The following is a 54,787-nucleotide window of genomic DNA, read 5'->3' as shown; positions in this document are numbered from 1 at the left end:
GCCTTCACAAGATACCTGCGCATACTTTCAAAGATCCGGGGAAGTGGCCTCAGCGCCGTTCCCGTATGCCGCGAAGTTTCCTTCGTAGCGAGCCGCCCATTATAGCCGGCTTTTCCGCTTCGTCAACACCTTTTTTCAAGGCCGTCTCACCGGAGTGGACGTTGTTGCCGATGCTGCTTCGTCGTTGGGCCCGAGGGCCTTTCGTCGTTGCGAGCCGCCTATTATGCCGGACTTTTCGAGTCCGTCAACACCTTCGTTCGATCAACGCGTTCGTCGGTGGTGGCGTCGCTGTTCGCGTGTCGTTTCCGGGGAAGCGATGCGCTGCAGCAAGGGGGCGAATTCTAGAGATCCTGCAGATTTCGTCAAGGCTTTTTTTGCACGGTGATGACAGAAGCATCGCGACATCACGCATGACGTACGCTCGAAGATCGCGGCGGCGTTGCCCGCGCGTTGCGCGGTCAACGCCGCAACCCCTATCAATGCAAGGATGCACAGTGGAGACAGAGCAATGAGCATGCAGGTGCGGCGCGCGTGGTGGCGCGATCTTTCGATGCCGGCCATCGTCGCTGGCTTCATTACGGTGCTGGTCGGCTTCGCCAGCTCAGCCGTGATCGTGTTCCAGGCCGCCCAGGCTGTCGGCGCCGACCAGGCACAGATCGCCTCCTGGATGTGGGCACTGGGACTGGGCATGGGTGTCACCTGCATCGGGCTGTCGCTGCGCTATCGCGTGCCGGTGGTGACCGCATGGTCGACACCGGGCGCGGCGATGCTGGTGGTCGGTGCAGGTGGCGCCTCGCTCGCCGAGGCCACCGGTGCATTCCTGCTCGCCGCAGTGCTTGGCATGCTGGCAGGCTTCTCCGGAGTGTTCGCACGATTGATGCAGCGGGTGCCGATGGCGCTGGCCGCCGGCATGCTGGCCGGCGTGCTGCTGCGCTTCGGTCTGGACGTGTTCGTGGCCATGAATTCCCAGCTGGTACTGGCACTGGCAATGTTCGCCACCTGGCTGGCGGGACGCCGCCTGTTCCCGCGCTATGCGGTGATCGCCACACTGCTGGTCGGCATCGCGGTCGCAGCCAGCCGTGGCCTGCTGCACGCACAGCAGGTGCAGCTGCAACTGGCGATACCGCAATGGGTGACCCCATCCCTGTCCTGGACTGCGGTAGCCGGCATCGCCCTGCCCCTGTTCGTGGTCACCATGGCCTCGCAGAACATTCCCGGTGTGGCAGTGATGCGTGCCTCCGGCTATGACGCGCCGGTGTCGCCGCTGATCGGCTGGATCGGCGTGGTCAATACCTTGCTGGCGCCGTTCGGTGCCTACGCGCTGAACCTGGCGGCAATCACCGCCGCGATCTGCATGGGCCGTGATGCACATGAGGACCCGGCACGACGCTATACCGCCGCCATGGCGGCAGGTGCCTTCTACATCATCATCGGACTGTTCGGCGCCACCGTGGCCGCACTGTTCGCGGCCTTCCCCAGCGAGCTGGTGGCGTGCGTGGCCGGTATCGCGCTGTTCGGCACCATCGCCAACAGCCTGGCCAGTGCGCTGGCGGTAGAGCGGGACCGCGAGGCGGCACTGGTCACCTTCCTGGTCACCGCCTCGGGGGTCTCCCTGGCCGGGATCGGTTCGGCGTTCTGGGGCTTGGTGGCCGGTGCGCTGTCCCTGCTGGTGCTGCGGCCCCGTCAGGGCCGCTGACCTGCCCTACCCTGCCAGTGCGGCGCCGATGGTGCTCAACACCACCGAGATGACGATGGCGGCCAGTGTAGCGACCACGCTGGTGCCGCCGCGTGCGGTCAGCTCGCTGTGCAGCCGTGCGTCATCGCCGCCGCTGACGGCACGGGCCTGGGCGATCAGGCGCTGGCAGTGTGCCAGGTACCAGGTGTTGCCAAAGGTGCCGGTGGTGACGCTGAGCGCGATGGTGATGACCAGCGACACGCCTTCGGGCACATCCAGCATGGTCTCCACCACGCTGATCAGCAGCAGCAGGCCGACCCACATTGCCGCCAGGCGGTACATTTTGCGGTACATCATCCAGATCGGGCCGAGCAGGAAGGCCGGCCAGTGCCAGGTGCCACTGCCCGTGGCAATGCCCTGATCCAGCCGCCAGCGCTGGCGATAGATCGGGAAGTTGCCGCCGACCACGCTGGCGTACAAGGCCCTCTCGCCCTCCAGCCCCGCAGCCGCAGCCCTGTCCGGTACAGCGACCGGCGCACGATAGGGATCGGACGGATCGCCGACATTCGGCGCAATGCCCTCAACTGCAGGGGCTGCGTCGATATCCGGGGCCGGACCCACCTCGATGGGGGTGGAAGCCTGCTCCAGTTCGGCCAACGGCCGCCATGAGGGCATGCCTTCGCACCAGAGCAGGGTGCGCGCCGTAACCGTCCCTTCCCGCTGCAGCTGGCGAAGACCGGCCAGATCGACCGGCCCACTGCTCTGCCTGCCATTGGCGTACCACCATTGTGCTTCCTGCATGTTTTCCGTCCCTGCTACCTGCCTCGACAAACTGGAACCGCTGCCAGCGCCTACAGCGCGGTACTGCCCAGGGTCTGCACCAGTTGATGGCGCGCACCCGCCGCAAGCGTAATCTGCTCTGGCCCGGCGTTGGCCACTTCCAGGCACACGTAATCGTGCCAACCGTCGCCGACATCGGCCATCTTCGCCGCTGCCTCCATGCCGGGGTTCCAGGCCACCAGGGTCTGGCTGCCTTCGCTGCGGATCTCGATCCGCCGCTGCAGGACGGGATCGCGAAGCACGTAGTGGCCGCCGGCACCGGTATAGATGCGGTCGCTGCGCCCCGGATCGCGCGGGTCACGCAGTGACCAGGGCCCCTGCTGCTGGCGCAGCTGCGCGCCGTCCTCGTACTTGTCCAGGTACTGCAGGCCGTCGAGGCCATCGACCTCGACACGAGTGGCATCGCCGACCCGGAAGTAGCTGTGCAGGGCCTGGGTGAAGGTCACCGGCGAGGTTCCGGTGTTTTCGGTGACGAGCTGCTGGCGCAGCTGGCGGCCGACGCGCAGCTGCATCTGCAGGCGCAGGCCGGGATCGGCGCAGGGCGCAGGTGCCAACTGCAGCTCTACCTCGCCGTCATCGCTCTGGGTGGCCTGAAGAAGCTCCCAGCGCGCGGTACGTACCAGGCCATGCGCCGGTGCATCGGCGCTCTTGCCCTGGCGACCGAACCACGGCCAGCACACCGGGACGCCACCGCGGATGGGCGTGGGCAGCTCGGCGCGCGTGGGCGAAAGCCAGAACAGATCGGGCTGCCCATCGGGAATGAACGACAGCAGCTGGCCACCAAACACACTCACGACCGCTGTGGCATTGGCGGTTCGCACCTGCCAGGCCTCCAGGCCGTGATACAGGCCGGTGCTGATGTCCGGATTCGACTGCATGCGATGACGCTCCTTGAAGACCGCGGCGATGATGTCGCGGTCAACGTGCCGCCAGCAAGGCATTCTGCGCAGCGGGTGCGATGGCGGCCGCCTCTTCCTGCAGCGTGCGCAGGATGCGCTGGCCTGCGCGGCCGTCCACCTCGCTCCAGCCCAGGCGCTGCTGCTCGGCCTGGATCGCGCGACGCGTGGCGGTACCGATCATGCCGTCGGCGGCACCGATGTCGTGGCCGCGGGCCAGCAGCAGGGTCTGCAGCTGGCGACGCTCATCGCGGCCCAGGCCTGGATCGTCGGTCGGCCAGGCGGTAGCCAGCCCGTTGCCGCCGCGCAGCTGGTCGGCAAGCGTCGCGATCGCCAGCGCATAGCTTTCGGCAGCGTTGTAGCTGTAGATCGCGTCGTAGTTGCGGAACACCAGCAACGCAGGGCCCTTGTTGCCGGCCGGCAGCAGCAGGGCGGCGCGCGCATCCGCCGGCAGGTTGGCCGGAGCCAACGCGCTGCCATCCAGCGCGGTCACGCCCTGCGCGCGCCAATCGGCCAGGGCACGACGCTGGGTGCGGCCGGCCTGGCTGGCGTTGAAGCCGGCGGGCACATGCACCTCCATGCCCCATGGTTCGCCACTGCGCCAACCGGCACGCTTGAGGTAGTTGGCGGTGGAGGCCAGTGCATCGGGAATGCTGCCGACCAGATCGCGGCGGCCATCGCCATCACCGTCCACGGCGATGCGTGCATAGGTGCTGGGCATGAACTGGGTGTGCCCGAAGGCACCGGCCCAGGAGCCGGTGAGCCCCTGTGCCTGCAGGTCGCCGCGGTCGATCAGCTTGAGCAGCGCCAGCAGCTCACCGCGGAAGAAAGGTTGGCGGCGGCCGGCGCACGACAGCGTGGCCAATGACTGCAGCAGCGGGCGCTTGCCGAACACGCGGCCGTAGTCGCTCTCCACGCCCCAGACCGCGACGATGGTGGCCGGATCGACGCCATACTGGGCCGACACGCGATCGAGCAGGTCGCGGTGCTGCTGCAGCAGGGCGCGACCATCAGCGACGCGCTGGCGATCGACCAGCGCGGCCAGGTAGTCCCAGATCGGCGTGGTGAATTCGGGCTGTGCATCGAGCAGGCCGAGCACGCTGGGGTCCGGGGTGAGCCCGGCGGTGATCTCGTTGAAGCGGTCAGCGCCGATGCCCTGGGTCGCGGCGGTGGCCTGCAGGCCCGCCAAGCAGCGGCTGAACGCCGGATCGGTGCTGGCGGCGGAAGCCGCAGGCAGCGCCGGGGTCGACACAAGGGCGGCCGCCAGGCCGAGCGTGGTCAGAACAGGCATGGCGTCCTCCGTGTTGCCGTTGCACGGCCATCTTAGGGGCAGCGGTGCTGCCGAACCTGAAGGGGCACCGGCTGGCCACCACCTCAGGCGCGGCGCAGCAGGCGCAGGCCATAGGCGGGGCTTTCGGCATCCCATCGCTGCGCCACCTGCAGGCCCGCCTGCCGCAACAGCGCGTCGAAGCTGTCCTCGGTGTACTTGTGGCTGTACTCGACGCGAATGGGTTCACCGGCGGCGAAGTGGAAAATGCGGCCATCCAGGTGGACGTCCTGTGCCCGCTGGCTGACCAGATCGGTCTCGATGCGCAACCGCGCGGTGCTGTAGCGTGCACGATGACGGAAGCCATCGAGATCGAAGTCGCTGCCGATCTCGCGGTTCAGGCGGGCCAGCAGGTTGAGGGTGAATGCGGCGGTGACGCCCTGCGCATCGTTGTAGGCCGCCTCGATCAACGCCGGGTCCTTGTGCAGGTCGATGCCGACCAGGGCCAGGCCATCATGCCCCATGGTCTGGCGCATCGCGCGCAGCAGCGCGACCGCGTCCTCGCCTTCAAAGTTGCCCAGCGTGGAACCCGGGAAGAACAGCAGCCGTCGCGCGGGTTCGCGTTCGGGCATGGGTACGGCGACGGGACGGGTAAAGTCGGCACAGACCGGCAGCATCTCCACCTCGGGCAGCGCCGGGGCCAGATGGTCGATGCTGGACAGCAGCGCGGCACGTGAGATTTCAATCGGCGTGTAGGCCACCGGGTCGTGCAGGGCGGCCAGCAGCAACGCGGTCTTGCGGCCACTGCCGCTGCCCAGTTCCACAACGTGCAGGTGCGGCCCGACGCTTCGGGCGATGTCCGGCAGTACCCGTGAAAGCAGGGCCAGCTCGGTGCGCGTGGGGTAGTACTCTGGCGTATGCGTGATCTGCTCGAACAGGCGCGAGCCGCGTGCATCGTAGAAGTACTTGGACGGCAGCTGGCGGGGCGTGCGCAACAGCCCGGCCACCACGTCGGCAAGGATCTGCTGGCGGCCGGGAGTGAGATCGGTCAGCGCCTGCAGCGCGTCCTGCACCGTACTCATGCGAGATCCCTGGCCAGGCGCAGCCCGGAGAACTGCCAACGTGCCGGGGGCATGAAGAAGTTACGGTAGCTGGCACGCACGTGGCCACGCGGCGTGGCGCAGCTGCCACCGCGCAGCACCCATTGCCCGCACATGAACTTGCCGTTGTACTCACCGAGGTTGCCGGCGAAAGGGCGAAAGCCCGGATAGGCGCCATACGCGCTGTGGGTCCATTCCCATACGTCGCCGAACAGCTGCCGCAGCCCACTGCCCTGCCCCGCCCGAGGGTGCAGCTGATCGTCGTCGGCAAAATGGCCACGCAGGGGCTGCGTCGCAGCGGCGGCTTCCCACTCGAACTCGCTGGGCAGGCGCGCACCCGCCCAGCGCGCGCAGGCATCAGCCTCGTAATAGCTGAGGTGGCAGACCGGCGCATGCGGGTCAAGTTCTCGCCAACCGCCGAGGGTGTACTCGCGCTGCAGGGCATCGTCCCAGTACAGCGGGTGCTGCCAGCCCTCGGCTTCGCGCAACGCCCAGCCTTCGCTGAGCCACCAGCGCGGCTCGCGGTAGCCGCCAGCCTCGATGAAGGCGAGGTACTCGCCATTGCTGACGGGACGCTCTGCCAGTGCGTGTGCGGGGAGCAGCACGCGATGCGCCGGCGATTCGTTGTCGTAGGCGAAGGCGGCGTGCTGCGGCCAGGCTGCGGCGCCAATGGTGACGATGCGTTCGGGTGATTCGGTCCAGCCCTGCGCACTGGCAGCGCTGGTGGCAGGCTGCAGGTCCTCGCGGTAGGCCGGCTGCAACGGATTGCACCAGAACGCATGCTTGATGTCGGTCAACAGCAGTTCCTGGTGCTGCTGTTCGTGCTGCAGCCCCAACTGCAGGTGGTGCAGCGCCTGCGCGTCGAGGTCACCCGCCGCCAGCCGTGACTGCACCTGCATGTCGACCTGCTGGCGGTAGTCGCGCACCTGCTGCAGCGAGGGCCGCGACAACAGGCCGCGTTGCGGCCGCGCGTGCGCTGGACCGATGCTTTTGTAGTAGCTGTTGAAAAGATAGTCCCAGGCTGGATCACGCGCAGGCGCACTGGCGAATCCCGCCAGCACGAAGCGTTCGAAGAACCAGGTGGTATGGGCCAGGTGCCACTTGCTGGGACTGGCGTCGGCCATGCTCTGCAGCATGGCGTCCTCTGCACTGAGCGGTGCGGCCAACTGCAGGCTGCGGGCACGCACATGTGCGAAGTGGTGGGCGAGGTCGTGCTGCGGGGCAGCGACGGCGGTGGGTACGCTGTCCATGCCTACAGCATCGGCGCAGTGCGGTGAGTGCGACGTCATGGCGGCACACTGCCCCATTCACATGGTTGCGGGCATACCTTTTCAGAATGCGCGTGTTCAAGAAGCGGGTGAGGACGCCGCTAACGGCAGTGTTGCGGCCGCATCGTCACCGCACTGGACTTCCTGCGTGCCCCTGCATCCACTCCGCCAGCCTGCGCATTACCTGTTCGTGCTGCCCGCCGTGCTGGTCGTGCTGGTGCTGTGGATGGCACTGGGCACCGAGGATGTGGCCAGCCCGGCCCAACGCATCCTGCCCTGGCTGCTGGCCTGCCTCGGCGCGGGCCTGGCCCTGCTCTACCACCAGATACGCACGTTGTGCCTGCTGCTGGTGGTGGCGGTGGTGTTCGCCCTGCTGCACCGGGACGTCGGCGGCTACCTGCGCAGCGGCCATGTCGACGCCTTGACTCCGTTGCGCTTCCACGCAATCTCGGCCTGGGTGCCGCTGCTGTTTGCCGGGCTGGCACTGTGGCCGGAACGCGGACGCCGACGCCAGGACCTGCTGCTGCGCAGCGTGGTCTGCGGCGCGGCCCTGGTGATCTTCCTGCTGCTTGCGGCACAACAGCCGCAGGGCATGCACGATCTGCTGTCGAGCCGTCACTGGGCCTGGATTCCCGCCGACTGGAATGCGCTGGCGCAGCTGCCGGCGTTGCTGTTCCTGCTGGCGACCGCAGCGCTGGGCTGGCGGGCGTGGCGGCATCCGCGGCCACTGCACACGGCGATGCTGCTGGCCCTGCTGTGCCTGTGGTGGATGCTGCCGCGGATCTTCCTGCAGCCGGTACTGCTGCCGGCGCTGAGCAGCGCCGCCCTGCTGTTGATGCTGGGCGCGATGCTTCAGGAATCCTTCCACATGGCCTTCTGCGATGAGCTGACCGGCCTGCCCGGGCGACGGGCGTTCAACGAGACCCTGCAGCGAGCGCGCGGCACCTACAGCATCGCGATGGTGGACGTGGACCACTTCAAGTCGTTCAACGACACCCACGGCCACGATACCGGCGATGACGTGCTGCGCCTGGTGGGGTCGCGGCTGGCGCGTGTCGGCGACGGTGGCCGAGCGTTCCGCTATGGCGGCGAGGAATTCGCGGTGGTGTTCCTGGACCGCCCGGCGACGGCCTGCATTGAGGCCGTCGAAGCACTGCGGCAGAGCATCGAGGACACCCGCATGCAGCTGCGCGACCGCAGTACCCGCAGCCGTGACGACGAAGCCGGCCGTCAGCAGCGCGGACGCGGCGGCACCGGCCAGGTGGTGCAGGTGACGGTCAGCATCGGGCTGGCCGACAGCCGCGTGGATCCGCGACCGACGGCAGTGCTCAAGGCCGCCGACCAGGCGCTGTACATGGCCAAGGACGGAGGTCGCAACCAGGTCCGCGCGCACGGCGGCCAGCGCCTGCTGGCTGCATCCAGTGCGTAGGGCTCAGACCGCGTCGAGGTAATACCAGCGGCCGTCGATGCACCGGAATCGGCTGTGCTCGGTCATTCTCACCGCGCTGCCGCCGCCGAAGCGGTAGCGCGCGGTGAAGCGCACTTCAGCACTGTCTGCGCCGGTGACCGTGTGGTCGTGCACGGTCAGGCCCAGCCAATGGGTGCGCTGGCCTGGTGCGTCGTCCAGCGACAGCTCGGCCGGACGCGTGTCCGGGTGCCAGGTGTGGCGCAGGTAGCCGGCCAGGCCCCTCACATAGGCGCTGTAACGCGAACGCATCAGGCGCTCGGCATCGGGCGCGGCCTCGCCGGCATGGAAACGGCCACAGCAGACCGGATAATCGGCGGGAAGGCCACAGGGGCAGGGATCGGCGGATTTTCGGCTCATGCCGGCATTGTCGCCGGGTTGCAGTAATTGATCCACGCGCGGCGGCAGTCGCCCGGATCAGGACAGGCGTATGCTGTCGCGCCCCCACATTGATTGATCGCCGTGCTGGAACTGGTTCCCCCTGAGTTGTGGTGGCTGGTGGTGATCGCCTTCATCGCCGGTCTTGTGGATGCTGCCGTGGGCGGCGGCGGCCTGGTACAGCTGCCCGGCCTGTTCACGGTGCTGCCACAGCAGACGCCGGCGATGCTGTTTGGTACCAACAAGTTCAGTTCGATGTTCGGTACCGGTGCGGCTGCCTGGCGCTATGCGCGCAATGTGCGCTTCCCGTGGAAGCCGGTGCTGTTCGCGGCCGGCACCGCTTTCATCTTTTCCTTTGCCGGGGCCACGGCCGTCAGCCTGTTGCCGAAGGATGCTGTACGGCCGCTGGTGCTGGTGCTGCTGGTCGCGATGCTGGCCTACACGCTGTGGAAGAAGGACTTCGGCGCGTTGCACCGGCCGCAGGAGATCGGCCGCCGCGAACTGGTGATCGCGCTGGCGATCGGTGCGGCGATCGGCTTCTACGACGGCTTCTTCGGGCCAGGCACCGGCAGTTTCCTGATCTTCCTGTTCGTGCGCTTCTTCGGGCTGGATTTCCTGCGCGCGTCAGCGGCGTCGAAGGTCGTGAACCTGGCGACCAACGTGGCAGCGATCTCGTTCTTCGTGCCGACCGGCAACATCCTGTGGCTGTTCGCGCTGCCAATGGCCGCAGCCAACATCATCGGTTCGGTGGTGGGCACGCGCCTGGCACTGAAGGGCGGCACGCCGTTCATCCGCAAGCTGTTCGTGGGGCTGGTGGTGGTGCTGATCGCGCGGATGGCGTGGGATACGTTCCGCGCTGCGTGAATGCGCGTCATGACCCGGTAGGTGCCAACCTTGGTTGGCACGCCGTTTCCGGTCGCGAAGAGCAGCCGAGCATGGCTCGGCTCTACAGGTGGATTGCCCGAGGCGCTCAGGCCTCGGCTTCTTCCGGTTCGTTGGCCTGCTGGCGGCTGCGCTCCGGCAGCTTCAGGCGCTTGCCCTCTTCGTCGTACTCGATCAGCAGTACGCCGGAGTCGTGGCGGCCGCTGATTTCGACGAAGCAGGCGCCACCGATGAACGGCTCCAGCGTCATCACCGACTTCAGCGGGGTGGCGACCACCATCTGGAAGCCGAAGTTGTCGAAGATGTTCATCGCCAGCGCGGTGAACTCGTTGTCGGCCTTGTCGAAGGCCTCGTCGAGCACGACCGCCGCGTAACTGGGCAGCTGGCTGTCAGCGCCGCCGAGCTGGTAGCGCAGCGCTGCTGCCAGGCAGGTGGTGGCCAGCTTCTGGCGCTGGCCACCGGACTTGCCGGCGCCGCTGCGGTAGATCTCGACCTGCTGGCGCGTTTCCGCATCCAGCTCGACGCCGATGAACTCCACGTGCATGCGCACGTCCAGCACCAGCTCGCGCCAGCGCTTGTCCTCGCCTTCCTGCGAGCCGAGGCGGTTGACCAGCTGGCGCAGCACGGTGAACTGCGATTCGGCCAGCTCGCGCTGCTCGGTCTGCTGCTGCGACAGCACCTCGCGCAGCTGCAGGTGGAACTCAGCGACCTCCGGCAGGCGGCGGTCGCTCAGTTCGATGGTCAGCAGCGTGCCACGGTTGAACGGCACCTGCTCCAGGCTGGCGTTCACCTCGTCCAGGCGCTGGCCGATCGACTTGCGGGCCTCTGCGCTGTGGCGCTGCAGGGCCAGCAGGTTGTTCTTGCTCTGGTTCTGCAGCAGGTCGAAGAAGCGCTCTTCGTGCTGTGGCAGGCCGTCGCGTTCCAGCCGTTCGAGGCGTGCGAGGAAGTCCTCGGCCGAGGCCACCGACACGGTGAAGTCGCCTGACTCCTCCGGCCACTGCTGGATGAAGCGACGGAAGCAGCCGATCAGCTGGTTCTCGATGCGGTTGAGGTCCTGCTGCGAGGACGACAACTGCTCGTTCAGCGCGTTGCTGACCTGGCGCATGTGCGCTTCGAGCGTTTCCAGGCTGAGCGGACCCTGTTCCTGCAGGCGCTCGGCGAGGCCGGCTTCCTGCTCCTGGGCCAGGCTCGGCAGCACCAGTGCACGGCTCTGCTGGCGTGCGCGGTCCAGGCGATCACGTTCCTTGACCAGCTGGCCGCGCTCGACGCGGACGTCTTCATAGGTGCGGCGGGACTGCTCGATGTCGGCGCGCACGGCGTCGATCTGCTTGGCCAGCTTGGCGAGATCGGCGTTGCCTTCGCGCAGGTCGCGCAGGGTGGCTTCGATATCGCTCAGGCGCTGCTGCGGAGCGGCGATGTCGATCTCGTTCCAGCTGATGCTGACCAGCTCGTGGCAGGCCAGGCGGCGTTCGTTGTCGCGGTCACGCTGCCCGCGCAGGCGCGCGATGTCGGTCTCGCAGCTGGCGATGCGCTTGGCCAGCTCCTGTGCTTCGCGCTCGAAGGCGCCCAACTTGTCGTGGTTGTTGAAGCCGAGGATCCAGCGACGGCGGTCGCCCACCGCACTGCGGTCGTCCTTCTCGAAACGGTCGCCGGGATGCTTGACCTGGCCTTCGCGGGTGATGCCGCGGTCGACGTTGCGCAGCTGCTTGGCATCCACGCATTCGTAGTCGAAGCGCTTGCCCAGCTCGCGGCGCAGCCAGCTTTCGAACACATGCTCGCGCAGTTCAAGCTTGTGCAGCAGCGACTTCGCCGACGGCTCACGGGCGAATGCATCATCGTTGCGGCGCACGCGGTAGTAGGTGAAGCGCATGCCAAGGTGGGTACGGTTCACCCATTCGGCGACGTCGTTGTAGTGCTTGTCGTCGACCAGCAGCGACAGCGCGAAGCCACCCAGCACGCGCTCGATGGCACCCTGCCAGCCCTGCTCTTCCGAGCGGACCTGGATCAGTTCGCCGACGAAGGGCAGTGCCGCCTCGGCGATGCCGGTTTCCTCGGCCAGGCGCGCGCGCAGCTTCTGCATCGGCGCCGGGATGTTGGAGGGCGTGCGCTGCATCGCTTCGAGTTCGGCACGGACCTCGCCGAAGCGGCGCTCGTCATCGCGCTTGCCGCCCAGGCGGTCACTGATCGCGTCGTCCAGTGCCGAGGAGGCACGCTGGCGGTCCTGCAGCTCGTTCTGTGCGCGCTCGACCAGTTCGGCGAAGCCATGGGCGTCGTCCGGCAGTTCGGCCCCCAGCTGCTGCGCCGCCTGGCGTGCCTGCTCGCGCTTGGCCTGACGGCGATCGCGCTCAGCTTCGGCACGACCCTGCTCGCGTTCCAGTTCCTCGATGCGCTCACCGCCCTGCTGGCGGCGCTGCAGCTCCAGTTCGGCCAGGCGCTCGGTGTGGTTGTCGAGCGCGGCACGGCGCTGGGCTTCTTCGCCAAGCAGGCCGCGGTCACGCACGTCCATCTCGCGCAGGCGCGCTTCGATCAGCGCCTGGCGCCGGCTTTCGCGGAAGCTGTCGACACCCAGCTTCAGCGCTTCGTCGTCGCCACGACGGCGGTGCATTTCCTTCAGGTCGTTGTAGTAGGCGCGGGCCGGCAACAGGGTTTCCACCTGGCGGCGGGCGGTGACCACCGCCTGGTGCGCGCCATCAAGCTCGGCGAAGTCGCTGACCAGGCGCTCGGCGGCGTCGAAGGTCTTCGGCGTGTCGAGCATGAAGTCGCGCAGGAAGACGTTGAGGTCGCCCAGGTTCTTCGCCGACTGCGTCTTGTGCAGCAGGCGCAGCGCCATCTCGTTGTCGATGCCGAGCAGGTCGCGGAAGCGCTCGGCGTAGCCGGAGAAGGTGTCGAAGTGGTGCAGGTCGGGCAGCTTCTGCTTCAGCTTGCGCAGGTCCAGGTCGAAACCGCCGAGGTCCTTGGCGATGTCGAACGGGCGCTCGGCGATCATGTAGTGCTTGCGCACATCGCCGGCCGAGGTGCCATTGCCGGAGATCCACAGCAGGCGCACCAGGCTGACCACGCGGCCATCGCCGGCGCGGTATTCCAGCACCAGTGCGGTCCAGGTCGCGCCCTTGCGCAGGTACTGGGTGGCGATTTCGCCGGTGCCGCTGTCCTGCTGGTCGGCCCACGCGCCGCGCACGTAGGACACCAGGTTGCGGTCGCGGCCACTGCGCTCGGCTTCACGTGCAGCGGCGTTGAAGTCGACGATGGCCGGTGGCGTCAGCAGCGCGGACATGGCATCGAGCAGGGTCGACTTGCCCGAGCCGGAGCGGCCGACGAACAGGAAGCCGCGTTCGGCGATCGGTACTTCGGTCAGGCCGTTGAAGGTGCCCCAGTTGTGCACCTGCAGGCGGCGCATGCGGAACTGCTGCAGGCGCGGGTCCGGCAGGCCTTCGTTGAACAGGGCGGGAGTGTGCTTGGAGATAGCCATGCGATGGTCGGGTCTCTCAGGCCTCGGCGGCCGGGGTTTCACGCAGCTGGCGGTAGACCGCCGAAAGCTGGGACACGTCTTCGGCGGAGAACAGCAGCTTCAGCGCCGGCGAGACTTCGTGGCGGTCTTCCTGGCCGCTGAGGCGGGTCAGGATGTGGTTGTCCTTCATCTTCTGCACCGCCGATGCGACGCGACGGTTGAAGCCGGCGCGGTCGGTGGACAGGTTCTTTTCGTAGATGGCCAGCGCTTCGGCCATCTCGGCGTCGGCGACCACCGCGCGGTTGCCGCGCGCATCGGCCTCGGCCAGCTGCTGGCGCAGGTACAGCAGCAGCACCGAGTCGATGAAGGTCAGCGGGGAGGTGCGCAGCAGCACCGGCGCATCGACGTCTTCGGTATCGGCCTGGCGGGTGAACGCCACGCCACTGTCGCGGTCGAGCACCAGTTCCAGGAACAGGTCGGCCAGCGATGAGCGGATGGCCGCCTCGCTGCGGATCAGCGCCGGCCACAGCTTGGCGTGGCGCAGCTGGTCGATGCTGGGGCCGATCAGCAGCTGGCACAGCGCACGGCGCGCATCCAGCGGCAGGCGCCCGGTATCGCCGAGGTAGTACACGTCGTTGCCACGGCGGGGCTGCGCCACGGCCGCCACCGGCTCGGCCTCGTAGGCGTCTTCCGCCACGTCGGCCTGCGGTGCGTCGATGGGATCTTCATGCCAGCTCATGGCGTCTCTCCTGGGTGAACCAAACCAGCGGGATGCGGGCGCGACGGATCTGGCCGTCGCCACCACGCCATTGCGCAAGCTCCTGCTCGCCGGCGACCACGTTGCCGAAGCGCGTGCCCAGCGACAGGTAGCCGATGACGCTGCCAAGACCCTGCGGCGCTTCGCGCTGCGACAGGGCCTGGGCGATGCTGAGACGCGGCTGTGCATCGAGCAGGTCGTGCAGGTCGCGGCGCAGGGTGCGGAAATCGATTTCGGACGAGGCGACCAGATCGCCGACGCTTTCCAGGCTGATCGCGGCTGCGTCGTTGTATTCGACGTTGCCATCGACCTGGGCGCTGCGCGGATCGTGCAGTTTCCATTGCGACCACGAGCGCAGGCGGCTGGTGGTCAGCTGCAGGTCGCGGCCGATGCCGCGTTGTGCGGGGAACTCGTCGCGCAGAGCGAGCGCTTCGGACTGCGCCTGCTTGAGCAGCTGGTTGAGGCGACGCTGTTCCAGGTAGCCACGACTCTGCACGAAGCCGCGCAGGCTGCGCGCGAAGTTCTGCAGCACATCGTGCACCTGGCCACCGCGCTCGAGCATGGTGCTGGTGAAACCGCGCAGGAAGTTGCGTTCGTTGCGGTCCAGGCGGCGGGCGAAGCCGCGCGCCAGCACCGCTTCCAGTGCGGCATCGAGCTGGGCGCTCTGCTCGGCGTCGTTGAGCAGGCGCCAGAAGGCCTGGAAGCTGCGCCCGGCGTCACTTTCGCCGATCACGTCCACGCCTTCGAACAGCTGCGACAGCACATCGCCGCGCTCGCCCTCGTCGTCGATGATGCGTTCGCGGAACTCGCGGTTGAGCTGCTCGAAGTCGTCGCGCACGCGGCGGAAGTCCTCGGTCAGCTCGTCGGCCAGGCCGATGATCTGGCGCGCACGTTCCAGCGCGCGCTTGCCGTCCAGCGCGATCACACGGCCGGCGCCGACACGGGCAATCTCGGCGTCGATCCGGTCGCGCTCGTCGCGCAGCGCCGACAGGCGGGCGTCCGGATCGGATTCGGTCTGCGCGGCCAGCTGCGAGAGCTGCTCGATGACCAGCGCCAGGCGGCTTTCGGTGGCGGCCACACGGGCCTGCTCGAGGCCGTCGGCGAATCGGATCGCCTGCAGTGCCGCGGTCGACAGCTCGTACTGCTCCTGGTCGGCACCGTCGGGCAGGCGGCGTTCCAGCCAGCCCTGGGCCAGCCAGTGTGCGATATAGGCCTGCGCGGTACGCGGCAGCTCGCGCGACAGTTCGTCGCCGTTGAGCTGATCCAGCGCACGCTGCAGGCGCTCGTTGAGCACCGACGACGGCAGCGTGCGCTCGCCGTCCATCAGCAGCCCCTGCAGCAGGCCGATGATTTCCGGGGCGTGGTCGGCGGCAAGCAGCTTCCACTGGGGCTGTTCGCGCAGATGGCGGTAACGGGAGATGCGTTCGCGGTGCTTCATGCAGCGAAAGGAGTCATGAGGGCTGGCGGGGACGAGCAGCCGCCCGCGGCGGCCGCGCGGGCAGCCGTGGGCATGCCGGCCCGCAGAGGCCGGCGGAGTGCGGTCAAGCGGCTCAGCGCTTGCCGCCCACTTCGATGAAGCGCAGGAACTCGGCGCGGGTACGCGCGTCGTCGCGGAAGCTGCCCAGCATCTTGGAGGTGACCATGCTGACGCCGCGCTTGTGGATGCCGCGGGTGGTCATGCATTCGTGGGCGCCCTCGACGACCACGCCGACGCCGATCGGCTGCAGCACATCCTGGATGCACTGGGCGATCTGCGCGGTCATCTTCTCCTGCACCTGGAAACGGCGGGCGTAGGCTTCGACGACGCGGGCCAGCTTGCTGATGCCCACCACCTTGCCGGCCGGCAGGTAGCCGACATGCACGCGGCCGATGATCGGCGCCATGTGGTGTTCGCAGTGGCTTTCGTACTCGATGTCGCGCAGGACGATGAGTTCGTCATAGCCGGCCACTTCCTCGAAGGTGCGCTCCATGTAGGCGCGCGGGTCATCGCGGTAACCGCTGAACCAGTCGCCATAGGCTTCGGCGACACGGCGGGGGGTATCCAGCAGGCCTTCGCGGGACGGGTCCTCACCGGCCCAGCGCAGCAGGGTGCGCACGGCATCCTCGGCCTGGTCCTGGGTCACGTCGCCCTGCGGGGCGGCCTTTTCGTTGTTCTTGCTCATTGCGTACAGCGTCCCGAACGGGGGGCGAGCATCGTACCCGACCGGGGGGTGGGTCGTCCTGTTGGTCGGGTTCATCGGGGGTCGCTTGCGGCGCCTCATGGTTGCTGAGCGAGAGGGGGAGGGGCAGGCCAGGCAGGACACGCCGCAAGTACGTCCCTGTAGGCTCGGCCACGGCATCCATGCCGTGGACGGTCCTGCCCGGCCTGCCCCTCCACCTCTCCGACAATTTCCTGCTGGCGCGGCCGGACCGCCCGAAAGCGGGGTCAAAAGCTTGGGTTCATGGCTTCGGAAGAGCCGCGCGACTTCGCGACTGCTGTGGTGGGTGCGGACCGTTGGTCCGCACAGCTTTGGCTGCTGCTCCTGCCTTCAAAGAGCCAACCCACCGCGCCCGCGGGGTGATGGGGGGGAAGCGGGGGCCGGGCGGGGCAGGACCGTCCGCGGCATGGATGCCGCGGCCGAGCCCCCAAGGGTGAGGGCGCTTTGCTTGCGAGGCATGCCTCGCAAGCGCCCGAACGCACAGCCGCCAGCGGCTGGGCCGGACCCCGGAGGGGGGTTTACGGCGTGTCCTGCCCCGTCCGGCCCCCGCTGCCCCACCCGACACCAGGCAGGCGCAACGCTTTCCTCAACACATCCACCCATTCAGAAAAACCCATTGATAGGAATGAAATTAGTAGTATCCTATCTATCTCTTATGGACCGACCCCTCGACGAGCGCACCGTGCTGCAGATGCAGCTCAGCTCCGGCCTGCTTTATGCAGGGCGGCAGTGGCAGCGCCTGGCCGACAGCCGGCTCGGCAGCTATGGCATCTCCACCGCCTGCACCATGCCGTTGCTGATGATCGGCCGCTCCGGCGGCGGCATCCGCCAGGTGGCGCTGGCCCAGCAGCTGGGCATGGAGGGTCCTTCCCTGGTACGCCTGCTGGACAAGCTGTGTGCCAGTGGCCTGGTCCGCCGCGAGAGCGACGCCAGCGACCGCCGCGCCAACCTGTTGTGGCTGACCGACGAGGGCCATGCGCTGGTCAGCGAGCTGGAAGATCAGTTGATCGGCCTGCGCCAGGACGTGTTCGGCGAGCTTTCCATGGATGAACTGCACGCCGTGCTGAAGGCATGGCGCCTGCTGGCCGAGGCCGCCGACCGCATCACGTAAGAGCGCTGCCCCCGAACACCGCCGCTGCCGTGCACACGCCAGCGGCTTTTGCCCGTTGCTGTTGTTTCGTTGTCCCTCCCTCCCCCACCTCGTCCCCGCCCCTACCGATGCCCGGTGAATTCAGTCTCCACGGAGTGTTCGTCCCGACCCTGCTTGGGTTGATGGTGTTGGCCTATCTGGTCAACAGCGGCCTGCACGTGCTGCTGCAGCGTGCCGGCGCCTACCGCCATGTATGGCACCCGGCGCTGTTCAACCTGGCGCTGTACGGGATCGTGCTTGGCCTGCTGTTCCACCTCCTGCGTTGGATGCAATCGTGAACAAGATCGTGAAGAAGACCCTGCCGGTGCTGCTCACCAGCGCAGCCGTGATCGTCGCCCTGCTGGTGCTGCGCCAGCTGTGGGTCTACTACATGGATGAACCCTGGACCCGCGACGCCCACGTCGGCGCCGACGTGGTGCAGGTGGCGCCGGACGTGTCCGGGCTGGTGGAAACGGTGAACGTGGCCGACAACCAGGCGGTGAAGAAGGGCGACCTGCTGTTCGTCGTCGATCGCGCCCGCTACCGCATCGCGCTGGAGCAGGCCAAGGCCAGCCTGGCCGAGCGCCAGGCCTCGGTGGCACAGCTGCGCCGCGAGATCGGCCGCGACCGCAGCCTGCAGGACCTGGTCGCCGCCGAGGATGCCGAAGTGCGCCGCGCCAAGCTGCAGGCCGCACAGGCGGCGCTGGCCACCGCACAGGCGGCGGTCGACCTGGCCGAGCTCAACCTGGGCCGCACCGAGGTGCGCGCGCCGGCCGATGGCCGCGTCAACGACCGCACGATGCGCGTGGGCGACTACGTGGTGGCCGGCAAGCCAGTGCTGGCGCTGCTGGATACCGGCTCGTTCCGCATTGATGGCTATTTCGAGGAAACCCGACTGCGCGGCGTGGCGCCGGGGCAGCGCGTGGACATCCGCCTGATGGGCGAATCGGCACCGCTGCACGGCCATGTCGAGAGCATTGCCGCCGGTATCGAGGACCGCTACCGCAGCAACGGCAGCACCCTGCTGCCGAACGTGACCCCGGCCTTCGACTGGGTGCGGCTGGCGCAGCGCATCCCGGTGCGCATCGCCATCGACGAAGTGCCCAAGGGCGTTGAGTTGATTGCCGGCCGTACCGCCACGGTGACCGTGGACACCGGCCGCCATCCGCACAACGACAAGGCCGGCACTTCGCCGACACAGGCGGGCCTGTGAACGCCGCCCTGCCCCGTCTCGGCCTGATCGTCGCACTGGCCAGCCTGGCCGCGTGCAGAACCGTCGGCCCGGACTATGCACTGCCGGAAGGCTCGGCGTTCAAGCGCCCGGAGGCCAATGCGGCCTTCATCGATACGCAGAACCCGCAGGTGGCTGCCAACCAGGCGCTGCCCGACCGCTGGTGGTCGCTGTACAACGACCCGGTGCTGGACGGGCTGATCACCCAGGCACTGCGTGACAACGTGGAACTGAAGGCCGCCGATGCGCACCTGCGCCGCGCCGCCGCCGTGTACGAACAGGCGCTGGACGCGGGCGGATTCGAGTACGAGGCCGAGGCCGGCGTCAGCCGCGCGCAGCTGTCGGCCGAATCGTTCCTGCAGGAGCACGAGCTGCCGGTGATCAACCTGGCCGATGGCAAGTTCGCGGTCAGCTACCAGTTCGACCTGTTCGGCAAGCTCAAGCGCGGCGCCGAGGCAGCGCGTGCCGACGAGCAGTCCGTCGCTGCGGCGCGCGACCTGGCCCAGGTCAGCGTGGTCGCACAGGTGGCCGACAGCTACCTGGAAATCTGCCACGCCAACCACGAGCTGCACGTGGCCGAGCATTCGCTGCAGCTGCAGCAGCGCAGCCGCAGCGTCATCGAGCGCCTGATCGCGGCCGGCCGCGGCACGCCGCCGGAACTGGCCCGCGCCAATGCGCAGGTGGCACTGCTGGAGGCGGCACTGCCGCCGCTGCGCGCGCAGCGTTCGGCCGCGGCCTATTCGCTGGCCGCACTGCTGGGCCAGACCCCAGGCCAGTTGCCGGCCGGCGTGATCGACTGCGCGCACGCGCCCAGCCTGGCGCAGCCGCTGCCGGTCGGTGATGGCCGTGCGCTGCTGCAGCGCCGCCCGGACGTGCGCCAGGCCGAACGCAAGCTGGCCTCGGCCACCGCGCGGATTGGCGTGGCCACCGCCGAGCTGTATCCGGACATCCGTCTGGGTGCCTCGGTGGGTGCCGCCGGCCTGCTGGAAGACTTCGGCACGCCGATGACCCAGCAGTGGTCGATCGGCCCGCTGATCTCGTGGACACTGCCCTCCTCGGGCACGCATGCCCGCATCCACGCCGCCGAAGCCGGTGCCGACGCGGCCCTGGCCGAGTTCGACCACACCGTGCTGCAGGCACTGCGCGAGACCCAGACTGCGCTGGACCGCTATGCGCAGGACCTGCGCCGACTGCAGTCGCTGCGCGTGGCGCAGGAGCAGGCCGCGCTGGCCGCCGAGCAGAACCGCCGGCTGTACCAGGGCGGCCGCACACCCTACCTGTCCAGCCTGGATGCCGACCGCAGCCTGGCCACCAGCGACGCCACCCTGGCCGCCGCCGAAGCACAGGTCTCGCGCGACCAGATCCACCTGTTCCTGGTGCTGGGTGGCGGCTGGCAGGCATCGGTTGCCCCGGCTGTGCCGTCCACCGCACAGGCCTCGGCGAAGTAAGCCATGAACGCGCTGACCGATCGCCAGGCCTGGCTGTTCTCGATCAAGACCTACCTGGCCGCGGTGGCCGCGCTGTACATCGCCATGGCCGGCAACCTGTCGCGCCCGTACTGGGCGATGGGCACGGTGTACATCGTCAGCCAGCCGCTGCTGGGCCCGACCCGCGCCAAGGGCGTGTACCGGATCGTCGGCACACTGGTGGCCGGGCTGGCCACGCTGCTGGCACTGCCGGCGCTGGTGGAAACCCCGCTGGTGCTGAGTGCGGCAATGTCGATCTGGCTGGCCGGTTGCCTGTTCATGGCCCTGCTCAACCGCGGCCCTCGCGGCTACGCGTTCCTGTTGGCCGGCTACACCACCGCCTTCATCGGCTTCCCGGCAGTCACCTCGCCGGAGACCATCTTCGACACCGTGGTGGCGCGCAGCGAGGAGATCATCCTCGGCACGGTGGTGGCCGTGCTGTTTGCCTCGCTGCTGTTCCCGGCGTCGGTACGCCCGATGCTGCGCGCCCGCATCGGCAACTGGATGGAGGACGCCGCGCAGTGGTGCCGGCAGATCCTTGAGCGTGGCCGCGCACACGCGCCGCGCAACCGGTTGGCCGCCGATCTGGTGCAGTTCGAGGCGCTGATCGAATTCCTGCGCCGCGATGATCCACGCCATGCAGGGTCGGCGGTGTCGATGGAGCGCCTGCGCGAGCGCATGCTGCTGCTGTTGCCGGTGTTGTCGTCAATCGCCGATCGCCTGAGTGCGCTGCGCAGCGATGGCCAGGCCCTGCCGGATGGGCTGCCGGCGCTGGTCGACGACATCCGCGATTGGCTGGATCGCCCGACCAACGCCAGCGAGTACGCCCGCCTGCGCGCGCGCATCAGTGCGCTGAAGCCGCAGGTGGACCGCGACCTGAAGCACCTGCAGCTGGCCAGCCTGCTGCTGCGCCTGGAGGAACTGGTGGACCTGTGGCAGGACTGCCGCACCCTGCAGCACGCGATCGACCACGGCACCGCGCCGTTGGATCGCGCGCACTACCGCATCCGCACCGAACGGGTGGCCGCCGACAAGCATGTCGACTACGGCATGGCGCTGTTCTCCGCGCTCAGTGCCGGCGTGGCGCTGATGAGTTACTGCGTGCTGTGGATCGCGCTGGGTTGGGAAGGCGGCGGCAACGGCGCGATGATGGCGGCGGTGACGGCCGCATTTTTTGCCGCACAGGACGATCCGGCTCCCAGCATGGTGCAGTTCCTGGTGTGGGCGATGGTCGCCTCGGTAGTGGCGGGCGTGTACCTGTTCGGCGTGTTCCCAGCCGTGCACGACTTCGGCCTGCTGGCACTGGTGCTGGCGGTGGCCTTCCTGCCACTGGGACTGCTGCTGCATCATCCGAAGAGTGCGCTGTTCGCGCTGCCGCTGACAGTCAATCTGGCCGCGCTGCTGAGCCTGCAGAACACCTACAGCGCCAACATCCAGACCTTCCTCAACTCGTCGATCGCGATGTTCATCGGCATTAGCTTTGCAGTGGTGATGACCCGCCTGTTCCGTTCGGTAGGTGCCGAGTGGACCGCGCGCCGGCTGGTGCGGCAGGGCTGGACCACGCTGGCCGAAGCCGCCGAAGGACGTGGCCAGCAGGATCGGCAGCGCTTCGCCGCACGCATGCTCGACCTGCTGGGCCTGCTCGCACCGCGCCTGGCAGCGACGCCGGAGGGCAGCGACATCGCCTCGGTGGACATGCTCAACGAGGCGCGCATCGGCCTGAACATCTTGCAGCTGCGTCGTGCACGGCTGGAACTGCCCGAGCGCAGCCGCGAAGCCGTCGAGCACATCCTGGAAGAGATCGCTGGGCACTACCGGCGGCAGATCGCGGCGCGCAAGCCGATTGCTGCAGACCAGGCGCTGCGCGAGCGGCTGGATACGTCGCTGGGCCGGGTCGGCAGCGTGGCCGCCTGCAAGGCCCGCGACGAAGCGCTGATGGGCCTGATCGGCCTGCGCTTCGCGCTGTTCCCAGAGGCCAAGGCGCTGGCGCCGGGCTTGGCGATGAGTGCAGCCGAACAGCTCTAGCGGGATACCCTGTGCGTCCACAGACCCCGTTGCCGGGGTCGGATCCTTCGCCGCGGGCGAAGGCGCTGACCCCTGCTCTGCACAGGAAGATCCAATGAGTTACGACATGATGGTGTTCGAGGCCAGCACCGCGCCACGCGAGGCGGCGGCTTTCATCGCCTGGTTCGAAAAGCAGACGCAGTGGAACGAGCGCCACGAGTATGACGACCCGGCCGTCAGCAGCCCGGCGCTGCAAGCGTGGTTTGCGGAGATGGCGCAGGAATTCCCGCCGTTGAACGGACCACTGAGCAACGACGATGACGACCGCGCCGAGGTGACCGAGTACAGCATCGGCCGGCAGGTGATCTACGGCGCGTTCGCCTACTCGGTGGCCGAGCGCGCGCACGGGCGGGTGCAGGATCTGGCCGAGAAGCACGGCGTGGGCTTCTTCGACGTGAGTGCGGATGAAGCGGCGATCGTGTTTCCGGATGGGTTGGTGCTGATCGCGTAGATCCACGCCATGCGTGGATGACCACCAGAACGATCGAAGCGCGCTTTTGTAGAGTCGAGCCACGCTCGGCTTCGTGGTCCATCAGCCGAGCATGGCCCGGCTCTACAGGCAGCGCATCACGCCCGCGTCAGAACAACGTGCCCTGCACCGTGGGCTGTTCGATGCGCGCTGGTTGTTCGGCCACATCTTCGGCACCCAACCGCCAGGCCAGGCCGCCCAAGCGGCTGGCGTGCCGCTTCAGTGCGGCCTGCAGCACGTCGGCGCTGCCGGCCACATGCAGTACCTGGCGGGCGCGGGTCAGGCCGGTGTAGACCAGTTCGCGTGACAGCACGCGGCTGTCCTGGCGTGGCAGCTGCAACCACACTTCATCGAACTCCGAGCCCTGTGCCTTGTGCACGGTCATCGCAAAGGCGCTTTCGTGCGCGGGCAGTGCTGCGGGGTGGAAGGCGCGTGGTTGGTCGACGCTGTCGCCGGGGAACCAGGCCACCATCGCGCCGCTGCCATCGCGCAGGCAGATGCCGATATCACCATTGAACAGGCGGTGCCGGTAGCTGTTCTCGGTGACCAGCAGCAAGCGGCCCTGGAAGTAGCCCGGGGTGTTGCCGGCCAGCAGCTGTTCGATGCGGCTGTTGAGCCCACGCGCACCTTGCGGGCCTTCGCGCAGCGCGGTCAGCACGCGCAGGCGACCGGCCTGCTGCAGGGCACGTACCGGATCCGCGGCCTCGGCCAGTGCACGCCAGTGGCCCAGCAGGTGCTCGCGCTGACCGCGCAATGGATCGGCTTCGCCTTCGTGGAAGTGCACGCCGGCCAGTTCACCACTGCGCAGCAGCTGCAGCGCGGTGCCGCTGTCGCCTTCACGCACGGCATGCGCCAGCGGTGCCAGGTCCAGCGCATCACTCTGCCGGTAGCCGCGTTGCAGCTGTACGCGACGGCCGGCGAAGGCGCGTGGTGCGGCCTGCGGCTGCAAGGTGGCCGGTGCCAGCAGGCCATGCAGCGCCAGCGCATCGTCGGCGCGGGTGCCGATGCCATCGCCGCTGGCGCGCAGGATCGCGCTGAGCACATCACCGGCTTCGACCGACGGCAACTGATCGGGATCGCCGAGCAGGATCAGGCGGGTGCCGCTGGCAATTGCATCGACCAGCTTGGCCATCATCGGCAGATCGATCATCGACGCTTCGTCGACCACCACCACGTCCACCGCCAGCGGATTGTCGGCGTGGTGGCGGAAGCGTGGTGAGTCGGGAATCACGCCGAGCAGTCGATGCAGGGTGGTGCCGCTGCTGGGCAGTGCCGCGCACAGTGTCGGATCCAGTCCCTGTTCCTGCAAGCGTTGCACGGCCATGCGCAGGCTCTCGGCCATCCGCTCGGCGGCGCGACCGGTGGGCGCGGCCAGCGCCACCTCGGGCAGCGGCTGGCCGGCGTGCCGGGCCTGCGCGGCCAGCAGCAGCAACAGGCGTGCGATGGTGGTGGTCTTGCCTGTGCCGGGGCCGCCGGTGACCAGCGCCAGCGGATGGCGCAGCGTCACGCCGGCTGCGCGTGCCTGGTGATCTTCGCCGCACGATGCGTGCGGGAACAGCTGCGCGAACAACGGCGCCAACGCTGCCATGTCCGGCGCCGGCAGCGGATGCCGGCCGATGCGCTGCAGACCGGTGGCCAACTGGCGCTCGTACTCGCGGTAGCGGCGCAGGTACAGCAGCCCGTTCTCCAGCACCAAGGGGGCATCCCCGGCGATGGCGTCAGCCTGCTCCGGTGTGGCCACCCAGGGCGATGCGCGCAGCTGCGCCAGCCAGGCCTGCGCGGCGGGCCACTCGGGCACGCCTTCCAGCAACCGCTGCGGTTGTGCCGGATCGAACGCGGCGTGGCCCTGCGACACCGCCAGCGAAGCCAGCGCCGCCGCCAGTGCCACATTGTCGGGCGTGTCGTCGCGCAACCGCTGCAGGCTGGTCGCCAATGCGTGGTCGAGGGTGCGCAGCAGGCCCTTCTGGTGCAGTTCCTTCAGCAGGCTCATGCGCTGGCTCCTCGGGCACGCGCGGCGAGCTGGGCCTGGGCCTGCTCGCCGCCGGCGAACAGCGCGTCGAGTGCATCCACCAGCGCGAACGGGAAACGATCCACGTGCACGCCATTGCCCTTGCCATCCAGGCCGCGGCAGAACAGGTAACGGATGCCGCCCATGTCGCGCTCGTAGTCGTAGGCGGCGCCCAGGCGGAAGCGCAGCCAGCGATGCAGGGCCACGGTGTAGATCAGCGCCTGCAGATCGTATTCGCTGTGGCGCATGGCAATGGCCAGCAGGTCCGGGCTGTAGCCGGGCAGGCGGTTGGACTTGTAGTCGAGCACGTACCACCGGCCATCACGCACGTAGGTCAGGTCGATCATGCCGGTCATCAGCCCCTCCAGGCGGCGGCGCTGGCCGAAACCGCGGCGGCCACTGGAAACACCGTGCGCATGCAGCACCTGCAGCAGCGCCGGCACCGTGGTCGCCTCGATGGCGAAATGGAAGTCGATTTCGGCGCGGCGCTCGCCTTCACCGAGGCTGTACAGCGCACCGCCTTCGGGCAGCGGTACGGTCAGCGTGTGGCCCACCAGCGGCACCAGCACCGCTACGCCATCGTCCAGATCGACGTCGGCATAGCCCTCATCGTGCAGCGCCTTGCGCAGCACCTCGACCTGGCCCTCGGGAGCTTCCCGGCCTGGTTGCCAGTCAGCCCATGCGGCGAAGTCGACGTTTTCCATTGCCTCGTGCAGCACGTTGCCGAAGCGGCTGCCCATGAAACGCGGGTCGAGCGGCGCGCTGTCCTCGGCCTCCGCGGCGGCTTCCGGCAGTGCCGGTTCCAGCGGCAGCTCCGGGCCGGTGGGTTCGTCGGCTGCCGGCGCCGGCAGCGCGGTGGCAGCGGCTTCGATGTCACTGCCCGCGCCGGCATCGGCGTGGGCCAGCTGGGTGAAGCTGTACACCCACCAGTCGTGCGGAACGCGCCGGGTCAGTGCACGCACCGCCGGAAGATCCCCTTCCACTTCGGCCGCCAGCTGCGGCAGCGCAGCCGGTACCTCACTGTCATCGATGCGCACATCGGCATGCGCGCGCAGCGCCTGCAGGTCACCCAGCAGCGGTGCCAGCCGCGTCCTGCCGAGCCCGGCCAGATCACCCACGGCGATCCACAGCGCGTGCTCGGCGCGGGTCAGGCCGACATACAGCAGGCGCGCATCCTCGGCACGCTGCTCGCGCTCGCGCTGCGCAGTGGCCGCTTCCCAGGCCTCGTCCTTGCCCAGCTTCCAGTGCAGCTGGCGCTGGCCGCCCACATGCACCGTGCAGTGCGAGGCGGTGTTGGGCGCACCGCCGTCGATGCCCACGAAGGGCAGGAACACCAGCGGGTACTCCAGGCCCTTGCTCTTGTGCAGGGTGATGATCTGCACGCGGCGCGCATCCGATTCCAGGCGCAGCAGCTGCTGCTCGTCATCCTGGTCGGCGCTGGCCATCTGGCCCTGCAGCCAGTCCAGCAGGCCGTGCATGCCCAGCGCCTGCGCCGAGGCTTCCTGCAGCAGTTCGCCCAGCTGCAGGTAGTTGGTCAGGCGGCGCTCGCCATCGATCAGCGCCAGCAGGCGTTCGCCCTGCGCGGCGCAGACGTCGGCGATCACCGCGAACGGGCCGCCGCGCTGCCAGCGCTCGCGCCAATGCAGAAGCTGCGCCTGGAACCCGCGTTGCAGGTCGCCCTCGTGCTCCATCGCCGCGATCGCACTGGCGCGCTGGCCGAGCAGCACCGTCGCCAGCGCCGCGCGCAGGCGGCCCTCGTCAGCCGGCTGCAGCAGCGCCAGCAGCAGTGCACGCAGATCACGCGCTTCGCTGGTGGCGAACAGGCTCTGCTTGCCCGCTGCCACGGCAGGAATGCCGACCACGGCCAGCGCGCGCTGCACCAGTGTGGCCTCGCGATGCGAACGCACCAGCACCGCGATGTCGCCCGGCTGTACCGGGCGCCCACGCAGCACCGCATTGCCGACGCGCGCCGCGACCAGGATCTGGTGGATCGCCGCCACACAGGCCTGGGCGGCTGCTTCGCGCGAGGCATCGGCACTCATCGCCTTGTCACCGCCACTGCGCAGCACGCGCAGAGTGAGTGCCGGGGCGGCATGGCCGTCGCGCTGGTAGTCCGCATCGCTGCGCACGCCACCGGGCCGCACCGGCTCGAACTGGATGCCACGCTCGAGGAAGGCGTCTTCGCCACCGTTGTCGTACAGCGCCTGCAGCGCGCGCAGCACGGCCGGTCGCGAGCGGAAGTTCTGGTCAAGCACCGGCGCCTGTTGCGCCGCCCGCTTGGCCTTCAGGTAAGTGTGGATATCACCGCCGCGGAAACCGTAGATCGCCTGCTTGGGATCGCCGATCAGGAACAGCGCCGGTGCCAGGCCGAGCTCGCGCACTTCCGGTGAATCGCCGAACACGGTGTGGAAAATGCCCCACTGACGGTCGTCGGTATCCTGGAACTCATCGACCAACGCGATGCGGTACTGCGCGCGCAGCTGCTTGACCAATGCCAGCCGCTGCGGGCCTTCCAGGGCCAGTGCCACGCCATCGATCAGATCGTCGTAGGTCTGCACCCGGCGGGTGCGCTTCAGCGCCTGCAGGCGCTGTCTGGCTTCAGCGCGAAGCACGTGCAGGAAGTTCAACGCGGTGGCACGGAGCCAGGCATCGCGTTCGGCCAGAAGCGCGACATAGCGGGCCAACGGCGCCTGCAATGGCGACGATGGCGTGCGCTCGGCGAATTTCTTGTTGGTCTTGGCTGCCAGCGCCTCCGGCAGCAGTGCCGGCAGGCGCTCGCTGGTCAGCAGCTCGCGCGGGTCGGCGCGTTCGGCCCAGCCCAGCAGTTGCCGGCCCAGCGGGTGCAGCCAGCCCAGCTTGTACGACACGCCGTTGATCCATTTGTTGTCGACCGCATCGCAGAGGTCGATGAAGAACTGCTCGCCATGCTCGCGCACGCTTGCGGACAGCTCTTCGGCAACACTCTGCAGGGCGGCCTGCGGATCGGGCAGCGCCACCGCCTGTGGCAACGGGTGCAGCGGCGGCGCGGCCAGCAACGCGCGCAGATCGGCGACCAGTGCGTCCGGGGTGGACCACAGCCAGGTCAGCGGTTCCAGCGTGGCCGGGTCATTGGCATATACCCGCCACAGGTCTGCCGCGAGCGCTTCCAGCAACTCACGGTCGCTGGCCAGCAGCTCCGGCGGATCAAAGGTGTGGCCGCTCTCCAGCGCATGCTCGCGCAGCACGCGGGTGCAGAAGCCATGGATGGTGAAGACGGACGCAAGGTCGATCTCATCGGCGGCGACCTGCAGGCGGCGCTTCAGTGCAGCGGCGCGCTCGGTACCTCCCTGCAGATGGCGCTGCAGCACCTCGCGGGTCAGCCGCACGTCCGGTGCTTCGCCTTCGACCGGTTCCAGATCGACCAGTCGCGCCGCCAGCGCCAGGCGCTCGCGGATGCGCTTGCGCAGTTCCTGGGTAGCCGCATCGGTGAAGGTCACCGCCAGGATCTGGCCGATGCGCAGGCCCTGCTCTACCACCAGGCGGGTAAACAGCGTGGCCAGGGTGAAGGTCTTGCCGGTACCGGCGCTGGCTTCGATCAGGCGGATGCCATCCAGCGGCAGGGCCAGATAGGGATCGACCGCCATGCACTGGGCTCGCTCATCGATGAAGGCGGGGCTCATGCGCTGCCCTCCTGGCGCGTTTCGGCGCCGAGGGTGCGGCCTTCGCGCACCGCGCTGAAGACCACCTGGCTGTTGCGCAGCAGGTCGGCATAACTGGCATCGGAGGCGAACGGGTCGGCACCCCGCAGCAGCAGCTGCCAGGCGTCGCTGCTGGATTCACCCCAGCTGCGGTCGCTGCCGTGCCACTGCTTCCAACCCTCGCTGCGCTGTTTTTCTGCCGGCGCGTTGTACAGCACCCAGCCGGTATACGGGGCAAAGCGCAGCGGCTCACGCAGGCCGCGCTGGCGCAACTGCAGCAGCGCGCGCAGCGCCGCGCGTGCAGCAGGCGCGCTCAGTGCCGGCAGTACATGCGGGCCGGGACCGGCGTCGCCGCCATCGTGGAACTGCACAAGGGGCAGTGCGTCGCCGGCGGCGTTGGCCAGCAGCCAGTCCAGGCCCTGGCGGATCACTGCATTGCCATTGAGCGTGCCGGCGCGCAGCCGCACCAGGCCTTCGGGATGCCGATCGGCCACGCGGCCGTGCAGGCGCACGCCATCGATGTCCACTTCGTAGCGACGGCTTTCCAGCGGCTCGCCCTGCATCCAGCCCAGCAACGCACTGGCATACGGGCGGGTCTTCAACTGCTCCACCTCGAACTGGCGCTGGCCCAATGGACCGGACGGCAGCAGGCCACGCGCGCGCAGCCGCGGGTACAACGGTTCGGTATCGCCACTGAGCGTGGCGCGCACCACCGCCGCCTGCACGCTGCGCTTTTCCGGGCCGCGCGATGACAGCACCAGCGGTTCCAGGTCATCAACTTCCCCGGCATCGTCGGCCAGGCGCAGGCCCATCGACTGTGCGAGGAACTGCCCGGCCGGGTCGCACAGGAAGCGGCGCAGGGTGTCGAGCGCGAGCTCGTCTTCCACCGCATCGTCGAACGGCGGCGGCAGCGGGGCATCGAACCACGGCTGCAGGCCCCCACGCTGGCCGGTGAGGCGGCCGGCAGCGGGATGCCATTGCCGCCGATAGCTGAAGCGGCGTGGATCGCCATCTCCGAACGCCGCCGGTGAGAACGGCTGCAGTGCATGGCGCACGGTAAAGTCGCGGACCGCCGCAGGCGGATCGAGGTGATACGCGGCGGCGGCATCGATCAGTTCACTGACCAGCACCGACGGCTCACGCACGCTGCCATCGCGTGGATCGGCGCCGAGGTAGCTGAGGTAGAACACCTCCTGCGCGGCGGCGAACAGCTGCAGGAACAGGAAGCGGTCGTCTTCGCGGGTGGAGCGATCGCCCGGGCGGCGGCGTGGCGTGTCCAGCTCGGCGGTGAGCTGGTTGAGGCCCGCGGCCGGGTCACGACGCGGGAAATCGCCATCATTGAGACCGAGCACGCAGATCACCCGGAACGGCAGCAGGCGCATCGGCACCATGCGGCCGAAACTGATGCCACCGGTCAGCAGCGGCGCGCGCGTATCGGCCTCACCCAGTACACCGGCGAAGTGCGAACGCACCACCTCAGGCGGCACGCCGTCTTCGAACCCGGCCTTGGCGGCATCGTCGGCGAACTGATTCAGCAGCTTGCGCAGGCGCTCGAGGGCACGCTGGCTGTTGGGCGAGCTGGGCGCGGTCGGCAGCAGCGCGTCCAGCAGCGACAGCAGCCGTTGCCGCCACTGCGCCGGGGTCAGCAGCTCGCCGAGGCGACGCTGGTAGACCGCCAGCACGCGCAGCAGCCGCAGCAGCCGGTCCAGTGCTTCCAGCGCGCCGCCTTCCAGCTCGATCCACGGCGCCACGCCGGCCAGGTCCGCCTCGCTGCCGGTGGCGTGACCGAGCACCAGGCGGTCCAGTGCGAACTGCCAGGTGTAGGCGTCGTCGGCCGGCGCCTGGTGCTGGTTGCGGTGCTTCGCATCCAGGCCCCAGCGTGCGCCGGCCTGCTGCAGCCAGCCATGCAGGCGATCGAAGTCCACCGCCTCCAGCCCGGCCGCTTCGGCCAGCGGCGCGCTGGCGAGCAGGTCCAGCACCTCGTTCAGGCCGAAACGCGAGACCGGCAGGCCCAGCAGGTGCACGAACACATCGGCCAGCGGCTCTCCTGCCAGTGGGCTGCTGTCGGCCAGCGCGTAGGGAATATGCTCGTCCTCCCCCCCGCGGCCGCCGAACACCGCCTCCAGGTACGGCACATAGGGATCGATGTCCGGCGCCAGCACCGCAATCTCGCGCGCCTGCAGCGGTGGGTCGAAGCGCGGGTCCTGCAGCAGGCTTCTCAGCTGGTCGTGCAGCACCTGCAGCTCGCGCAGCCGGGTGTGGCAGGCATGCACCTGCAGGCTGGGGTCGTCGCTGCGCAGCCCATCGCGCAGCTCGCCCGAGGGCAGTGCGCGGCGGTGGAACAGATCGCGCTGCAGGCGATGCAGCAGGCTGTCGGACAGGCCGCCTTCGTCCAGGGTCGGCCGGGTGTCTTCCTCCGGATCCGAATACGCGGCAATCTCGCCGGCCGGGTGCACCACCTCGTAGCTGCCCAGCACCGCCATGAAGTCGCGGCCGGCCGCACCCCAGGCTTCCAGCAGGCGGTTCTCACCAGCCGCTTCACCGAAGGGATCGGGTGCGCCGCTGCGCAGGCGCTCGGCCAGCGTCTGCAGGTCACCCCAGTACGACTGCACCGGAGTGGGCATATAGAAGTGCAGCTCGCCCACCCGCGCCTGGGTGGCCATCACCCGCAGCACGTCGGGCGAGATGTTGAGCGTCGCGAACGCGGACATGCGCGGCGGCAGGCCTTGCGGCAGCGGCTGGCCGGCGCCCTCGAAGCGATCCAGGTACGCTTGGATGCGGCGCGCGCGGTAGTCGCGGCCATGGGCGATGGTGCGCCAGAGGATCGCCTGCGGGTCGGCCTGGTCGGCGCCGGCCTCCCAGCGCAGCAACCAGTCGCGGCGCCAGGCCTGGTACTTCTCGAACACCGACGCCAGTTCACCGGCCAGTGCCCACGGCTTCAGGGCGTCGCCGCCGGCAAGATAGGACTGCAGCGCGCGCATCGGTGGCTGCGCCAGCAGCGCCGGGTCGCGCAGTGCCTGGTACAGCTTCCAGTGCAGGCCCGCCGCGTCCAGGTCGTCGCGTTCGCCCGGCACATTGGCATTGAGTGCACGGGCAACGAACTCGCCCGGGGTCAGGAACTCGAGGTTGGCGGCCACGCCATACTCGGCAGCGAGTGTCGCTTGCAGCCAACGCCGCATCGCCACCTGCGGGATCAGCACCACCTCCGGCGCGAGCAACGGCTGGCCCGGAACCGGCTCACGCACGTTGCGCGCCAGCAGCGCAGCCAGCACGTCCAGGGAGTTGGAATGGTAGAGGCGGAAATCGCTGCCCGGGTCACTCATCATGTCATGCACAGTGTGCAGCACGGCAGGCAGTATTCAATGGCCCGCCCATCGCCGGTACGGATTGTTCCGCGCTGCCGGCCGATTGTCCCGGCCTGGCAAGGGTCATGCCGTGCCACAATACTGGACCGTCCAGTCTGCTTATGTTCAGCCGATGGGCCCGATCCTTCGATGTCTAAAAAACGTTAATGGTGCCCATGTCGGCTTCCACCTCCAGTCTGGTGCAGTTATCCAACGTCCGCATCGACCGGAGCGGGCGCACGATCCTGCGCGACGTGTCGCTGCAGGTGCCCAAGGGCAGCATCACGGCCGTGCTGGGCCCGTCCGGCAGTGGCAAGTCGACCCTGCTGGCGGCACTGACCGGCGAACTGCGTCCGGTCGCCGGCGAGGTCACCCTGTTCGGCAAGCCGATCCCGCATGACAGCGGCGCGCTGCTGGAAATGCGCAAGAGCGTGGGTGTTCTGCTGCAGGGCAACGGGCTGCTGACCGATCTGACCGTCGCCGAAAACGTCGCGCTGCCGCTGCGCACGCATACCCGCCTGCCGTCCGCCGTGCTGCGCCGGCTTGTGCAAATGAAGCTGCATGCCGTGGGCCTGCTGGCCGCTGCCGATGCCTGGCCGCGCGAACTGTCCGGCGGCATGGCGCGCCGCGTCGCGCTGGCCCGCGCGCTGGCACTGGATCCGCCACTGATGATCTACGACGAGCCGCTGACCGGGCTGGACCCGATCGCCTCCGGCGTGATCATGAGCCTGATCCAGCGCCTCAACCACAGCCTGGGCCTGACCAGCATCATTGTCAGCCACCACGTGCACGAGACCCTGCCGATCTGCGACCAGGTGATCGCCATCGCCAATGGCGGCATCGTGTTCCAGGGCACGCCCGAGGCGCTGCAGTCCAGCCAGGACCCGTTGCTGCGGCAGTTCCTGCACGGCCAGCCCGATGGCCCCATTCCGTTCGATGCCGCGCCGCGCGCGAGGGTCGCCTGATGCCGTTCGTCCAAGCCACCCGCTCGCTGGGTCGCGCCGGCCTGTTCTCGCTGACCGTGCTGCGTGGTTCGCTGCCGACCCGTGATTTCCTGGCCGAGCTGACCCGCGAGATCTACAAGATCGGCGCGCGCTCGCTGCCGATCATCGCCGTCGGTGGTGCCTTCGTCGGCCTGGTACTGACCCTGCAGGGCTACCGCACGCTGACCACCTTCGGAGCGGCCGACGCGCTGTCGACCCTGCTCGGCCTGTCGCTGTACCGGGAACTGGCGCCGGTGCTGACCGCGCTGCTGTTCATCGGCCGCGCCGGCAGCTCGATCGCCGCCGAACTGGGCCTGATGCGCGCCACCGACCAGATCAAGGCACTGGAGCTGATGGCGATCGACCCGGTGGCCAAAGCCGTCGCGCCGCGCTTCTGGGCGGCGGTGCTGACCGTGCCACTGCTGACCGGCATCTTCTGCTCGCTGGCGATCAGCGCCAGCTACTTCGAAGCGGTGCATGTGCTGGGCCTGGACAATGGCGTGTTCTGGTCGGCACTGCGCAACAGCGTCGATTTCTGGGATGACTTCGGCGTGGCGATGCTGAAGTCGGCGATCTTCGGCGGCACCGCAGCGCTGGTCGCCGCCTATGTTGGTTTCCACGCCGAGCCGACCATCGAGGGCACCTCGGTGGCGACCACCCGTGCGGTGGTCAATGCCTCGCTGCTGGTGCTGATGTTCAACTTCGTGCTGTCGGCAATGTTGTTCACCTAACCCCTCCACCGGCGGTGCGCAGGCGCGCGCGGCCACCACGACTCGATCAGGTAATCCACATGGCCATCCGCGGTCCCAGACTCGAATTCTCCGTCGGCGCATTCCTGCTGCTGGCCCTGGCCTCGCTGATGGTGCTGGCCGTGGCCTCGACCAACCAGCGCTGGAGCTGGGGCAGCCAGGGCTACGAGCTGAAGGCGCGCTTCTCCCAGGTCGGCCAGCTGCGCAAGCAGGCGCCGGTGAAGATCAGCGGCGTCACCGTCGGCCAGGTCGCCTCGATCGACCTGGATCCGGTGAAGTTCGAATCCATCGTGACCCTGCGCATGGACAGCAAGGTCAAGGACCTGCCGGCGGACACCTCGGCGGGCATCTTCACCAGTGGTTTGCTCGGCGAGAGCTATATCGGTCTGCAGCCGGGCGGCGACCCGGACGTGCTGAAGGCCGGTGACGAGATCGTCTTCACCCAGCCGGCGGTGGACCTGATCCAGCTGGTCGGCAAGTACATGTTCAGTGGCGGCGCCGGTGGCGGCGCTGCCCAGAAGCCCAACGATGGCGCGCAGGCGCCTGCAACGGAACCGCAACCATGAAAATGAAACTGATCCCCGCCCTGCTCGCCTCGGCGCTGCTGATGGCCACCCCGTTCCTTGCCCAGGCCCAGGCGGTCGCCCCCGCCGCTGCCGCAGCGCAGGGCCAGGCCGGCAAGGTGGTGATCGATGCCAGCACGCGCATCCTCACCACCCTGCAGCAGCGCCGGAGCGAGTTCAGCAGCAATCCGGCCAGCCTGCGCAGCTACATCGACAGCGAACTGAACCGCACCTTCGACCGCGACTATGCGGCACGCCTGGTGCTGGGCACGCACGCCCGCGGCGCCTCGGATGCCGACATCAAGCTGTTCGCCGATGCCATGGCCGACAGCCTGATGCAGCGCTACGGTTCGACCCTGCTCAACATCCAGGGCAAGCCGAGCTTCCGTCTGAAGGGTGAGAGCCCGCTGCCGGGCAACCGCGGCGTGCGAGTGACCACCGAACTGGTGCGCGCCGGCAGCGAACCGACCCCGGTCGAGTACTGGATGCGCAACGTGAACGGCCAGTGGAAGATCTTCGACGTCAACATCGAAGGCATCTCCTACGTGCAGACCTTCCGCAACCAGTTCGATACTCCGCTGCGCCAGAAGGGCATCAAGCAGGTGGCCAGCGAGCTGCACAGCGGCAGCATGCAGGCCGGGCCGGCGGGCAATGGCAAGTAACGCACTGGCGCTGCTGGAAGGCGACACCCTGCGCCTGCGCGGGGTGCTCGACCGTGCCGCGGTGATCGCGCTGTGGCCGCAGCTGCAGGCCCTGCCGGCCAAGCTGGCACGGCTGGAGCTGGGCGAGGTCGAGCGCGTGGACAGCGCCGGCCTGGCCCTGCTGGCCGAACTGGCCTCCCGGGCACGCAAGGCGGGCCATGCGCTGGCCATTTCCGGCGCGCCGGCCGGCTTCAACGAGCTGAGCGCGGCCTACCGGCTGTCGCCCGACCTGGACTTCAACGCTACTTCTGCTGCGAGCTGACATGAACGTCGTACGCACTTTCCCCCTGATCCTCCTGGCCACCGCCCTGACCGCCTGTGCCGGCAAGCCCGCGCGCAGCGATGCACCGGTCGCCAGCACCGTGGTCGCGCCCGGCCCTGCTGCCGAAGCGCCGGCCGCAACGGCCGATACCGGCGTGGTCGGTACTGCTCCGGTCGCTGCCGTGGCCAACCCGGCGACGCCTGCCGCTGCGGCGCCGACAGCTGCGCCGCAGGGCGCAGAGGCCAGCCCACCGACGACCGCAGCATCCTCCGCCGCCAGCGACGATGATTTCGACGCCCTGTACGGTGGTACCGGCGACACCGGCAGTGCGGCCGCCTATGACCCGTGGGAACCGTTCAACCGCAAGGTGCACAAGTTCAACAACGCGGTCGACCGTGGCATCGCCCGCCCGCTGGCCACGGCCTACACCCACGTGGTGCCACGCTTCGCGCGTACCGGCGTCAGCAACTTCTTCAGCAATCTGCGCGCACCGGTGACCATCACCAACCAGCTGCTGCAGGGCCGCGGTGCCGATGCGTGGGACAGCCTCGGCCGCTTCCTGATGAACAGCACGCTGGGCATCGGTGGCCTGTTCGATCCGGCCAGCAAGGCGATGGTGCCGCGTCGCAATGAAGATTTCGGCCAGACCCTGGGTGCCTGGGGCTGGCGTCGTTCGCGCTACGTGGAACTGCCGTTCTTCGGCCCGCGTACCGTGCGCGATGTGTTCGGCCTGGCCGGTGACATCCCGTTGTCGCCGATCCGCCGCATCGAGGAAGACAAGGTCCGCATCGGCCTGCAGGGCCTGCAGCTGGTCGACACCCGCGCACAGCTGCTGGCGATCGATGATCTGCGCGACACCGCCGTGGACGAGTACTCGCTGGTGCGCGATGCGTGGATGCAGCGCCGCAACTACCAGATCGAGAACGACCTGCGCAGCAAGCGCGACCGCGGCCATGACGATGCCAATTCGCCGATCCCCGTGGATGCGATGCCGATGCCGAACTGGAGCAACTGATCGCTGCAACCCGTGCATGAAAAAACCCCGCCTCGGCGGGGTTTTCTTTTCCGGCAGGTGCCAACCCGGATTGGCACGCTTTGCTCAGGCCACCAGCGCGGCCTCGATGGCGTCGCGCAGGCGCACGTCATCGGCCGCCACGTCCGGGGCAAAGCGTGCAATCACCTTGCCATCACGGCCGACCAGGAACTTCTCGAAGTTCCACAGCACCGCCGGTGCCGGATGGATCGGGATCTCCTTGCTGGCCAGGCGCTCGCGCAGCGGGCCTTCGCCGATCGACTGCGGCTGGGCGGCGGTCAGCTGCTGGTACAGCGGGTGGGTGTCATCACCGGCGACACTGATCTTGGAGAACATCGGGAAACTGACGTCGTAGGTGAGCTGGCAGAACTGCTGGATCTCCGCCTCGCTGCCCGGCTCCTGGCCAAGGAAGTTGTTGGCGGGGAAGCCCAGCACTTCCAGGCCCTGCGCATGCTTTTCCGCATACAGCGCCTGCAGGCCTTCGTACTGCGGGGTCAGGCCGCACTTGGAGGCGACGTTGACCAGCAGCAGCACCTTGCCCTGGTAGTCGGCAAGCGAGGACGGCTGGCCGTCGATGGTGGTGAGGGGAATGTCCTGGATCGGGGTGCTCACGCGGGGCTCCGGCTACGGCGGGAATGGCCCACCAGCATAGCGCCGCGCGCGCTGTTGTAGAGCCGAACCCATGCTCGGCTGATGCCATGGCAGCCGAGCATGGGCTCGGCTCTACAGGACATCCTCAATCCACGCAGATCGTACCCTGCGCCTTGCCGTCATCGATACGCTGGCGGCAACCGAAGTTCTGGCTGGCATCACGCTGGCAGGTACCGGACGCCACATCACCGGCCAGTGCCTCGCCTGCGGCCAGGCACTGGCCCGTGCAGTCGCTTTTGCGGCTGCAGGCCTTGCCGGCGTCGGCATAGGGAATCACGCATTGCTCGCGCTGCAGCCGGCCGAGCCGCTGCAGGGTGCCACCGGCGGCCTGGCAGTCGACGTCGCGTGCTTCGCGGTAGGCCTCGACCGCTTCGGGGGTGCTGGAGGCGGCCTGCGTGGTCGTGCCCACGGTCGTTGGCGCGCTGCCGCAGGCGGCGAGCAGCGCGGTCAGGACAAGGCTGGTGAAGCGGGGCAGGCGCATGGCGGTACCTGGTCGAAGCGGACAGGCCGCCAGCATACCCATCGGCGATGCAGGCGGCGTGTCAGCGTGGCTCAGGCCTCGTCGCCCTCGCCGTCACTGCCTTCCTCCTCGGCCACCGCATCACCCTCGGCCAGGTCGCCGAGCAGCGACTGCGCCTGTTCGGACGCCAGCGACTCCACGCCACGCAGGCGGCGTTCGATGGTGCGGGTCTTGCGGCTGGCCTCGCCGATGCTGCGGCCAACGGTAGTGATCTGCTTCTCGGCCTTTTCCAGGATGCCGGCGAACTTCCCGAACTCGCTCTTGACCGCACCCAGCAGGCTCCACACTTCGCTGGATCGCTTTTCAATGGCCAGCGTGCGAAAGCCCATCTGCAGGCTGTTGAGCAACGCAGTGACCGTGGTCGGTCCGGCCACCACCACACGGTGCTCGCGCTGCAGCAGGTCAACCAGGCCCGGGCGCCGGATCACCTCGGCATACAGGCCTTCGGTGGGCAGGAACATCACCGCGAAGTCCGTGGTGTGCGGTGGCACGATGTACTTGTCGCAGATCGACTTGGCCTGCACGCGCACCGCGCGCTCCAGCTGGATGCCCTGCAGGCGCACGCCTTCGGCATCGCCCTGTTCCTGTGCGTCCAGCAGGCGCTCGTAGTCCTCGCGCGGGAACTTGGAGTCGATCGGCAGCCACACCGGCGTGTCGTCGCTACTGCGGCCCGGCAGGCGCACGGCGATATCGACCATCTCGCCACTATCCGGGCGCACCTTCACCGCACGCGCGTACTGCTCCTGGGTGAGCGTCTGCTCGAGGATGTTCTCCAGCTGTACTTCACCCCAGCTGCCACGGTTCTTGACGTTGGTCAGCACGCGCTTGAGGTCGCCCACGCCGGTGGCCAGCTGCTGCATCTCGCCGAGGCCACGCTGCACCTGTTCCAGGCGCTCGGAGACGAGCTTGAAGGAATTGCCCAATCGCGTTTCCAGCGTCGACTGCAGCTTCTCGTCCACGGTGTGGCGCATCTGCTCCAGCTTCTGCGCGTTGTCGTTCTGCAGCGCGCGCAGCTGTTCCTCCAGCGTGGCACGCATCTCGGCGATGCGCTGCTCGTTGCGCTGTGTCAGTTCCTGCAGGCGCAGGCCCAGACTGTCGGTCAGGCGCTGCTGCGACAGCGCGCCCTCCTCGCGGCCCTTGCGTGCATCGTCCACCAGGGTCTGGCGCAGCGCCCCGAGCTGGGTATCGGTGCGCGCAGTGAGCTCCTGCAGCTGCTGGCCAAACGCATGGATGCGTGCCTCCTGCTGCTGGCCGAAGGTCTCCAGTTGGCCGCGCAGTTCCTGCAGCCGCTGCCCCATCAATGCTGCGCCGCGCTGCTGGCTATCGGCCACTTCAGCGCGCGCTTTGCGGGCATCTTCGCCCAGCGCTTCGCGCAGCAGGTCCAGGCGCTGATCGGTGCGGGTGGACAGATCGGTCAACGCGCGGGCGAAGCCATCGAGCTGTTCGCGCAGTTCGCTGCGCCCGGCGCGCGCTTCCTCGCGCACGGCCTGTTCCAGGCGGTCATGCGGCGGGCGGCGCAGCAGGGCGACCAGCTGCAGGATGAGCACGGCCAATAGAAGGCCGGCAATGAGCAGGTATTCGGTTTGCATGGGGCAAGTGTAGGCTGGCCGAGTCTCAGCTGCTGCGTCAGGACCATGCTCGCTCTGTACGGAAAGCCGACCTCCATCAACGTGCGCAAGGTGCTGTGGCTGTGCGCCGGCCTCGACCTGCCACTCCAACACGAGCCAGAACCACCGGCGGACCTGCTGGCCACGTTGAATCCGAACCGGCAGGTGCCGGTCCTGCGCGATGGCGGCTTCGTGCTGTGGGAATCGAACAGCATCTGCCGCTACCTGGCCGTACGTGCTGGCCGTGATGACCTGCTGCCCGGCACGGCGCAGGGCCGCGCCCGGGTCGAGCAGTGGATGGACTGGCAGGCCAGCGACCTCAACAGCGCCTGGCGGCACGTGTTCATGGCGCGCGTGCGGCGGCACCCGGACTACCCGGACGATGCCCGCGCCGAGGCCAGCCTGGCGCAGTGGAACCACTTGATGGGCGTACTCGACACACAATTGGCCGGTGGCCACTGCCACGTGACGGGCAACGCCTTCACCCTGGCCGACATCGTGCTCGGGCTATCGGCCCAGCGCTGGCGCAGCACGCCCGGCAACAAGCCCGTGCTGCCACACCTCTCGGCGTGGTTCGAACGGCTGCGCGAGCAGCCCGGTTTCGCCACCCACGTCGACAACGGCGTGGCCTGAGGGGAGGTGCCGGCCGCTGTTAGCAGGTGTCGACCTGGGTCGACACGGTGGATCCATGCCATTCGTGGATGAATCTCTGTAGAGCCGAGCCCATGCTCGGCTGAGCGGCGTGCGCTGACGGCAGCCGAGCGTGGGCTCGGTTCTACAGGAAAAACCGGGCCTTACCAGCCTTCCAGCACGATCTTGCCCTTGGCGCGCTGGCTTTCCAGCAGCGCGTGGGCGCGCCGCAGGTTGGCCGCGTCGATGCGCCCGAAGTGCTCGCCCAGGGTGGTCTGCAGCACGCCCGTATCGATCAGCTCGGCCACACGGTTCAACAGGTCGTGCTGGCGCTGCATGTCGGCGGTGCGGTACAGCGGCCGGGTGAACATCGACTCCCAGTGCAGTGACAGTGCCTTGCGCTTGAGCGCCATCACGTCCACCTGGCCCGGGTCATCGATCAGCCCCAGTTGGCCCTGCGGTGCCAGCAGTTCCACGATCTGCGCGTAGTACTGGTCGGAGTGGGTCAGGCTGGCGACATGCTGCACCTCGCTGATGCCGAGCCGCGCCAGTCCCTCGGCCAGCGGCAGGCTGTGGTCGATCACGTGGTGTGCCCCCATTGCGTACGTCCAGTCCTGGGTATCCGGGCGCGAGGCGGTGCCGATCACGGTCAGCCTGGTCAGCTTCCGTGCCAGCTGCACCAGGATCGAACCGACACCACCGGCAGCACCGATCACCAGCAGGGTCTGGCCTTCGCCACCACCCTCCGGGATGCGCAGGCGGTCGAACAGCAGCTCCCAGGCGGTGATTGCAGTCAGTGGCAACGCTGCGGCGGCGGCATCGTCGAGACTGGCCGGCTTGCGCCCGACGCTGCGCTCATCCACCAGCTGGTACTGCGCATTGCTGCCCGGGCGGTCGATGACGCCGGCGTAGTAGACCGCGTCGCCGGGCTGGAACAGGGTCACCTCGCTGCCCACCGCATCAACAATGCCGACCGCATCCCAGCCCAGCACGCGCGGGCCATCGGTGGCCACGCCGCGGCGGACCTTGGTGTCGACCGGGTTCACCGCCACCGCGCGTACCGCCACCCGCAGGTCACGCGGGCCGGGCTGCGGCAGTTCCAGTTCAATATCGATCAGGGCCTGGGCATCATCGATCGGCAGGCCGGCTTGGGTGTAGGCAATGGCGCGCATGGCAGCGGTCCAGTGGGGAAGGAGGCGACAGGTTGCGCCGCACGCGGTCCCTCGGAAAGGCGCAGAATCGGGCAGCACTTTCACTCTGGCGATGAAGATGATCCGCTTCGACGATCTGCAGCTGTTCGTCCGTACTGCCGCACTGGGCAGCTTCTCGCAGGCGGCCCGCGAAGCCGACCTGCTGCCGGGGCAGGTTGCTGCGGCGGTGGCGCGGCTGGAGCGCGAGCTGGACCTGCGCCTGTTCGTGCGCACCACGCGCAGCCTGCGCCTGACCGGCGAGGGGGCGCTGTACCTGCCGTATGCGCAGGAGGTGCTGGCCACCCTGCGCGAGGGCCAGGCGCGCGTGCAGGGCGAAGACGCCGAACTGCACGGCACCCTGCAGCTGTCGGCGCCGTCGGACTTCGGTCGAAATCTGCTGCTGCCCTGGCTGAGCGCCTTTCGCGCCGCGCACCCCCGGCTGCGCCTGCACCTGCGCCTGTCCGACGAAGTGGCCGACGTGTTCCGCGACCCGGTCGACGTGGCCATCCGCATCGGCCACTTCGACGACGCCAACTACGTGGCCCTGCCCCTGCTGGAAGGCAATCGGCGCGTACTCGCGGCGTCGCCCGACTATCTGCAGCGGCGCGGCATGCCCACGCGCCTGGACGATCTGCGCGAGCATGATTGCCTGGTCTACCAGCTCAGTGGCCGCGCCTATGATCGCTGGTCGTTCGAGGTCGACGGGTGCCGCAGCGTGGTTCCGGTGCGCGGCCCGCTGGTCTGCGATGACGCCGATGTGGTGCGGCGCTGGGCGGTGGCCGGCGAAGGCATCACCTACAAATCCTGGCTGGACCTGCGCGAGGATGTGCTCGCAGGGCGCCTGCAGCTGCTGCTCGACGGCATCGGCAGCCACATACCGTTGCAGCTGGTCTGCCCGCACCGCAAACAGTTCTCGCCGGCGGTGCGGCAGCTGCACGCGCAGCTGCGCCAGCACCTGCAACCTCTGCTGTCTGGCATGCCCGAGGGTCCTGCCGGCCCCCTGTCGCCAGTCCCGGCGCTGGCCGACAATGGCGGCCCCCCGTAAGAGAGAACGCCGCCATGCCGTGGATGGGCATCCAGGACCTGTGGACGTTTCTGGTCGCCGTGCTGGTGTTTCTCGCCCTGCCCGGCCCCGGTACCTTCACCCTGCTGACCGCCACCGGCCGTGGTGGCGTGCGCGGCGGTTACACCGCACTGGCCGGCCTGCTGGTCGGCGACCAGATCCTGATGTGGCTCGCGCTGGCCGGCGTGGCCGCGCTGCTCAAGGCCAACCCGCTGGTGTTCCACGCCGTGCAGTACCTCGGTGCGGCCTACCTGGTGTGGGTCGGCATCGGCCTGCTGCGCACGCCGAAGCACGAAGGCGGTGATGCCGGCCCGATCCGCATGCAGCCGGGCCGCTACTTCCAGCAGGCGATCCTGGTCAGCCTGCTCAACCCGAAGGCGATCCTGTTCTACATGGCCTTCCTGCCGTTGTTCATCGATCCCAAGGCACACCAGGGCATCGCCACCTTCGCGGCACTGGCCGGGATCATCCTGGTGGTCAGCATCGCCTACTGCTCGATGCTGATCGGTGTGGGCAACCTGGCCCGTCGCCGGTTGATCCAGCACCCGCGGATCAGCGACGCGCTGCGCCGCGTGGCCGGCCTGTTCCTGGTGGGGTTTGGCATCCGGTTGGGGCTGAACGGATGAACGGGCGGCTGCCGCTGCTCGGCCTGGCCCTGCTGTTCGCCGGCACCGCCTCTGGCGCCACCGTACAGGACCATCGTTGCCTGACCGGCGGTCGCAACGGCAGCATCCACCTGGAATGGCGCTGGCTGGAGGACGGACAGTCCGACGTGCGCTACGCCGGCCAGCGCAAGCGCCTGCCCCTGCGCCGGATCTCGATGCAAACCACGGTGCTGGCCGAAGATCGCCCGTACCAGTTTGACAGCGTCTGGGAAGAGCGCATCGATGGCCGCCTCAACGGCCGCTACCTGTTGAGCACCCAGGGCGCGCTGGTGCTGGATCTGCGATACGAACGCGCCCGCGACGGCCACAGCACGACCTTCCACGACGACCCCGAAGCTTGGCAGGAGGATGGCTGCCATTGGCCGCGATCACCCTGACCCTCGGTTTGCCCTGCCAGCTGGACGATCGTAGGACGAGTTCGATTTGTTGCTCAGATTGTGCTGATTTCGTCATCATTGACGGCGTTCAGCCTCCATCAGCGACGCATCCAACCCGGGTATGACCCCCGTCAGTGGTAATGCTGCGCTGCGTTCGGTCACACTCGGGAACTTGTCGTTTCCAGTCACCCCTTCCGAGGCCTGCATGTCCCTGTTCCGGCGCAAGTCCCTAGATTCCGTCACCGTCCACGAAGCCGGCAGGCGCCTGATCCCGACGCTCAGCTGGCCGCACCTGATCGCGCTGGGCATCGGCGCCATCGTCGGTACCGGCATCTATACGCTGATCGGCGTGGGTGCCAACCTGGCCGGCCCGGCCGTGCTGATCTCCTTCGCCATCGCCGGTGCGGTCTGCGCCTGCGCGGCGCTGTCCTACGCCGAGCTGTCGACGATGATGCCGGCCGCCGGCAGTGCCTACACCTACAGCTACAGCGCACTGGGCGAGGTGTTTGCCTGGGTGGTGGGCTGGAGCCTGATTCTGGAGTACTCGCTGGTGGTGAGTACGGTGGCGGTGGGCTGGTCCGGCTACTTCGTCGGCTTCCTCGAATGGGTCCACACCCAGTTCGGCTGGAACGTACACCTGCCGGCCTGGCTGGCAGCCGGCCCGCATGTGGAAGGCGGAATGATCAACCTGCCGGCGATCATCATCACCTGGCTGGTGGCCGGCATGCTGATGGCCGGCACCAAGGAGAGCGCCACCCTCAATGCCATCCTGGTGGTGTTCAAGCTGATCGCGCTGGCCATCTTCGTGGCCGTGGCCCTGCCCGCCTTCGACAGCGCCAACCTGCAGCCGTTCATGCCGTACGGCTTTGCCAAGTCGATGGGCCCCGATGGCGTCGAGCACGGCGTGATGGCGGCGGCAGCGATCATCTTCTTCGCCTTCTACGGCTTCGATGCAATCTCCACCGCCGCCGAGGAGACCAAGAACCCGGGCCGCGACCTGTCGATCGGCATCATCGGTTCGATGATCGGCTGCACCATCGTCTACGTGCTGGTGGCGCTGGCGGCAGTTGGTGCGATGAGCTACGCGGTGTTCGGCCACAGCGCCGAGCCGCTGGCGCTGATCATGCGCCAGCTGGGCCATCCGACCGCGGCAATGGTGATCGGCGTGATCGCGATCATCGCCCTGCCGACCGTGCTGCTGGCCTTCCTGTACGGCCAGAGCCGCATCTTCTTCGTGATGAGCCGCGATGGCCTGCTGCCGCGTGGCCTGTCCAAGGTCAACGCACGTACCGGCACGCCGGTGGCGACCACGTTGTTCACTGCGGTCGTGGTGTCGGCGCTGGCCGGCGTGGCGCGCCTGGACGAGATCGCCGCACTGGCCAACGCCGGTACCCTTGCCGCGTTCACTGCGGTGGGTGTCTGCCTGGTGGTGCTGCGCCTGCGCGAGCCGAACCGCGAGCGCACCTTCCGCACGCCGCTGGCTTTCGTGGTCGGCCCGCTGGCTGCACTGGGCTGCATCTACCTGTTCATCAGCCTGCCGCACACCACTCAGCTGTACTTCCTGCTGTGGAACGTGGCCGGCCTGGTGTTGTACTTCCTGTACAGCCGCCGCCACGCACTGATCGCGAAGTAACCGGCTCGCCGGTAGTGCCGGCCGCTGGCCGGCACCTCGCATCCTGTCGATACGAGCAATGCCGGCCAGCGGCCGGCACTACCGCAGGGCGCTTCAACCGCCCTGCTTTGCGGCGTAATCCTGCGCCTGGCGCATCACCCGCAGCAGGTTGCCGCCCCAGATGCCGGCAATCTGCTTCTCGGTATAGCCCTTGCGCAGCAGCCACGCGGTGATCTTCGGCAGCTGGCTGACATCGGGCAGGTCACTCAGTCCGCCACCCCCATCCCAGTCCAGGCCGATGCCCACGTGCTCGGGGCCGACCACCGTGAGGATGTGCTCGAAGTGGGCGAAGAAGTCGTCCAGGCTGGCGTGGCGCACCGGGTGCTCGTGGTCCAGCGCCTGCTCGGCCTTCAGTAGCGCAACACCCTGCTCGATGCCCATGCCTTCCCAGCCGCCCAGCTGCTTGCTCAGCGCTTCCTCGGCCTGCTTGCGCTCGGGCGTCTTTGCGGTGTCGATCAGGTAGCCGCCATAGGCGTTCACCTGGATCACGCCGCCGGCCTTGGCCAGCCTGCGCAGCCGCGCGTCGTCAAGATTGCGCGGATGGTCGTAGACCGCCTTGGCCGAGCTGTGCGACAGCACGAACGGCACCGGCATCATCGCCAGCAGATCGTCGAACACCGCATCCGAGGCATGTGACTGGTCGATCACGATGCCCAGCTTGACCGCCTGCCGCACCAGCTCCTTGCCGGCCGGGCTAAGTCCTTTCCATTCCGCGCCCTTGGGATCGGTGGCCGAATCGGCGAACTCGTTGTTGGCGAAGTGCACGGTGCTGAGCAGGCGCAGGCCGGCGCGGTGATAGAACGACAGCAGGCTGGGGTCGGCCGCCAGCGGGCTGGCGTTTTCCATGCTGATGTAGACCACGCGCTTGCCGGCAGCCTTGATCCGCGCTGCGTCATCGGCGGTCAGTGCCAGCGCGAAGCGCTCGGGATTGGCCGCCAGCATCTCGCGGATCTGCATCAATCGCTGCAGCCCATGGTCACGCTCGGCCAGATGCGCGGCGGCGCTGCGGTCGCCCTGATCGGTGTAGATCGCCCAGAAGCCGCCGTCCAGCGCGCCTTCGACCATGCGCGGGTAGTCGACCTGCGAAAGGGCGTTGCGGTCGTGGCGTTGCTCGATGTCGAAACCGCTGCGACCAAAGTTGGCCGGCGTATCCAGGTGGCTGTCGAGGGTGACCAGGCGCTGCTGCAGCGCCTTGGCGCGGGCCAGCTCCTGCGCGCTGAACTCGATGGCGTGGACGGACAGCGGCGCGCACAGCGCCAGGGCGAGCACGACGGACAGGTGGCGCAACGAAGGCATGGGCTCTCACCGGCATGGGGAAGAGCCCGACCATAGCGCCGTGGCCGCGCATTGGGTAGCGCCGGGCCACGCCCCCTGAACAGCGGGGCGCCGTTTTCACGAACGCATCGCAATGCGCGGAAAGCTGACCGCCGGGCAGTGGACATGATTCATGCCCGGCGAACGCAGAAGCCGACCGTCAATCCACCACGCGGCAGAACACGGCCTTGAGGTAACGCGATTCCTGCACGTGGGCCATGAACGGATGGTCCGGACCAGCGCCGGCCACCTTCAGGATCTGGATCGTGCGGCCGGAGAAATAGGCCGCACGGCGCAGCATGTCGAGGAACTGGTCCTCGGCCACCAGGCCGGTGCAGGAGAAGGTGGCGAACAGGCCGCCCGGCTTGACCACGCCCAGCGCCAGCTTGTTCATGTCCAGGTACTTCTTCAGCGCGGTGATGACCTGGTCGCGGTCGCGGGTCATCTTCGCCGGGTCCAGGATCACCACGTCGTACTGCTCACCGCGGTTGGCGGCGTCGCGCAGCCACGGGAAGATGTCGGACTGGATGAACTTCGGACGCACGTTGTTCAGGCGCGAATTGCCCTTGGCGATCTGGATCACGTCCTCGTCGATGTCGATGCCGATCACTTCCGAAGCACCACGCGCCGCCGCGTACACGGCAAAACCGCCGGTGTTGCAGCACAGGTCGAGCACGCTCTTGCCTTCCACCTGCTGGCTCAGCCACTCGCGGTTCTCGCGCTGGTCGGCGAAGAAACCGGTCTTGTGCGCACCGGCCGGGTCGGCGCGGAACTTGATGCCGTACTCGGTGATCACCGACGCTTCGGTGGTGGTGTTGCCGTGGAAGTCGAAGCTTTCCTGCTTCTGCACGTGCTCGTCGGCGAAGCTGTGGAAGCGGCAGCCGGGGAACTGCTCGCGCAGCGCATCGTAGATCCATTCGCGGTGGCGGAACATGCCGGCGGCGAAGAACTCGACCACCACGAGGTCGCCGTAGCGGTCCACCACCAGGCCGGACAGGCCGTCGCCTTCACTGTGCACGACGCGCCAGGCATCGGACACCGTATCGAGCTTCAGCACCTCACGGCGCAGCGACACTGCCTGGGCGATCTTGCGCGAGAACCAGCCGGCGTCCACCGGTACGTTCTGGTCGGTTTCAAGGATGCGCACGGCAATGCGCGAGTGCCCGTTGTAGAACCCGCGGCCAATGAACTCGCCATCGATGCCGACCACGTCGACGATGGAACCGGGCTTGGGCCGGACGGTCGGCTTCTCGACCAGTTTCTGGAAGATCCACGGGTGGCTGGAGCGCCACGCATTCTTAAGGCGGACAATCGGAAGGGGGGTATTCATCCACTCATTGTAAACCGGGCGCCGGGGTCGGATCCCCGCAGGGGCTCTGACCCCGGCAAACCGGCATTTGACGGCGGCGGGGCCAGACGGCAGAATCGGCGCCAGAAGGGGAGTAGCTCCCAGACGTTGTCGCCGTCATTTCGAGCCCGCAGGCTCCGGTGCAACGGCAGTTCCAGCCGACTGGAACTGCGAGCGAGACCTTCGCCGTACTGGCGAAGCTCTGTCCCTGGATCCCCTCCCGATCCTCCGTTGCAGATCCTCGCCGTCCGGCCTGGCATTCATCTTTCCAACGGACATTCCCAATGCAGACGATCGGTAACGTGTGGTTGTGGGGCGGCTTCGCAGCGGTGGTGGTCATCGCCCTGCTGGTCGACCTCGTGTTGATGCGCCATGGTGGACCGCACAAGGTCACCTTCAAGGAGGCCCTGTGGTGGTCCATCGGCTGGGTCGCGCTGGCCCTGCTGTTCAACGCCGGCCTCTGGTACTACCTGAATGAGACCGCCGGCCAGGTCGTGGCCAACAAGGTCGGCCTCGAGTTCCTGACCGGCTACCTGGTCGAGAAGGCGCTGGCGGTCGACAACATCTTTGTCTTCCTGATGATCATGAGCTACTTCGCGGTGCCGGAAGAGCAGCGCCAGAAGGTGCTGATCATCGGCATCCTGGGTGCGATCGTGCTGCGTACGATCATGATCTTCGCTGGTAGCGTGCTGATCAGCCAGTTCCATTGGCTGCTCTACGTGTTCGGTGCCTTCCTGCTGTTCACCGGCTGGAAGATGTGGTTCGCCGCCGGCCAGGAGCCGGACCTGGAGACCAATCCGGCCCTGCGCTGGATGCGCAAGCACCTGCGCCTGCTGCCGGACTACGCCGGCAACGCGCTGAGCGTGAAGCGTGATGGCGTGCGCTGGTTCACCCCGCTGTTCGCGGTGCTGATCCTGATTGCGGTCACCGACGTGATCTTCGCCGTGGACAGCATCCCGGCGATCTTCGCGATCACCACCGACCCGTTCATCGTGCTCACCTCCAACGTGTTCGCGGTGCTGGGCCTGCGCGCGATGTTCTTCCTGCTGGCCGGCATGGCCGACCGCTTCCACCTGCTGCCGTACGGCCTGGCACTGGTGTTGGGCTTCATCGGCATCAAGATGATGATCATCGACCTGTTCAAGATCCCGACCCCGGTGTCGCTGGGCGTGGTCGCGGTGATCATTGCCGCCACCGTGGTGCTGAGCCTGAAGTACCCGCCGAAGGAAGGCGAAGGCCAGGCCTGAGCCTGACCCGTTGAACGGTGCGGCCGGTGGGATTGTCCCGCCGGCCGCCTCCACTCTCCCGTTACGGTGGCCTTGGTTTCGCGCCAGTCACCGCCATTGCTGAGGTATGGACAACAACGCGCCCCTGCCCGCCGACGACGTGCCGGCCCCCCGCAATGATCGCTCGCGCATCCTGCGGGCGTTCAATGTCAGCCTGGCCGCCGTGCTGGTGCTGGTGGCCGTGTTCGCCCTGCAGGGCACGTTCGACTGGCGACCGTGGGCGGTCGCACCGCTGGAAGCCAAGGGCCTGCTCGGCCTGATCGGCGGCCCGATGCTGCATGCCTCGGTCGAGCACATCGCCGCCAACAGCATCGCGATCCTGATCCTCGGCACCCTCGCCGGCAGCGTGTATCCGAAGGCCACCGTACGCGCGCTGCCCCTGCTGTGGCTGGGTTCGGGCCTCGGCGCATGGATGCTGGGCAATCCGGGCAGCGTGCACCTGGGCGCCAGTGGCGTGACCCACGGCCTGATGTTCCTGCTGGCCAGCCTCGGCCTGCTGCGCCGCGACCGTGCGGCGATCGCCACCGGTCTGATCGGCATGCTGTTCTACGGCGGCATGCTGATGACCATCCTGCCGCACGCCGATGGTGTGTCCTGGCAGTCGCACATGGGCGGCGCCTTCGCCGGCATCATCGCCGCGCTGCTGTTCCGCAACGCCGACCCACTGCCGCCGCGCCAGCGCTACAGCTGGGAAGACGAAGAAGACGAGGCTGAGCCGCTGTCCGACGACGAACTGGAGCCGCCGTCACCGCAGCGCGTGCCGGTGCTGTGGCAGCCGCGCGAGGGCCAGGACTACGTGGTGATCCCGTTCCGCCGCCCGGACGAACCGCGCGGTTGAGGTGAGGGTGGTGCCGGCCGCTGGCCGGCAACCTCATGAACCTTCGTTGGCAGTCCTTGCGTTGCCGGCCAGCGGCCGGCACTACCAGGAGAATCAGTTCCCTGCCGCGCCCATCCCATCCACCGCCTGCCGGCCGAGCGCCGGGTCATCGGTGAAGAACGCATCGATGCCCGTCGCCAGGTAAGCCCGCATCTCGGCAATCGATCCCTCGGCATTGCGCGCGCTGTCGGCACCCTTGCGCAGGTTGCTGGGCTGGAAGTGGTTTTCCGGGCGGAAGGTGTACGGAATCACCATCAGGCCAGCGGCGTGCGCGTCACGTACCAGCGAGGTCGGCGTGCCCAGCGCCCCCTTGGCATCCAGTGGAATGATCGAACGCAGCTCGGGGCCGATACCATCGGCGTAGCCGGCAATGTCCTTCAGGCCGGCCGGGGTCATCATCTGCGCATAGGTCAGCGCGCCGCCGGCCTTGACGATGTCGGCCGGCTGGGTATCGCCCTTCCACAGCAGCTGCAGCAGCCGGATGTTGCTGCCCTGGCCGATCCTGCCGCGCAGGTAGCGCAGGTTGGCGGTCTCGAACGACTGGATGGTGACCGGCCCGACATTGGTGTACGCGTTGCCACGCAGTGCGGCCAGCAGCTTGTCTTCCATCGGCAGGCCGATGGACTGGAAGTAGGTCGGGTGCTTGATCTCCGGCACCAGGCCGATGCCGCGGTTGGCACGCCCGGCCTGCTGCACCAGGAAGGCCAGGATCTCGTCCAGGCTGGCGATGCGGAACTGCCCGTCGTAGGCGGTGCTGCGCAGTTCCGGCAGGCGCTCGCGCGCATAGAGGGTCTTCAGCTCGGCCAGGGTGAAGTCTTCGGTGAACCAGCCGTCGACCTTCTGACCATCGATCACCTTGCTGGTGCGGCGGCTGGCGAACTCTGGATGCGAAGCGACGTCGGTGGTGCCGCCGATCTCGTTCTCGTGGCGGGCCACCATCACCCCGTCCTTGGTCATCACCAGGTCCGGTTCGATGTAGTCGGCGCCATCGGCGATCGCCTGCGCGTACGACGCCAGGGTGTGCTCGGGCAGCAGTGCGCTTGCGCCGCGATGACCATAGACCGACACCTTGGGTGCGGCCGGGGTGGAGGATTCAGCACTCATGGCCACCGATGGTGCCACGGCCAGCGACAACAGCAACGCACAACCCCACGACTTCACTGCGACTTCCCCAAGCGGTATGTGATGGCTGTCAGTATGCGGCGGCAATGTGACAGGTGGGGGAAGGGGGGGGGAGCGGATGCCGGCAGGGGCTCCGATCTGACCGCCGCCACTCTTCAAACAATTCTGATTGAAGCGCTGTAAGGCCCGCGACTAGCCTCGAATGACCAAAAGCGGGTTGTCAGGGGCAGATCATGGAACAACCGATGTACATGCCGATCCTCAAATGGCGACAGGGTGAGTATCTCGCGGTGGGTCGTACCAACGAAGGAATCAAGGATGGGATCTATCCTCTGTTCGAGATCCCTATCGAGCAGTGGGACTTCGAGAACGATGCGCCGGCCAAGTCACTCGATGACCACCTGAAGAATGTGGGCAGACGTCTGAGCAGTAACTGGAAGTCGCGCCGCTGCCTGTTTGATTCGCCCTATCTTGCTGGGGACGACACCATGGCGGACGGCCAGCATCATCTGGAGCGGATCTTCGACCTCATTCGCACCGCGGGATGCCAGGCCATTCCCGTTACCGGCATTGACCGGCACGTCGATTACCAACAGGCGGTGGCACGCATTGTCGCACGCGATGATCGTGGCTGCGGATTGCGGCTCGTACCGGATGATCTTGAAGGAGGACGCCTTGCTCGGATCTCCGGGCTGCTGAGACTGTTGGGAGTGGTATCTGGTCAGGTGGATCTGGTCCTCGACAGCTCGGCCGACGTCGCCGACTCACCCACGCTGCAGGCATCGACTTGGCAGGCATGGATTGCGGCGGTTCCGGATCTGGCCGACTGGAGATCAATCACCATCGTAGGAGGCAGTTTTCCTGCCAGTCTGAGCCCCTCTTCGAGCTATCGCCCACATGGCGATGTGAATCGCCGGGAATGGCGCGCGTACACGCGGCTAGCCGGCATGCATTCTGGACGGATGCCGTGGTTTGGTGACTATGGCTGCGCTTCCCCGCAGACGGAACTGATGGATCCGCGCCTGTTCGACCCCAACGCCAAGATCAAGTACACGATCGATGATCAGTGGCGGATTGTTGTGGGTACCCAGATCAAGCGCAATGGCCGCGACCAGTACCGTGATCTGTGCAGGCACCTGGTCTCCGATCTGCCGGTGGTCTTCATGGGGCGCGGCTACAGCTGGGGCGATGCGTACATCGAAGACTGCGCAAACAGTGTCACCAGTACCGGGGGAAGCTCGACCTGGCCAACGGTGGCGACCAACCACCATATGACTAAGGTTGTTCGCGACCTCGCCAGTCTGACCGGCGCTTCAACTGTTCCCTGACCAGCGCACGGATTTCCGCAAGACTGTAGAGCTCCGACAGACGTTCACATAGCGCTGCGCGGTTGCCGCGCAGCGCTGATCTTTCCGGCGTCCGCCTGCCGATCAGAGCAGAAATTTCATCGCGCCAGAGCAGTGCTGCGACGGCCGTCGCGCTCACTGATGGATTGAGTTTTGCAGGCCGCACTAGTTCTAGCCTCACTGCGTTGCGCGCTCCACGTGATGCCAGCCTGATCCCCCACCAAGCAGGCAACGTCTCCAATGCATGGTCCAGGTGGCGCTGACCCACCACGATCGTCGCCTTGTCGAGGACATCGGAGTAGAACTGCTGCTGCAACGGGAGTCTCCGCAGCGTGTCGACATCACTCTTGATCTCGTAGCCGTGCAGGTGGCCATTGATGACACATACATCGACACGGCAGGCGCCGCGCGCAAGCCCCATTTCCTCCACCACAAGCGTGTTTGGATTTGCGACATGCTCAGCAATGACCTTGCCCAGCAGAGCTGATCGCACGTCACTGTCGGTAATCGGGTTCATGGCGGGATGATATCAAGGAGGTGTCGCGCACAGGTTTGAAACCCATTGCCGCCAGTCATGGGCAAGCTAGACGATCAGAGCGTCTTCGGGGATGTGACCCCGTGTTACTTGCCGATGCAGAAACTGGAGAAGATCCTTCCCAGCAGATCATCGGCACTCATCTGCCCGGTGATCTCGCCCAGTGCGTCATGGGCCAGCCGCAGTTCCTCGGCGGCCAGTTCCAGGTGCTCATTCGCCAGCTCGCCATCGGCGCGCTGCGCGTGTTCCTGCGCTCGCTCGATGGCATGCACATGGCGCGTGCGCGCGGAGAACTCGCCGTCCACCTGCTCCCCTGCCCCGCCCGAGGCAATCGAACGCAGGCGCGCATGCAGGTCGTCCAGCCCGGCGCCGGTGGCTGCCGAAACGAACACGCGGTCCGGGTCGTCCAGCGCCGGCAGCACACCGAGCAGGTCCGACTTGTTGTGGATGTAGATCTTGTGCGGCACCGCTGCCACGGCATCACCCAGCGCCGCCTGCCCGGCCGCCGGATCGCGCGCATCCAGCACGATCAGCGCCAGGTCGGTGCGCTCGATTTCCACGTGCGCGCGGCGCATGCCTTCGCGTTCGATGGCATCGCCGCCGTCGCGCAGGCCGGCGGTGTCGACCAGGGTCAGCTCCAGGCCATCCAGGCGGATGGTCTCGCGCAGCGTGTCGCGGGTGGTGCCGGCGATGTCGGTAACGATGGCGCGTTCGCTGCCGGCCAGGGCGTTCAGCAGTGAGCTCTTGCCGGCATTCGGCGGACCGATCAGCACGGCATGCAGGCCATCGCGCAGGCGGCGGCCACGTTCGGCGTCGCGGCGCAGCAGGGCGAGATCACTGCGCGCCTGTTCCAGGCCACGCCGCACCTGCGCGCCACCGAGGGTATCCAGCGGTTCGTCGGCGAAGTCGATGGCCGCTTCCACGTGGATGCGCAGCAGCACCAGTTGCTCGATCACGGCGTCGATGCGCCGCGAGAACACACCATCCAGCGAACGTCGCGCGGCGCGTGCGGCGCGGTTGTCGCCGGCCGCGATCAGGTCGGCGATGGCCTCGGCCTGGGCCAGGTCGAGCTTGCCGTTGAGGAACGCGCGTTCGCTGAACTCGCCCGGCCGCGCCTGGCGCGCACCGAGCGCGATGCAGCGCGCGACCAGTTGCTGCAGCAGGACCGGACTGCCGTGGCCCTGCAGTTCCACCACCTCTTCGCCGGTGAAGCTGTTCGGTGCCGGGAACCACAGCACGATGCCATCGTCGATGACCTCGCCATCGGCGTCGCGCAGGCGTGCGTAGTGCGCATGGCGCGGGCGCAGTTCAGGCGCACCCAACGCGTTGGCGATGGCCGCGGCGCGCGGACCGGACAGGCGCAGCAGGCCGACACCGCCAGCGCCCGGAGCGCTGGCAATGGCCACGATGGTGTCGGTGCGGATCGTGTCGTTCATGGTTCAGAGTTTCTCCAGCTGCGCGCGTGCCTGCGCGGCACCACTGCCCTGCGGCTGCAGCGCCAGGTAGGTCGTGTAGGCCCGCTTCGCCTTGGCCTTGTCGCCGGCGTTGAAGTAGGCATCGCCCAGGTTGAGATAGGCCACCGCACGCGACGGATCGATCTTCAGCGTGTTCTCCAGCCAGCGCGCCGCTTCGACGTAGCGCTGCTGGCGGTAGTAGACGAAGCCGAGGTTGTTGGCGGCCTGGGCGAAGTCCGGACGCAGCTTCAGTGCCTCGGTGAACTGGGCTACCGCTTCGTCGTACTGCTTCTCGCGGTACAGCTGCAGGCCGCGGTCGTTGGCCTGCTGCGCGCGCTGGCGGTCGGACGCCGGGCCGGCGGAGGGCACTACCAGCTTGGCCTTGCCGCCCTGCAGGTCAGCCACCGTCACCGGTGCCTGGCTGCCCTTGGCCTCGCTGGCGGCCTCCACCTTGTTGTTCAGCGCGATCGCATCGGCGGTCAGCTGGCGCGTATCGGCATTGAGGAATTCCTGGCTGTCCGGCACCTGGAACACGAACTCGCCGCCCTGCGAACCCGGCAGGCTGCCGAAGGCCGGGGTCTGGTGCGAAACGGCTGAGACGGCCGGCGCCACGTAGGCGGCCAGCTCGGTACCGGTGATCAGGCCATCGCCGTTGAGATCGCCCTTGCCAGCCAGCGCCTGCAGCAGCACCCAGGTGAATACCGAGTGGCCATTCGGGCCGGCATCGGCCACCTGCTGGTCGGCACCACCGGCGGTCAGCATCTGCCGCGCGCTGCGACGCGCGTTCTCGCGCAGGAACGACGACGACGACGGGCCGCCACGGGTCAGGCCCAGGCCGCTGTAGCAGGCATCCATCACGAACATCACATGCTTGGCCTGCATGCTTTCTGCAATGTTCTGGATGTCGGTCATCGCAATCGCGTCGGTGGCGAATTCCTTCGGATCCGAATCGACCGGGATGATGTAGCCGAGGTCGCGCCCGGAGGCGAGCTGGCGGGTCGCGCCATGGCCAGCGAAGAATACGAACACGCGGTCGTTCTTCCCGGTGCGGTCATCGGCCAGGCGGTCGTGGAACGCGGCCAGGATGTTGTTGCGCGTGGCCTGCTCGTTCTTCAGCACGATCACCTGCGAGGACGGGAAGCCGAACTGCCCGGTGAGGGTATCGGCCACCGCCTGCGCGTCATGGCTGGCGTATTCCAGCTTCGGCCATTTGGCGTAGTTGTCGATGCCGACCACGATCGCCCACGACTTCTCGTAGCCGGTGGTGACGGTCGCGG

46 protein-coding genes (1 of these 46 cut by a window edge) are annotated in these 54,787 nt (G+C 67.9%); 23 read left to right on the top strand and 23 right to left on the bottom strand.

The window, feature by feature from the left end:
- Positions 1–508: 508 nt before the first annotated feature.
- Positions 509–1,696, top strand: coding sequence for a benzoate/H(+) symporter BenE family transporter (locus AC5P8U_RS13570; RefSeq protein WP_180868689.1), 1,188 nt, complete (start codon positions 509–511; stop codon positions 1,694–1,696).
- Between the two features lie 6 nt (positions 1,697–1,702).
- Here the strand turns inward: AC5P8U_RS13570 and AC5P8U_RS13565 are convergent, their stop codons facing one another.
- The 5 genes from AC5P8U_RS13565 to egtB all read right to left on the bottom strand — a co-directional run bounded on the left by AC5P8U_RS13565 (position 1,703) and on the right by egtB (position 7,028).
- The gene (locus AC5P8U_RS13565; protein ID WP_227837724.1) at positions 1,703–2,476 is read right to left on the bottom strand and encodes a DUF2628 domain-containing protein; all 774 of its coding nucleotides are present in this window, start codon (positions 2,474–2,476) and stop codon (positions 1,703–1,705) included.
- Between the two features lie 50 nt (positions 2,477–2,526).
- Entirely contained in the window at positions 2,527–3,393 is an 867-nt protein-coding gene (locus AC5P8U_RS13560; RefSeq protein ID WP_439426488.1) for a D-hexose-6-phosphate mutarotase, read from the bottom strand.
- A 40-nt stretch (positions 3,394–3,433) separates the two neighbouring features.
- The gene (locus AC5P8U_RS13555; protein ID WP_495214194.1) at positions 3,434–4,702 is read right to left on the bottom strand and encodes a lytic murein transglycosylase; all 1,269 of its coding nucleotides are present in this window, start codon (positions 4,700–4,702) and stop codon (positions 3,434–3,436) included.
- 83 nt (positions 4,703–4,785) lie between these two features.
- On the bottom strand, positions 4,786–5,760 hold the full coding sequence (egtD, locus tag AC5P8U_RS13550; protein WP_072168745.1) for an L-histidine N(alpha)-methyltransferase: 975 nt from the start codon (positions 5,758–5,760) through the stop codon (positions 4,786–4,788).
- Entirely contained in the window at positions 5,757–7,028 is a 1,272-nt protein-coding gene (gene egtB / locus AC5P8U_RS13545) for an ergothioneine biosynthesis protein EgtB (RefSeq protein ID WP_228336653.1), read from the bottom strand. Before egtB ends, egtD begins: the two co-directional genes overlap by 4 nt.
- 166 nt (positions 7,029–7,194) lie before the next feature.
- On the opposite strand from egtB, the gene AC5P8U_RS13540 reads away from it, so the two are divergent.
- Entirely contained in the window at positions 7,195–8,475 is a 1,281-nt protein-coding gene (locus AC5P8U_RS13540) for a GGDEF domain-containing protein (protein WP_495214193.1), read from the top strand.
- 3 nt (positions 8,476–8,478) lie between these two features.
- On the opposite strand, the gene AC5P8U_RS13535 is transcribed toward AC5P8U_RS13540, so the two are convergent.
- A complete protein-coding gene (locus tag AC5P8U_RS13535) occupies positions 8,479–8,871 on the bottom strand; it encodes a YchJ family metal-binding protein (protein ID WP_447897331.1) in 393 nt (130 codons plus the stop codon).
- A gap of 102 nt (positions 8,872–8,973) precedes the next feature.
- On the opposite strand from AC5P8U_RS13535, the gene AC5P8U_RS13530 reads away from it, so the two are divergent.
- Entirely contained in the window at positions 8,974–9,753 is a 780-nt protein-coding gene (locus tag AC5P8U_RS13530; protein WP_005411690.1) for a sulfite exporter TauE/SafE family protein, read from the top strand.
- A gap of 106 nt (positions 9,754–9,859) precedes the next feature.
- Here AC5P8U_RS13530 and AC5P8U_RS13525 read toward each other — a convergent pair whose 3' ends face one another.
- The 4 genes from AC5P8U_RS13525 to folE all read right to left on the bottom strand — a co-directional run bounded on the left by AC5P8U_RS13525 (position 9,860) and on the right by folE (position 16,138).
- Positions 9,860–13,240: an ATP-binding protein gene (locus tag AC5P8U_RS13525; protein ID WP_439426491.1), complete on the bottom strand. Its 3,381-nt coding sequence runs from the start codon at positions 13,238–13,240 to the stop codon at positions 9,860–9,862.
- A gap of 16 nt (positions 13,241–13,256) precedes the next feature.
- Positions 13,257–13,958, bottom strand: coding sequence for a DUF4194 domain-containing protein (locus tag AC5P8U_RS13520; RefSeq protein ID WP_005421303.1), 702 nt, complete (start codon positions 13,956–13,958; stop codon positions 13,257–13,259).
- Positions 13,945–15,414 carry a DUF3375 domain-containing protein gene (locus AC5P8U_RS13515; RefSeq protein ID WP_072168749.1) on the bottom strand — a complete coding sequence of 490 codons (1,470 nt, stop codon included), beginning with the start codon at positions 15,412–15,414 and terminating at the stop codon, positions 13,945–13,947. Before AC5P8U_RS13515 ends, AC5P8U_RS13520 begins: the two co-directional genes overlap by 14 nt.
- Positions 15,415–15,526: 112 nt before the next feature.
- Complete coding sequence (folE, locus tag AC5P8U_RS13510) at positions 15,527–16,138, bottom strand: GTP cyclohydrolase I FolE (RefSeq protein WP_004141296.1); 612 nt, start codon at positions 16,136–16,138, stop codon at positions 15,527–15,529.
- 691 nt (positions 16,139–16,829) lie between these two features.
- Here folE and AC5P8U_RS13505 point away from each other — a divergent pair.
- From AC5P8U_RS13505 to AC5P8U_RS13480, 6 genes are all read left to right on the top strand, one after another.
- A complete protein-coding gene (locus AC5P8U_RS13505) occupies positions 16,830–17,285 on the top strand; it encodes a MarR family winged helix-turn-helix transcriptional regulator (protein ID WP_005421298.1) in 456 nt (151 codons plus the stop codon).
- 107 nt (positions 17,286–17,392) lie between these two features.
- Positions 17,393–17,602: a DUF1656 domain-containing protein gene (locus AC5P8U_RS13500; RefSeq protein WP_072168750.1), complete on the top strand. Its 210-nt coding sequence runs from the start codon at positions 17,393–17,395 to the stop codon at positions 17,600–17,602.
- The gene (locus AC5P8U_RS13495) at positions 17,599–18,516 is read left to right on the top strand and encodes an efflux RND transporter periplasmic adaptor subunit (RefSeq protein ID WP_072168751.1); all 918 of its coding nucleotides are present in this window, start codon (positions 17,599–17,601) and stop codon (positions 18,514–18,516) included. The genes AC5P8U_RS13500 and AC5P8U_RS13495 overlap by 4 nt, the downstream gene beginning before the upstream one ends.
- Positions 18,513–19,982, top strand: coding sequence for an efflux transporter outer membrane subunit (locus AC5P8U_RS13490; RefSeq protein WP_353762617.1), 1,470 nt, complete (start codon positions 18,513–18,515; stop codon positions 19,980–19,982). The genes AC5P8U_RS13495 and AC5P8U_RS13490 overlap by 4 nt, the downstream gene beginning before the upstream one ends.
- Positions 19,983–19,985: 3 nt before the next feature.
- Positions 19,986–22,025 carry an FUSC family protein gene (locus AC5P8U_RS13485; RefSeq protein ID WP_088496520.1) on the top strand — a complete coding sequence of 680 codons (2,040 nt, stop codon included), beginning with the start codon at positions 19,986–19,988 and terminating at the stop codon, positions 22,023–22,025.
- Between the two features lie 94 nt (positions 22,026–22,119).
- The gene (locus AC5P8U_RS13480; RefSeq protein WP_072168754.1) at positions 22,120–22,515 is read left to right on the top strand and encodes a hypothetical protein; all 396 of its coding nucleotides are present in this window, start codon (positions 22,120–22,122) and stop codon (positions 22,513–22,515) included.
- 127 nt (positions 22,516–22,642) lie between these two features.
- Here the strand turns inward: AC5P8U_RS13480 and recD are convergent, their stop codons facing one another.
- The 3 genes from recD to recC are packed head-to-tail and all read right to left on the bottom strand — an operon-like array spanning position 22,643 to position 31,544.
- The gene (gene recD / locus AC5P8U_RS13475; RefSeq protein WP_088496519.1) at positions 22,643–24,523 is read right to left on the bottom strand and encodes an exodeoxyribonuclease V subunit alpha; all 1,881 of its coding nucleotides are present in this window, start codon (positions 24,521–24,523) and stop codon (positions 22,643–22,645) included.
- A complete protein-coding gene (gene recB / locus AC5P8U_RS13470) occupies positions 24,520–28,200 on the bottom strand; it encodes an exodeoxyribonuclease V subunit beta (protein ID WP_495214191.1) in 3,681 nt (1,226 codons plus the stop codon). Before recB ends, recD begins: the two co-directional genes overlap by 4 nt.
- The gene (gene recC, locus AC5P8U_RS13465; RefSeq protein WP_495214199.1) at positions 28,197–31,544 is read right to left on the bottom strand and encodes an exodeoxyribonuclease V subunit gamma; all 3,348 of its coding nucleotides are present in this window, start codon (positions 31,542–31,544) and stop codon (positions 28,197–28,199) included. The genes recB and recC overlap by 4 nt, the downstream gene beginning before the upstream one ends.
- A 194-nt stretch (positions 31,545–31,738) precedes the next feature.
- Here recC and AC5P8U_RS13460 point away from each other — a divergent pair, with 194 nt between their 5' ends.
- The 6 genes from AC5P8U_RS13460 to AC5P8U_RS13435 are packed head-to-tail and all read left to right on the top strand — an operon-like array spanning position 31,739 to position 35,835.
- Positions 31,739–32,527 carry an ABC transporter ATP-binding protein gene (locus AC5P8U_RS13460; protein WP_057500772.1) on the top strand — a complete coding sequence of 263 codons (789 nt, stop codon included), beginning with the start codon at positions 31,739–31,741 and terminating at the stop codon, positions 32,525–32,527.
- The gene (locus tag AC5P8U_RS13455) at positions 32,527–33,276 is read left to right on the top strand and encodes an MlaE family lipid ABC transporter permease subunit (RefSeq protein ID WP_005414955.1); all 750 of its coding nucleotides are present in this window, start codon (positions 32,527–32,529) and stop codon (positions 33,274–33,276) included. The genes AC5P8U_RS13460 and AC5P8U_RS13455 overlap by 1 nt, the downstream gene beginning before the upstream one ends.
- Before the next feature lie 59 nt (positions 33,277–33,335).
- Positions 33,336–33,860, top strand: a complete 525-nt coding sequence (mlaD, locus tag AC5P8U_RS13450; protein ID WP_495214190.1) for an outer membrane lipid asymmetry maintenance protein MlaD — start codon at positions 33,336–33,338, stop codon at positions 33,858–33,860.
- Positions 33,857–34,519, top strand: a complete 663-nt coding sequence (locus AC5P8U_RS13445) for an MlaC/ttg2D family ABC transporter substrate-binding protein (protein ID WP_334272090.1) — start codon at positions 33,857–33,859, stop codon at positions 34,517–34,519. The genes mlaD and AC5P8U_RS13445 overlap by 4 nt, the downstream gene beginning before the upstream one ends.
- Positions 34,509–34,820 carry an STAS domain-containing protein gene (locus AC5P8U_RS13440; RefSeq protein WP_049417176.1) on the top strand — a complete coding sequence of 104 codons (312 nt, stop codon included), beginning with the start codon at positions 34,509–34,511 and terminating at the stop codon, positions 34,818–34,820. The genes AC5P8U_RS13445 and AC5P8U_RS13440 overlap by 11 nt, the downstream gene beginning before the upstream one ends.
- A 1-nt stretch (position 34,821) precedes the next feature.
- Positions 34,822–35,835, top strand: a complete 1,014-nt coding sequence (locus AC5P8U_RS13435; protein ID WP_088496514.1) for an MlaA family lipoprotein — start codon at positions 34,822–34,824, stop codon at positions 35,833–35,835.
- Between the two features lie 84 nt (positions 35,836–35,919).
- Here AC5P8U_RS13435 and AC5P8U_RS13430 read toward each other — a convergent pair whose 3' ends face one another.
- The 3 genes from AC5P8U_RS13430 to AC5P8U_RS13420 all read right to left on the bottom strand — a co-directional run bounded on the left by AC5P8U_RS13430 (position 35,920) and on the right by AC5P8U_RS13420 (position 38,613).
- The gene (locus tag AC5P8U_RS13430) at positions 35,920–36,465 is read right to left on the bottom strand and encodes a glutathione peroxidase (protein ID WP_072168758.1); all 546 of its coding nucleotides are present in this window, start codon (positions 36,463–36,465) and stop codon (positions 35,920–35,922) included.
- A gap of 124 nt (positions 36,466–36,589) precedes the next feature.
- Positions 36,590–36,985 (bottom strand): hypothetical protein, encoded by a 396-nt coding sequence (locus AC5P8U_RS13425; protein WP_072168759.1) that lies wholly within the window; start codon positions 36,983–36,985, stop codon positions 36,590–36,592.
- Between the two features lie 71 nt (positions 36,986–37,056).
- Complete coding sequence (locus AC5P8U_RS13420; RefSeq protein ID WP_072168760.1) at positions 37,057–38,613, bottom strand: DNA recombination protein RmuC; 1,557 nt, start codon at positions 38,611–38,613, stop codon at positions 37,057–37,059.
- Between the two features lie 45 nt (positions 38,614–38,658).
- Between AC5P8U_RS13420 and AC5P8U_RS13415 the strand changes: the two genes are divergently transcribed.
- Positions 38,659–39,264, top strand: coding sequence for a glutathione S-transferase family protein (locus tag AC5P8U_RS13415; protein ID WP_072168761.1), 606 nt, complete (start codon positions 38,659–38,661; stop codon positions 39,262–39,264).
- A 161-nt stretch (positions 39,265–39,425) separates the two neighbouring features.
- Here the strand turns inward: AC5P8U_RS13415 and AC5P8U_RS13410 are convergent, their stop codons facing one another.
- Entirely contained in the window at positions 39,426–40,433 is a 1,008-nt protein-coding gene (locus AC5P8U_RS13410) for a zinc-binding alcohol dehydrogenase family protein (RefSeq protein WP_065186609.1), read from the bottom strand.
- A 91-nt stretch (positions 40,434–40,524) separates the two neighbouring features.
- Here AC5P8U_RS13410 and AC5P8U_RS13405 point away from each other — a divergent pair, with 91 nt between their 5' ends.
- The 4 genes from AC5P8U_RS13405 (at position 40,525) to AC5P8U_RS13390 (ending at position 44,189) form a co-directional block, all read left to right on the top strand.
- On the top strand, positions 40,525–41,496 hold the full coding sequence (locus AC5P8U_RS13405) for a LysR family transcriptional regulator (protein ID WP_447905331.1): 972 nt from the start codon (positions 40,525–40,527) through the stop codon (positions 41,494–41,496).
- A 14-nt stretch (positions 41,497–41,510) separates the two neighbouring features.
- Entirely contained in the window at positions 41,511–42,140 is a 630-nt protein-coding gene (gene leuE / locus AC5P8U_RS13400; protein WP_049417162.1) for a leucine efflux protein LeuE, read from the top strand.
- A complete protein-coding gene (locus AC5P8U_RS13395) occupies positions 42,137–42,556 on the top strand; it encodes a hypothetical protein (protein ID WP_065197166.1) in 420 nt (139 codons plus the stop codon). Before leuE ends, AC5P8U_RS13395 begins: the two co-directional genes overlap by 4 nt.
- Positions 42,557–42,761: 205 nt before the next feature.
- The gene (locus tag AC5P8U_RS13390; RefSeq protein WP_252745429.1) at positions 42,762–44,189 is read left to right on the top strand and encodes an amino acid permease; all 1,428 of its coding nucleotides are present in this window, start codon (positions 42,762–42,764) and stop codon (positions 44,187–44,189) included.
- A gap of 93 nt (positions 44,190–44,282) precedes the next feature.
- Here AC5P8U_RS13390 and AC5P8U_RS13385 read toward each other — a convergent pair whose 3' ends face one another.
- Positions 44,283–45,524 carry a dipeptidase gene (locus AC5P8U_RS13385; protein ID WP_495214187.1) on the bottom strand — a complete coding sequence of 414 codons (1,242 nt, stop codon included), beginning with the start codon at positions 45,522–45,524 and terminating at the stop codon, positions 44,283–44,285.
- Positions 45,525–45,702: 178 nt separating this feature from the next.
- On the bottom strand, positions 45,703–46,872 hold the full coding sequence (locus AC5P8U_RS13380) for a class I SAM-dependent rRNA methyltransferase (protein ID WP_072168763.1): 1,170 nt from the start codon (positions 46,870–46,872) through the stop codon (positions 45,703–45,705).
- Between the two features lie 302 nt (positions 46,873–47,174).
- On the opposite strand from AC5P8U_RS13380, the gene AC5P8U_RS13375 reads away from it, so the two are divergent.
- Complete coding sequence (locus AC5P8U_RS13375; protein ID WP_010487446.1) at positions 47,175–48,137, top strand: TerC family protein; 963 nt, start codon at positions 47,175–47,177, stop codon at positions 48,135–48,137.
- A gap of 106 nt (positions 48,138–48,243) precedes the next feature.
- Complete coding sequence (locus tag AC5P8U_RS13370) at positions 48,244–49,014, top strand: rhomboid family intramembrane serine protease (RefSeq protein WP_065179045.1); 771 nt, start codon at positions 48,244–48,246, stop codon at positions 49,012–49,014.
- 93 nt (positions 49,015–49,107) lie between these two features.
- Here AC5P8U_RS13370 and AC5P8U_RS13365 read toward each other — a convergent pair whose 3' ends face one another.
- A complete protein-coding gene (locus AC5P8U_RS13365) occupies positions 49,108–50,214 on the bottom strand; it encodes a glycerophosphodiester phosphodiesterase (protein ID WP_447905334.1) in 1,107 nt (368 codons plus the stop codon).
- A 206-nt stretch (positions 50,215–50,420) separates the two neighbouring features.
- Here AC5P8U_RS13365 and AC5P8U_RS13360 point away from each other — a divergent pair, with 206 nt between their 5' ends.
- Entirely contained in the window at positions 50,421–51,503 is a 1,083-nt protein-coding gene (locus AC5P8U_RS13360) for a beta family protein (RefSeq protein ID WP_495214184.1), read from the top strand.
- Here AC5P8U_RS13360 and AC5P8U_RS13355 read toward each other — a convergent pair.
- The 3 genes from AC5P8U_RS13355 to AC5P8U_RS13345 form a co-directional block, all read right to left on the bottom strand.
- The gene (locus AC5P8U_RS13355; RefSeq protein WP_072168766.1) at positions 51,451–52,038 is read right to left on the bottom strand and encodes a sce7726 family protein; all 588 of its coding nucleotides are present in this window, start codon (positions 52,036–52,038) and stop codon (positions 51,451–51,453) included. The two genes, AC5P8U_RS13360 and AC5P8U_RS13355, sit on opposite strands and share 53 nt — an antisense overlap.
- A gap of 104 nt (positions 52,039–52,142) precedes the next feature.
- On the bottom strand, positions 52,143–53,492 hold the full coding sequence (gene mnmE, locus AC5P8U_RS13350) for a tRNA uridine-5-carboxymethylaminomethyl(34) synthesis GTPase MnmE (RefSeq protein ID WP_072168767.1): 1,350 nt from the start codon (positions 53,490–53,492) through the stop codon (positions 52,143–52,145).
- A 3-nt stretch (positions 53,493–53,495) separates the two neighbouring features.
- Positions 53,496–54,787, bottom strand: the 3' end of a protein-coding gene (locus AC5P8U_RS13345; RefSeq protein WP_088496507.1) for a polysaccharide deacetylase family protein. Its footprint extends 1,378 nt past the window's final position; 1,292 of the gene's 2,670 nt are visible here — the last part of the coding sequence; the start codon falls outside the window, past its right edge; its stop codon occupies positions 53,496–53,498.

This window comes from Stenotrophomonas sp. YJH_SMC_81 (assembly GCF_059370875.1).
Note: the sequence above shows the minus strand (reverse complement) of the source record. Positions and strands in the feature narration are given on the sequence as shown.

Excerpts from the sequence above, each read along its gene's own strand:
- AC5P8U_RS13570 (WP_180868689.1), top strand. The coding sequence starts at position 509 with ATGAGCATGCAGGTGCGGCGCGCGTGGTGGCGCGATCTTTCGATGCCG.
- AC5P8U_RS13565 (WP_227837724.1), bottom strand. The coding sequence starts at position 2,476 with ATGCAGGAAGCACAATGGTGGTACGCCAATGGCAGGCAGAGCAGTGGG.
- AC5P8U_RS13560 (WP_439426488.1), bottom strand. The coding sequence starts at position 3,393 with ATGCAGTCGAATCCGGACATCAGCACCGGCCTGTATCACGGCCTGGAG.
- AC5P8U_RS13555 (WP_495214194.1), bottom strand. The coding sequence starts at position 4,702 with ATGCCTGTTCTGACCACGCTCGGCCTGGCGGCCGCCCTTGTGTCGACC.
- egtD (WP_072168745.1), bottom strand. The coding sequence starts at position 5,760 with ATGAGTACGGTGCAGGACGCGCTGCAGGCGCTGACCGATCTCACTCCC.
- egtB (WP_228336653.1), bottom strand. The coding sequence starts at position 7,028 with ATGGACAGCGTACCCACCGCCGTCGCTGCCCCGCAGCACGACCTCGCC.
- AC5P8U_RS13535 (WP_447897331.1), bottom strand. The coding sequence starts at position 8,871 with ATGAGCCGAAAATCCGCCGATCCCTGCCCCTGTGGCCTTCCCGCCGAT.
- AC5P8U_RS13525 (WP_439426491.1), bottom strand. The coding sequence starts at position 13,240 with ATGGCTATCTCCAAGCACACTCCCGCCCTGTTCAACGAAGGCCTGCCG.
- AC5P8U_RS13520 (WP_005421303.1), bottom strand. The coding sequence starts at position 13,958 with ATGAGCTGGCATGAAGATCCCATCGACGCACCGCAGGCCGACGTGGCG.
- AC5P8U_RS13515 (WP_072168749.1), bottom strand. The coding sequence starts at position 15,414 with ATGAAGCACCGCGAACGCATCTCCCGTTACCGCCATCTGCGCGAACAG.
- folE (WP_004141296.1), bottom strand. The coding sequence starts at position 16,138 with ATGAGCAAGAACAACGAAAAGGCCGCCCCGCAGGGCGACGTGACCCAG.
- AC5P8U_RS13505 (WP_005421298.1), top strand. The coding sequence starts at position 16,830 with ATGGACCGACCCCTCGACGAGCGCACCGTGCTGCAGATGCAGCTCAGC.
- AC5P8U_RS13500 (WP_072168750.1), top strand. The coding sequence starts at position 17,393 with ATGCCCGGTGAATTCAGTCTCCACGGAGTGTTCGTCCCGACCCTGCTT.
- AC5P8U_RS13485 (WP_088496520.1), top strand. The coding sequence starts at position 19,986 with ATGAACGCGCTGACCGATCGCCAGGCCTGGCTGTTCTCGATCAAGACC.
- AC5P8U_RS13480 (WP_072168754.1), top strand. The coding sequence starts at position 22,120 with ATGAGTTACGACATGATGGTGTTCGAGGCCAGCACCGCGCCACGCGAG.
- recD (WP_088496519.1), bottom strand. The coding sequence starts at position 24,523 with ATGAGCCTGCTGAAGGAACTGCACCAGAAGGGCCTGCTGCGCACCCTC.
- recB (WP_495214191.1), bottom strand. The coding sequence starts at position 28,200 with ATGAGCCCCGCCTTCATCGATGAGCGAGCCCAGTGCATGGCGGTCGAT.
- recC (WP_495214199.1), bottom strand. The coding sequence starts at position 31,544 with ATGATGAGTGACCCGGGCAGCGATTTCCGCCTCTACCATTCCAACTCC.
- AC5P8U_RS13460 (WP_057500772.1), top strand. The coding sequence starts at position 31,739 with ATGTCGGCTTCCACCTCCAGTCTGGTGCAGTTATCCAACGTCCGCATC.
- AC5P8U_RS13455 (WP_005414955.1), top strand. The coding sequence starts at position 32,527 with ATGCCGTTCGTCCAAGCCACCCGCTCGCTGGGTCGCGCCGGCCTGTTC.
- mlaD (WP_495214190.1), top strand. The coding sequence starts at position 33,336 with ATGGCCATCCGCGGTCCCAGACTCGAATTCTCCGTCGGCGCATTCCTG.
- AC5P8U_RS13445 (WP_334272090.1), top strand. The coding sequence starts at position 33,857 with ATGAAAATGAAACTGATCCCCGCCCTGCTCGCCTCGGCGCTGCTGATG.
- AC5P8U_RS13440 (WP_049417176.1), top strand. The coding sequence starts at position 34,509 with ATGGCAAGTAACGCACTGGCGCTGCTGGAAGGCGACACCCTGCGCCTG.
- AC5P8U_RS13435 (WP_088496514.1), top strand. The coding sequence starts at position 34,822 with ATGAACGTCGTACGCACTTTCCCCCTGATCCTCCTGGCCACCGCCCTG.
- AC5P8U_RS13425 (WP_072168759.1), bottom strand. The coding sequence starts at position 36,985 with ATGCGCCTGCCCCGCTTCACCAGCCTTGTCCTGACCGCGCTGCTCGCC.
- AC5P8U_RS13420 (WP_072168760.1), bottom strand. The coding sequence starts at position 38,613 with ATGCAAACCGAATACCTGCTCATTGCCGGCCTTCTATTGGCCGTGCTC.
- AC5P8U_RS13415 (WP_072168761.1), top strand. The coding sequence starts at position 38,659 with ATGCTCGCTCTGTACGGAAAGCCGACCTCCATCAACGTGCGCAAGGTG.
- AC5P8U_RS13410 (WP_065186609.1), bottom strand. The coding sequence starts at position 40,433 with ATGCGCGCCATTGCCTACACCCAAGCCGGCCTGCCGATCGATGATGCC.
- AC5P8U_RS13405 (WP_447905331.1), top strand. The coding sequence starts at position 40,525 with ATGAAGATGATCCGCTTCGACGATCTGCAGCTGTTCGTCCGTACTGCC.
- leuE (WP_049417162.1), top strand. The coding sequence starts at position 41,511 with ATGCCGTGGATGGGCATCCAGGACCTGTGGACGTTTCTGGTCGCCGTG.
- AC5P8U_RS13395 (WP_065197166.1), top strand. The coding sequence starts at position 42,137 with ATGAACGGGCGGCTGCCGCTGCTCGGCCTGGCCCTGCTGTTCGCCGGC.
- AC5P8U_RS13390 (WP_252745429.1), top strand. The coding sequence starts at position 42,762 with ATGTCCCTGTTCCGGCGCAAGTCCCTAGATTCCGTCACCGTCCACGAA.
- AC5P8U_RS13385 (WP_495214187.1), bottom strand. The coding sequence starts at position 45,524 with ATGCCTTCGTTGCGCCACCTGTCCGTCGTGCTCGCCCTGGCGCTGTGC.
- AC5P8U_RS13380 (WP_072168763.1), bottom strand. The coding sequence starts at position 46,872 with ATGAATACCCCCCTTCCGATTGTCCGCCTTAAGAATGCGTGGCGCTCC.
- AC5P8U_RS13375 (WP_010487446.1), top strand. The coding sequence starts at position 47,175 with ATGCAGACGATCGGTAACGTGTGGTTGTGGGGCGGCTTCGCAGCGGTG.
- AC5P8U_RS13370 (WP_065179045.1), top strand. The coding sequence starts at position 48,244 with ATGGACAACAACGCGCCCCTGCCCGCCGACGACGTGCCGGCCCCCCGC.
- AC5P8U_RS13360 (WP_495214184.1), top strand. The coding sequence starts at position 50,421 with ATGTACATGCCGATCCTCAAATGGCGACAGGGTGAGTATCTCGCGGTG.
- AC5P8U_RS13355 (WP_072168766.1), bottom strand. The coding sequence starts at position 52,038 with ATGAACCCGATTACCGACAGTGACGTGCGATCAGCTCTGCTGGGCAAG.
- mnmE (WP_072168767.1), bottom strand. The coding sequence starts at position 53,492 with ATGAACGACACGATCCGCACCGACACCATCGTGGCCATTGCCAGCGCT.